This window comes from Scytonema hofmannii PCC 7110 (assembly GCF_000346485.2).
Classification (GTDB): domain Bacteria; phylum Cyanobacteriota; class Cyanobacteriia; order Cyanobacteriales; family Nostocaceae; genus Scytonema; species Scytonema hofmannii.
Window position 1 is genome coordinate 5241476 of sequence record NZ_KQ976354.1, and the last position, 57671, is coordinate 5299146.

49 protein-coding genes and 3 pseudogenes (1 of these 52 cut by a window edge) are annotated in these 57671 nt (G+C 41.2%); 27 read left to right on the forward strand and 25 right to left on the reverse strand.

The window, feature by feature from the left end; translation table 11 throughout:
• Positions 1–250: 250 nt before the first annotated feature.
• From WA1_RS21740 to purC, 7 genes are all read right to left on the reverse strand, one after another.
• On the reverse strand, positions 251–1573 hold the full coding sequence (locus WA1_RS21740) for a DNA cytosine methyltransferase (protein WP_017744585.1): 1323 nt from the start codon (positions 1571–1573) through the stop codon (positions 251–253).
• Positions 1574–1670: 97 nt separating this feature from the next.
• A complete protein-coding gene (gene lpxB, locus WA1_RS21745; protein ID WP_026134787.1) occupies positions 1671–2834 on the reverse strand; it encodes a lipid-A-disaccharide synthase in 1164 nt (387 codons plus the stop codon).
• Between the two features lie 134 nt (positions 2835–2968).
• Complete coding sequence (gene lpxA, locus WA1_RS21750; RefSeq protein WP_017744583.1) at positions 2969–3787, reverse strand: acyl-ACP--UDP-N-acetylglucosamine O-acyltransferase; 819 nt, start codon at positions 3785–3787, stop codon at positions 2969–2971.
• Positions 3788–4016: 229 nt separating this feature from the next.
• Entirely contained in the window at positions 4017–4547 is a 531-nt protein-coding gene (fabZ, locus tag WA1_RS21755; RefSeq protein ID WP_017744582.1) for a 3-hydroxyacyl-ACP dehydratase FabZ, read from the reverse strand.
• Positions 4548–4662: 115 nt separating this feature from the next.
• Complete coding sequence (gene lpxC, locus WA1_RS21760) at positions 4663–5541, reverse strand: UDP-3-O-acyl-N-acetylglucosamine deacetylase (RefSeq protein WP_066612960.1); 879 nt, start codon at positions 5539–5541, stop codon at positions 4663–4665.
• A gap of 51 nt (positions 5542–5592) precedes the next feature.
• Entirely contained in the window at positions 5593–8064 is a 2472-nt protein-coding gene (locus tag WA1_RS21765; protein WP_017744580.1) for a BamA/TamA family outer membrane protein, read from the reverse strand.
• A gap of 186 nt (positions 8065–8250) precedes the next feature.
• Positions 8251–9000 carry a phosphoribosylaminoimidazolesuccinocarboxamide synthase gene (gene purC / locus WA1_RS21770; RefSeq protein ID WP_017744579.1) on the reverse strand — a complete coding sequence of 250 codons (750 nt, stop codon included), beginning with the start codon at positions 8998–9000 and terminating at the stop codon, positions 8251–8253.
• Positions 9001–9386: 386 nt separating this feature from the next.
• Here purC and WA1_RS21775 point away from each other — a divergent pair, with 386 nt between their 5' ends.
• Positions 9387–9653, forward strand: a complete 267-nt coding sequence (locus WA1_RS21775; RefSeq protein ID WP_272819196.1) for a DUF7219 family protein — start codon at positions 9387–9389, stop codon at positions 9651–9653.
• 19 nt (positions 9654–9672) lie between these two features.
• Here the strand turns inward: WA1_RS21775 and WA1_RS21780 are convergent, their stop codons facing one another.
• From WA1_RS21780 to WA1_RS21790, 3 genes are all read right to left on the reverse strand, one after another.
• The gene (locus tag WA1_RS21780; RefSeq protein WP_017744577.1) at positions 9673–12264 is read right to left on the reverse strand and encodes a GAF domain-containing protein; all 2592 of its coding nucleotides are present in this window, start codon (positions 12262–12264) and stop codon (positions 9673–9675) included.
• A gap of 160 nt (positions 12265–12424) precedes the next feature.
• Positions 12425–13537: a glycosyltransferase family 4 protein gene (locus tag WA1_RS21785; RefSeq protein WP_017744576.1), complete on the reverse strand. Its 1113-nt coding sequence runs from the start codon at positions 13535–13537 to the stop codon at positions 12425–12427.
• A gap of 222 nt (positions 13538–13759) precedes the next feature.
• Complete coding sequence (locus WA1_RS21790; protein ID WP_017744575.1) at positions 13760–14914, reverse strand: NAD-dependent epimerase/dehydratase family protein; 1155 nt, start codon at positions 14912–14914, stop codon at positions 13760–13762.
• Positions 14915–15194: 280 nt separating this feature from the next.
• Between WA1_RS21790 and WA1_RS21795 the strand changes: the two genes are divergently transcribed.
• From WA1_RS21795 to WA1_RS21815, 5 genes are all read left to right on the forward strand, one after another.
• Positions 15195–15527 (forward strand): slr0373 family blue light stress response protein, encoded by a 333-nt coding sequence (locus WA1_RS21795; RefSeq protein ID WP_026134786.1) that lies wholly within the window; start codon positions 15195–15197, stop codon positions 15525–15527.
• Positions 15528–15629: 102 nt separating this feature from the next.
• Positions 15630–17141, forward strand: a complete 1512-nt coding sequence (ycf46, locus tag WA1_RS21800) for a stress-responsive protein Ycf46 (RefSeq protein WP_017744573.1) — start codon at positions 15630–15632, stop codon at positions 17139–17141.
• 182 nt (positions 17142–17323) lie between these two features.
• Positions 17324–17674, forward strand: coding sequence for a DUF1257 domain-containing protein (locus tag WA1_RS21805; RefSeq protein ID WP_017744572.1), 351 nt, complete (start codon positions 17324–17326; stop codon positions 17672–17674).
• Between the two features lie 321 nt (positions 17675–17995).
• Positions 17996–18949 carry a homoserine kinase gene (thrB, locus tag WA1_RS21810; protein WP_017744571.1) on the forward strand — a complete coding sequence of 318 codons (954 nt, stop codon included), beginning with the start codon at positions 17996–17998 and terminating at the stop codon, positions 18947–18949.
• A 304-nt stretch (positions 18950–19253) separates the two neighbouring features.
• Positions 19254–20867: an NAD(P)H-quinone oxidoreductase subunit 4 gene (locus tag WA1_RS21815; protein ID WP_017744570.1), complete on the forward strand. Its 1614-nt coding sequence runs from the start codon at positions 19254–19256 to the stop codon at positions 20865–20867.
• A 191-nt stretch (positions 20868–21058) separates the two neighbouring features.
• Here the strand turns inward: WA1_RS21815 and WA1_RS21820 are convergent, their stop codons facing one another.
• Positions 21059–21277: a type II toxin-antitoxin system HicB family antitoxin gene (locus tag WA1_RS21820; protein ID WP_017744569.1), complete on the reverse strand. Its 219-nt coding sequence runs from the start codon at positions 21275–21277 to the stop codon at positions 21059–21061.
• On the reverse strand, positions 21274–21528 hold the full coding sequence (locus WA1_RS21825) for a type II toxin-antitoxin system HicA family toxin (protein WP_017744568.1): 255 nt from the start codon (positions 21526–21528) through the stop codon (positions 21274–21276). Before WA1_RS21825 ends, WA1_RS21820 begins: the two co-directional genes overlap by 4 nt.
• 395 nt (positions 21529–21923) lie before the next feature.
• Between WA1_RS21825 and WA1_RS21830 the strand changes: the two genes are divergently transcribed.
• Positions 21924–23108 (forward strand): DNA cytosine methyltransferase, encoded by a 1185-nt coding sequence (locus WA1_RS21830; protein ID WP_017744567.1) that lies wholly within the window; start codon positions 21924–21926, stop codon positions 23106–23108.
• Positions 23109–23274: 166 nt separating this feature from the next.
• On the forward strand, positions 23275–24453 hold the full coding sequence (locus WA1_RS21835; protein WP_026134784.1) for a hypothetical protein: 1179 nt from the start codon (positions 23275–23277) through the stop codon (positions 24451–24453).
• A 94-nt stretch (positions 24454–24547) separates the two neighbouring features.
• On the opposite strand, the gene WA1_RS21840 is transcribed toward WA1_RS21835, so the two are convergent.
• From WA1_RS21840 to WA1_RS21855, 4 genes and pseudogenes are all read right to left on the reverse strand, one after another.
• A complete protein-coding gene (locus WA1_RS21840; RefSeq protein WP_201789109.1) occupies positions 24548–25765 on the reverse strand; it encodes an ISL3 family transposase in 1218 nt (405 codons plus the stop codon).
• Positions 25766–25854: 89 nt separating this feature from the next.
• Positions 25855–26334 (reverse strand): annotated as a pseudogene (locus tag WA1_RS21845) (RNA-dependent RNA polymerase family protein); the annotation flags it as partial.
• Positions 26335–26439: 105 nt separating this feature from the next.
• Positions 26440–29058 (reverse strand): WGR domain-containing protein, encoded by a 2619-nt coding sequence (locus tag WA1_RS21850; protein WP_272819197.1) that lies wholly within the window; start codon positions 29056–29058, stop codon positions 26440–26442.
• A gap of 539 nt (positions 29059–29597) precedes the next feature.
• Positions 29598–29891 (reverse strand): hypothetical protein, encoded by a 294-nt coding sequence (locus tag WA1_RS21855; protein WP_017744562.1) that lies wholly within the window; start codon positions 29889–29891, stop codon positions 29598–29600.
• Between the two features lie 50 nt (positions 29892–29941).
• Between WA1_RS21855 and WA1_RS57150 the strand changes: the two genes are divergently transcribed.
• Positions 29942–30106, forward strand: coding sequence for a hypothetical protein (locus WA1_RS57150; protein WP_158516675.1), 165 nt, complete (start codon positions 29942–29944; stop codon positions 30104–30106).
• 24 nt (positions 30107–30130) lie between these two features.
• Positions 30131–30499: a PIN domain-containing protein gene (locus tag WA1_RS21860; protein ID WP_017744561.1), complete on the forward strand. Its 369-nt coding sequence runs from the start codon at positions 30131–30133 to the stop codon at positions 30497–30499.
• Between the two features lie 108 nt (positions 30500–30607).
• Here the strand turns inward: WA1_RS21860 and WA1_RS21865 are convergent, their stop codons facing one another.
• The 4 genes from WA1_RS21865 to WA1_RS21880 all read right to left on the reverse strand — a co-directional run bounded on the left by WA1_RS21865 (position 30608) and on the right by WA1_RS21880 (position 33272).
• Positions 30608–32014: a hypothetical protein gene (locus tag WA1_RS21865; protein ID WP_017744560.1), complete on the reverse strand. Its 1407-nt coding sequence runs from the start codon at positions 32012–32014 to the stop codon at positions 30608–30610.
• A gap of 124 nt (positions 32015–32138) precedes the next feature.
• Positions 32139–32378, reverse strand: coding sequence for a hypothetical protein (locus WA1_RS21870; RefSeq protein WP_148662740.1), 240 nt, complete (start codon positions 32376–32378; stop codon positions 32139–32141).
• A gap of 221 nt (positions 32379–32599) precedes the next feature.
• On the reverse strand, positions 32600–32854 hold the full coding sequence (locus WA1_RS21875; protein WP_017744558.1) for a TIGR03643 family protein: 255 nt from the start codon (positions 32852–32854) through the stop codon (positions 32600–32602).
• A gap of 199 nt (positions 32855–33053) precedes the next feature.
• Complete coding sequence (locus WA1_RS21880; protein WP_017744557.1) at positions 33054–33272, reverse strand: hypothetical protein; 219 nt, start codon at positions 33270–33272, stop codon at positions 33054–33056.
• Positions 33273–33347: 75 nt separating this feature from the next.
• Here WA1_RS21880 and ureE point away from each other — a divergent pair, with 75 nt between their 5' ends.
• From ureE to WA1_RS21895, 3 genes are all read left to right on the forward strand, one after another.
• Complete coding sequence (gene ureE / locus WA1_RS21885) at positions 33348–33791, forward strand: urease accessory protein UreE (RefSeq protein WP_017744556.1); 444 nt, start codon at positions 33348–33350, stop codon at positions 33789–33791.
• On the forward strand, positions 33769–34458 hold the full coding sequence (locus WA1_RS21890; RefSeq protein WP_017744555.1) for an urease accessory protein UreF: 690 nt from the start codon (positions 33769–33771) through the stop codon (positions 34456–34458). Before ureE ends, WA1_RS21890 begins: the two co-directional genes overlap by 23 nt.
• A 217-nt stretch (positions 34459–34675) precedes the next feature.
• Positions 34676–36091 carry an IS200/IS605 family accessory protein TnpB-related protein gene (locus WA1_RS21895; protein ID WP_017744554.1) on the forward strand — a complete coding sequence of 472 codons (1416 nt, stop codon included), beginning with the start codon at positions 34676–34678 and terminating at the stop codon, positions 36089–36091.
• A gap of 107 nt (positions 36092–36198) precedes the next feature.
• On the opposite strand, the pseudogene WA1_RS61765 reads toward WA1_RS21895, so the two are convergent.
• Together WA1_RS61765 and WA1_RS21900 are read right to left on the reverse strand one after the other, a co-directional pair.
• Positions 36199–36516 (reverse strand): annotated as a pseudogene (locus WA1_RS61765) (ImmA/IrrE family metallo-endopeptidase); the annotation flags it as partial.
• Between the two features lie 38 nt (positions 36517–36554).
• The gene (locus WA1_RS21900; RefSeq protein WP_026134783.1) at positions 36555–36932 is read right to left on the reverse strand and encodes a helix-turn-helix domain-containing protein; all 378 of its coding nucleotides are present in this window, start codon (positions 36930–36932) and stop codon (positions 36555–36557) included.
• A gap of 207 nt (positions 36933–37139) precedes the next feature.
• On the opposite strand from WA1_RS21900, the gene WA1_RS21905 reads away from it, so the two are divergent.
• The 8 genes and pseudogenes from WA1_RS21905 to WA1_RS21940 all read left to right on the forward strand — a co-directional run bounded on the left by WA1_RS21905 (position 37140) and on the right by WA1_RS21940 (position 47147).
• Complete coding sequence (locus WA1_RS21905; protein WP_066612964.1) at positions 37140–37754, forward strand: hypothetical protein; 615 nt, start codon at positions 37140–37142, stop codon at positions 37752–37754.
• 237 nt (positions 37755–37991) lie between these two features.
• On the forward strand, positions 37992–39323 hold the full coding sequence (gene iscB / locus WA1_RS21910; protein WP_017750198.1) for an RNA-guided endonuclease IscB: 1332 nt from the start codon (positions 37992–37994) through the stop codon (positions 39321–39323).
• 169 nt (positions 39324–39492) lie between these two features.
• On the forward strand, positions 39493–41772 hold the full coding sequence (locus WA1_RS21915; protein WP_017744552.1) for a hypothetical protein: 2280 nt from the start codon (positions 39493–39495) through the stop codon (positions 41770–41772).
• Positions 41769–42503, forward strand: coding sequence for a hypothetical protein (locus tag WA1_RS21920; RefSeq protein ID WP_017744551.1), 735 nt, complete (start codon positions 41769–41771; stop codon positions 42501–42503). The genes WA1_RS21915 and WA1_RS21920 overlap by 4 nt, the downstream gene beginning before the upstream one ends.
• A complete protein-coding gene (locus tag WA1_RS21925; protein ID WP_272819440.1) occupies positions 42482–43894 on the forward strand; it encodes an RNaseH domain-containing protein in 1413 nt (470 codons plus the stop codon). Before WA1_RS21920 ends, WA1_RS21925 begins: the two co-directional genes overlap by 22 nt.
• 157 nt (positions 43895–44051) lie before the next feature.
• Positions 44052–44648 (forward strand): urease accessory protein UreG, encoded by a 597-nt coding sequence (gene ureG / locus WA1_RS21930; protein ID WP_017744549.1) that lies wholly within the window; start codon positions 44052–44054, stop codon positions 44646–44648.
• 346 nt (positions 44649–44994) lie between these two features.
• Positions 44995–46161 (forward strand): annotated as a pseudogene (locus WA1_RS21935) (acyltransferase family protein).
• A gap of 317 nt (positions 46162–46478) precedes the next feature.
• Positions 46479–47147 (forward strand): AIM24 family protein, encoded by a 669-nt coding sequence (locus tag WA1_RS21940; RefSeq protein WP_017744546.1) that lies wholly within the window; start codon positions 46479–46481, stop codon positions 47145–47147.
• 390 nt (positions 47148–47537) lie between these two features.
• On the opposite strand, the gene WA1_RS21945 is transcribed toward WA1_RS21940, so the two are convergent.
• Positions 47538–47954 (reverse strand): DUF5684 domain-containing protein, encoded by a 417-nt coding sequence (locus tag WA1_RS21945; protein WP_017744545.1) that lies wholly within the window; start codon positions 47952–47954, stop codon positions 47538–47540.
• A 343-nt stretch (positions 47955–48297) separates the two neighbouring features.
• Between WA1_RS21945 and WA1_RS21950 the strand changes: the two genes are divergently transcribed.
• A complete protein-coding gene (locus WA1_RS21950) occupies positions 48298–49278 on the forward strand; it encodes an acetamidase/formamidase family protein (protein ID WP_026134782.1) in 981 nt (326 codons plus the stop codon).
• 147 nt (positions 49279–49425) lie between these two features.
• Positions 49426–49797 carry a sulfite exporter TauE/SafE family protein gene (locus WA1_RS21955; RefSeq protein ID WP_026134781.1) on the forward strand — a complete coding sequence of 124 codons (372 nt, stop codon included), beginning with the start codon at positions 49426–49428 and terminating at the stop codon, positions 49795–49797.
• A gap of 949 nt (positions 49798–50746) precedes the next feature.
• On the opposite strand, the gene WA1_RS21965 is transcribed toward WA1_RS21955, so the two are convergent.
• Together WA1_RS21965 and WA1_RS21970 are read right to left on the reverse strand one after the other, a co-directional pair.
• Positions 50747–51772 (reverse strand): ABC transporter permease, encoded by a 1026-nt coding sequence (locus WA1_RS21965; protein ID WP_017744541.1) that lies wholly within the window; start codon positions 51770–51772, stop codon positions 50747–50749.
• Positions 51773–51908: 136 nt separating this feature from the next.
• The gene (locus WA1_RS21970) at positions 51909–53588 is read right to left on the reverse strand and encodes an ABC transporter substrate-binding protein (protein WP_017744540.1); all 1680 of its coding nucleotides are present in this window, start codon (positions 53586–53588) and stop codon (positions 51909–51911) included.
• A 913-nt stretch (positions 53589–54501) separates the two neighbouring features.
• On the opposite strand from WA1_RS21970, the gene WA1_RS21975 reads away from it, so the two are divergent.
• The 4 genes from WA1_RS21975 to WA1_RS21990 form a co-directional block, all read left to right on the forward strand.
• Positions 54502–54834 (forward strand): hypothetical protein, encoded by a 333-nt coding sequence (locus tag WA1_RS21975; protein WP_026134780.1) that lies wholly within the window; start codon positions 54502–54504, stop codon positions 54832–54834.
• Positions 54835–55160: 326 nt separating this feature from the next.
• Positions 55161–56690, forward strand: a complete 1530-nt coding sequence (gene psbB / locus WA1_RS21980; RefSeq protein WP_017744538.1) for a photosystem II chlorophyll-binding protein CP47 — start codon at positions 55161–55163, stop codon at positions 56688–56690.
• A gap of 139 nt (positions 56691–56829) precedes the next feature.
• Entirely contained in the window at positions 56830–56937 is a 108-nt protein-coding gene (locus tag WA1_RS21985) for a photosystem II reaction center protein T (protein ID WP_017744537.1), read from the forward strand.
• Between the two features lie 398 nt (positions 56938–57335).
• Positions 57336–57671 carry the start of a 30S ribosomal protein S1 gene (locus WA1_RS21990; protein WP_017744536.1) on the forward strand. Its footprint extends 672 nt past the window's final position, so only the first 336 of its 1008 coding nucleotides appear in the window; the start codon lies at positions 57336–57338; its stop codon lies beyond the right edge, outside the window.

Here is a 57671-nt window from a genome sequence, read left to right on the forward strand (position 1 = left end):
CATCCGAGGGTTGTGGCGAAGACAGCGCAATACGAATCTTTTTTAATCTGTAGTCTAGTTTTAGAGAAATGGTATAATTAGTCTTGACCCAGAATTTATCACCCCCAAGATGGTCATGAAAAGCAGGACAGTGAGGTGGCACCAGGTACCCCAACGTCACCTAGTTTTAGAACTGCTGCGGAAATTATAATCAACAACGCAATCAAAACCTATATTGAGCATGAAATAGATCAACCGGATTTGGTATGAATCACCTTAAATTTTTCGTTCTTGGCTCTATGATATGTGGGTCAACACCATAATAATGAGCAGCTTGGGACATATCAAACATCAAGAATTTTTTATGCCCTAGCTTTTGTACAACTCGAGGCTTCTCAGAAAATAAACTGAGAGCTTTGATAATTTCTGATGCTACTGCTTTTGCTAACAAAGGTGGAACAGAGTTTCCTACTTGTCGAAATCCATGCCATTTCGTTTTATGAAATCTAAACCAATCTGGATAGGAATGTAAACGTGCAGCTTCACGTACTGTAATGCATCTTGGGGTAAATGGGTGAATTGGTCGAGCCGAAGTAAATGCTCCTCTGTTACTTGGAGTTCCAGCTCTTAAAGTGTTACAAATTCCTTGTGGATCGAGTTTAAGAAAGCGGCTTACAGATTCTGTTTTACCATATGGAGTAGATTCAAATCTTTTGATAGATTCTAAAGAATGTTTTGTTCTTAAACTTGAGGTGAGTATTCGAGAATCATATTGACGTGGATAGGAATAGTCATTATTTGCAGACACAAAACCGCGAAGATGTTTTCCATAATGACTGGGTTTTCCAAAATTTGCGATCGCCCAATCTTGTTCAAAAAGTTCTATGTAGTTTTCTACTTCAGGTAAGTCCCCGATCGCATCCCAAACTGTAGGGCTTGTTGGAAGTTGATTATTGAAATAAGCTTTATTTGATTTAACGGGTTTAGTTATTGGGTTTGGATACTTTGGTAACTCTAAACCCTGACGACTACCTAGCAAAAATAATCTTTCCCGATTTTGTGGAACTCCATATTCAGACGCATTTAAGACTTTATATTCTTGGCAAACTTGATAGCCATGTTCTTCAAATTCATTAATGATTATTGAAATAAATTCTTGATGCTTGCCAACAGTCATTCCTTTAACATTTTCTAAAACAAAAAACTTAGGTTGTAATTCTAAAACTAATCTTATGTAATGAGAGATTAAAGCATTACGAGGATCGTCAAAAACACGTTTGCCTATCAAGGAAAATCCCTGACATGGCGGTCCACCAAAGACCACGTCTATTTCGCGATCGCCAATACAGGAGTTAGCTCTGATTTCTTTTGCTCTAATATCAGCAATACTTTTACAAAAAATTTTCCAAAAAGGAAAATTAAATTCGTGTACTGCACAATGAATTGGATCGATTTCAACAGACGCCAGCACATCAAATCCTGCTTGCTCAAAACCAAGTGTCATACCCCCAGCACCAGCAAATAAATCCACAGCAATGGGACGGCTGAGGATTTGAGAGTCCGGGCTTAGGGTTTGAGATTCTGAGAATAACAATCGTGGATTTTAGGTATAAAACACTAAGAGACATCAATTGTAGTGTCTTTAAAATAAAACATAGGTACTAGTTTACTCCAAAGCCTAAAATCGAATTTTAAAGATTTGGTAGCATTTGCAAAATTTCTTTAGCAGCGCGATCGCACACTCCAACTTCACCTAAAGACTGCCTCATAACCTGATAATCTGCTTGCATTTGCTGCTTGCGTTCTTGATTGAGCAACAATTCCATGGCTGCTGCAGTCAGATTTTCCGGAGTTGCGGTTTCTTGGATAAACTCCGGTACAATTGACCTCATAACTACCAAGTTGACAGGCGAAGCAAAGGGGACAGAAATTTTGAAGATGTTTCGAGCCACCCAGTAAGTCAACGAATTAAGACGGTATAAAACGACTTGCGGTATATTTAATAAAGCCAATTCCAAGTTGACAGTACCGCACTTGGTAATTGCCAAGTCAGCAGATGCCAGCACTTGTTGTTGTTTACCAGATACTACAGTCGCTTGTAGGCCAAACTGTTGTATTGCTTTTTCAATAGGTTTCCGGTATATTTCCAAAGACAAGGGAATCCAAAAATGGACTTGTGGCAATTTGGATTGGATTTCCCGTGCTGCTTGAAACATCACTGGTAGGAGATACTTAAGCTCTTGATAGCGGGAAGCAGGAATAAGAGCAACATTAATGGTATCACCTACAACTCCTAACTCAGTCCGCGCTACGTCACGACTTGGAAAATTTTTGATTCTATCTATAAGAGGATGACCTACCCAAGTTACGTTTGCTCCTTTATCTTGGAAGTAACGAGCTTCTTGTGGAAAAATAGCAAGCACCTTGTCACTAACCCCAATAATCCTTTCTGTATCGCGAGGTGTAATCGAGGCTACCCATACTTGTGGTGCAATGTAATAAACGATAGGGACTTGTGGCAAATGACGGCGAATATAGCTGCCAATGCCCAAATTAGGTCCCATATAATCGATAAGCACCACTAAATCTGGTGGATGTTGCTTGAGGTAAGCAATTGCCTGTCGCTGAATTTGAAGTGTTGGGAGAACAAAGCGTAACGATTCTATAAGACCAAAGGAACCAATGTGGGTGGTATTTCCCAGTAAAGTGGCTCCTGTGGATGCCATTTTTTCACCACCAAGTGCCACAATTTCCAGTGACAATCCTATGGTTGCAGCTTGTTGTTGAAGTGCCCAGATGAGTAGCGATCCTTGCAAGTCACCAGACACTTCTCCGGTACTGATAAATATACGCATATGAGGGGAGTGGGGAGTGGGGAGTGGGGAGTGGGGAGTGGGGATTGGGGATTGGGGAATTGGGGATTGGGGATTGGGAATTACCTCTGCTTCCTCATTCCCTGACTCCCTCACTTCCTCACTCCCTCCTTTTCTCAAGATTCATCACTACCAGCAGCTTTCCCTTTACCTGGAACCAAGCCACGTCTTCCTGGCATTTGGGAAAGGAGGAGGAAGCGACGCAAATGCTTTAACTCTGAGGTTTCTCCCAGATCTTCGAGCTGTTCTATGGCTTCCTTAAACGTCAACTCAGAACGATAGAGAATGCGAAAAGCTTTCTTGAGGATTTGGAACTCATTAAGATCCATTCCAGAGCGTTTAAGTCCTACAAGATTGAGAGTGCGTATCCGCGCCGGATTTCCCTCTACTAACATATATGGAGGCACATCTCGGTCAATACGTGCCATGCCTCCCACCATTGCGAGACTTCCTATATGCACAAATTGATGGACTCCCAACACTCCACTGAGTCTTGCACGTGACTCTATATGGACGTGTCCTGCTAAAGCAACGGAGTTGGCAATTATCACAGAATCTTCAATAACACAGTTATGACCTACATGGACATAAGCCATGAGCAGGTTACCGTTACCAATGCGAGTTTCTTCACCCGCACCAGTTGCTTTATTAATTGTGACGTATTCTCTAATTGAGTTATCGTTTCCTATTTTGACCCAGCTGTATTCGCCGGCATATTTTAAATCTTGAGGTTCCATGCCAATAACGGCACCCGGAAAAATTTGATTTCGTGCCCCAATTTCTAATGGTCCTTCTAATACGGCATGAGCGCCGATTACGGTTTCGGGACCAACTTTGACATGCCCTCCAATCACAGCATACGCACCGACTTGCACCGTGGGGTGCAATTCTGAATTAGGATGAATGACAGCAGTAGGATGAATTAGCGTTTTCAAGGGTGCTCTCCAGAAAAGTCTTGAGTGCTGTGTCCAGACACGCAATGGCGCGTCTGCACGTAAGATTAGGTAGTTCGAGTGGTAGCTAAAGTGTGAGATTAGCTAGAGGAGAGTGTGAGGGCGTCAAAAGTTGAGCAGGATGCTGTTGTAGCTTGTTTCCTTTATTGATATCCTTAATGGGACTCAAGAAAGGCACGTCACGGTCGTGCCTTCCAATAAAAGCAAGCTTTTAGGTTGATAGGGAAAACATGAGTTCGCCTTCAGCAGCAAGCTGACCGTCAACTTCAGCGCGCGCTTGCATCTTACCGAAACGACGCTGTTTTACCCACAACAGTTCCACTGTCATGACTAGTTGATCTCCCGGTACAACTTGACGGCGGAAGCGCACTTTATCTATGCCAGCAAATAAAAAAAGCCCACCTTCCATTTCGTGAAGTTGAGTGAGAACAACACCACCGACTTGTGCCATGGCTTCTACGATGAGCACTCCTGGCATAATCGGCTGTCCTGGAAAATGCCCTTGAAAGTGGGGTTCATTAAACGTGACGTTTTTTATACCCACAGCTCGTTTTCCTGGAAGATAGTCGATAATCCGATCGACAAGCGCAAACGGATATCGATGAGGTAGAAGTTTATGGATGTCTTCTACTGTAAAAACGACTTTGGAGTCAGTTTTGTTTGTGCTGGAATTATCCGACTGGTCAGTAGATACTGGTGTGGGAACATCAATGGTATTCGCTTGTTCGGTGACGGTTGTCATTGCTCCTGCTGTTGATTTTATATTTTGGTTATGTTAGTAGGTGCTCGATCTGACCCTCCCCCAAGAAATTTTGGATTTTAGATTTTGGATTTTGGATTTGAGACCAATCTAAAATCTAAAATCCAAAATCCAAAATTTTCTGTGCCAGTTGAATGTGTAAATTATGGCTGGCTTTGTATGCTAAGACATGAGCACGGGGGAAGATACCTAGCAAACTCAAATCTCCTACTAAATCCAAGATTTTATGACGTACTGGCTCATTTGCAAATCTTAGTGGTGGATTTAGCCAACCTTCCGGTCCGCAAACGAGAGCATTATCTAAGCTTCCACCTTTAATTAAACCTGATTGTTGTAATTGTTCAATTTGATGTAGCAACCCAAAAGTGCGAGCTGGGGCAATTTCAGTTAAAAAACTTTCGGCAAAATTTGTGGGATCGCCTTGGGAAAAAGCCGTACCCGGCTTCTCGCTACCTGGCGACCAACTGTACCATTGATTACCAATTGCTTCTACGTCAAAATCAATACCATAAGTAAACCGTGTTTCTGCTGATGGATAGGCACAAACAAAAGCATCGCCCTGACGCACCCAAATGGGATCTTCCAAAATAGGAAGAACTTTGTCCTCGCCTGAAGGTTGTGATGCTAAGCCTACAGATGCGATCGCAGTTGCCCACACCTTTGCCGAACCATCCAAAAGCGGAACCTCCGGACCATCAATCTCAATCCGGGCATTATCCACTCCCATGGCAATAAGAGATGCCAGTAAATGTTCCACCGTGCGAACATGAGCTTCACCCTTACCTAACTGCGTAGAAAGAACAGTTTGATTGACTGCAGCCACTTGTGCTGGAATTATCGGAGTATCGGGCAAATCTACTCTCACAAAGTAGCGTCCGCTACCCACATCAGTTGGTCGTATGCGAACTTGGGTTGAGATACCGCTATGCAGCCCCACTCCAGTTTGGTTGATTTCGCCTGCTAAAGTATGTTGCATTTTTTTAATTGCTAATTACCAGTGACCAGTGACCAGTGACCAGTGACCAAATCAGAACCTTTCCCCAATACCAAAGTTAATGCGGCTATCACCGTCACCGTTAACACCGTAGTCAATACGAATGGGTCCTAAAGGAGATTGCACTCGCACCCCAACACCAAAGCCGATACCACTACCATCTTTATTCAACAACTCCGCTGACCTAGTACTGGTTCCTAAATCGCTACCAACATCAAAAAATAAGGCACCACTCACTACAGAGAATACGGGGAAGCGATACTCAACTGATGCTTGGACAAAACTGCGTCCGCTACCCAAGCCGCCTTCTTCATAACCCCGTACAGAGTTACTACCACCAAGGGAAAAAGCTTCATAGGGCGGTAAATCGCCAAATATCGTTCCTGCTTGAACGTTAAAAGCGAGAGTTTCCGGTCCTTTGGTAAAGTTTGTAAAATCAATGGGTAAGTACTTGCTATAGCTACCGCGCAATCTTGTGAGGAAAATAGTTCCCAATCCTACGGGTACAGATTGGTCAACACCAAAGCGCAGGAAAGAACCATTTGTGGGTTGTAAGGGATTATTTCTCAGATCGCGTGCGACTCCTAATTGCAAGAGCAGTAAATCGTCTTTCCCTTTTCCAGATTCGCTCAGATCAACAAATTCATTAGTGTTTTCAAGGCGTCCCAGTCTTATAGTCTCCCCATCACTATCTTTAATAGTCACTCTCTGGTATTGCAAACCAGCTGATGCTGTCCATTCCGATCTTTCATATGGATTTCTAGACAAAGGACGGGTAAAGTTAATACCGCCTCCCAAGCGTACAACACGGGGGTTATCACCGTCCTCATTGGGGTCATTAACGTTTTCAACAGTTTCGATATCTTGATCGTCGCCTTCAAAGATTAATGAAATCGATCTCCGGCGGAAAATATTGGCTGTGTAAGAAGTGCGGTAAGGGTCACCAGCGATCCAAGGATCTGTAAAGCGGAGGTCAAATAACAATTCTCTTTGTCCTATCTGTACCTCAGTACCCAGTTTTTGATTTCGTCCATTTAGGTTTTGCTGCTGATAGCTTACAGTACCAAATAATCCACTCGCAGAACTGATACCAGCACCTGCTGCAATAGAACCGCTATTGCGTTCAACAACGTTGACCACGACATCCACTCTGCTGGGGTCTGTACCGGGATCGAGGGAAACATTCACATCTTCAAATAGTCCCAGCCCAAATACCCGTTGCAAGTCTTTTTGTACTGTGTTGCGGTTGAAAACGGTTCCGGGCTTTAACTGTAGTTCTCGTGTCACAATATATGGCTGTGTTCGTCCGCGAATTGGTTCTCCCTTATCGTTTGTCGTTTGACCTTCCTTATTGCGGAACTGAACTCGAATATCTTCTACCACACCTTCTGCGACTTGCAGGGTGACAACTCCATTTTCAGAAACTTGAGGCGCACCAATAACGTTCGCTAGTGCATAACCTTGGTCTTGATAGCGTTTGGTTAGTTGCTTGATACCTTCCTGTAAATCTCGCAGGTTAAGGATTTTACCATATTGCTCTTTAAATATACTATCTGTAGTATCAGCTGGTAGTACTGAGGCAACATTTGTACCAGGATTGGCTTGCAGTTGCACTTTGGTCAGTACTGGATTGGGTTGTACCACAAAACTTACCCGTACACCTAATGGGGTATCTTCTGGCACTGCTTGAACATTGGAGAAGAACCCTGTGGCAAAAACGGCGTTAATATCTTCTTGCAATTGTGTACGAGTTGTGGTTCTACCTGGTTGGGTACGAATTGCTCTATAGATTTGTTCTTCTAACTCTGGCGCGATCGCTTGTCCTGCTTCAGATCGAATCAACACTTCAGAGACAAGCACCCGAGGTTCTGTGGCTGCGGGGGATTGTTCTGATGGAGTTTCCTGTTGAGTTGAAGGAGGTGTTTGTTGAAACGTAGGTGGGTTCGTATTGTCTGGAGTTTGTTGCTGAGTTTCTGGAGCTGGAGTTTGTTGCTGAGTTTCTGGGACTGGAGTTTGTTGCTGAGTTTCTGGGGCTGGAGTTTGTTGCTGAGTTTCTGGAACTGGAGTTTGTTGCTGAGTTTCTGGAACTGGAGTTTGTTGCTGAGTTCCCGATGGTGGATTTTCAAAATTGGGCAGTCGTTGGTTATTTTGTACTGGTTCCTCAGTTGGCTGGTTTGTCTCCTGTGGTGTATTTGTACCGGGAGATGAGGGAGCTTGTTGCTGAGTTCCAGTAGGTTGATTCTCAGGATTTGGAGTTGGTTGAAGGTTTTGTGCAGTTTTTGATGTTATGACAGTTGGTACTACAACTTCTGGCTTTGTTACCGATCCAGGTACAACTGCTGGGAATACCCCAACAACGACTTGCGCTGGATCTGTTGTAGGTGCTGTAACCGCTGTTTTTGGTTCTGTTTTTAAATCTTTAGCGGTTTGTGCATTCACACTCAGCGAATTGCCCAACGGGGCGGCGATCGCTACAACTGTAAATATAAAGGGGGATAAGCGCATTTTATTTAGATTCCTCTTCACGTCCACACACCATCACAAGGCAGTCATGCTTTTATGTGACTAGTAAAAGTAAAAACTATATTTTTACTTTTGCCTTTCTAATTTATATGCCAAATTGCAAAAGGCAGTAGCTAGGGAGTGGGAAGTGGGGAGTGGGGAAATTTATCACCCCTACTCCCCTACTCCCTACTCCCTACTCCCTATTCCCTCCACTGCTTTTAGCACTCGTTGTAAAACCTCCTGATATGCATTCTCTATATTTCCCAAGTCTCGACGAAAACGGTCTTTATCAAGAACTCGGCGATTTGGATCGTCGCCGGCGGAATTATCCCACAATCGACACGTATCTGGGCTGATTTCATCTGCTAACAGCAACTGCTGTTGTGAGTCCAAACCAAACTCTAGTTTAAAATCTACTAAAGTAATGTCACACCTTTTAAAAAAGTTGATGAGAAAATTGTTGATTTGCAATGCTAGATGGGTAATACCATCTACTTGTTCCGGTGTGGCTAATTCTAACAGCAGTAAGCGATCGCGTGTTAGCAAGGGGTCTCCCAACGGATCGTTTTTGTAATAGAACTCTACCAACGGCTGTTTGAGTACGGTTCCTAATGGTAATCCTGTTTGTTGACACAGGCTTCCGGCTGCAATGTTCCTGACAACGACTTCAATAGGCAAAATCTTGACTGCTCTTACCCGCATTTGATTGGGAGTAGGGTTGTCAATGTAGTGGGTTTTAATACCATTTGCTTCTAGTTGTTGAAAAAGTTTGCTGGAAATGCTACAGTTAATTTCCCCTTTTCCTTGGATACTTCCACGCTTTTGAGCATTGAAAGCAGTCGCATCATCTTTAAAATCAGCAAGTAGAATATCAGGCTCGTCCGTTGTATAGAGGATTTTTGCTTTGCCTTCGTATAATTTTGTTAGAGCAGACATGGCGTAAGGTTAAGGAATAAGCGATGAGCAGCTTTGATGCTTGCAAGCTAAACCATTTTATATCTAAAGGGAGTAAGTAGTAGGAAGTAGGTGTCAGAACCAAATGTTGCACTACACCCTAGTATAAAAAGTTTAGTATTTCCCGATCCTAAAATTTGTAATATCTTTTAACGGAACAAAATGCTAAAATCTAAAAATTAACGTATATAATAATACGTTTTGCCAGCGTTTTCCAGCCAAGTTGAATAAAATCGTACACTCAAGCATGAACGTGCAAACTAGTGGTTTATCTCATAATTTTTGATAAGTTAAGTTTGCTCAGATCCCCGACTTCTTTAAGAAGTCGGGGATCTTGCAAAGCCTTATAAAATTTAAAATTTCAAACAATGGAGAAAACAATGGTCAATAGTAAAGATAATTTTCTTTATCCTCGAGGGCGTTACTACGGTCAGGTAAAGCCAGAAAATTTGGTTTTTAACTCCAATTTACAGGAATTTGCCCAAAAGATAAGTTATATTTGTAACTTGGAAACTGCAGGAAAAATACCTCCGGAGGATGCTTACGAACAGGTAAAAGAACTTTGGAAAAGTTTGAAACGGTCAAAAAGAGAACTGGGGATAGGTGAAGACCCATTCCATAACAGTGACCAGTGACCAGTGACCAGTACGAGCGTCACTTAGAAACCATTGTCCAAACGCCATCCCACAGACGATCGGGAAGATGATTAAGATAATTACGAGCGCGTTCTAGATGGATATTAACAGCTTGGTCTCTAGGTCTGATGTTTTTGGCAGATTTAAAGAAGTCAATTGCTTTTTGAAAGTTGCGTTCCGTGTAAGCACTACGTCCTTGATGGTAGAAAAACAAAAATTCTTGTGTGTTAGCATCTAGAGTCATATTACGATCGCCAATTAATTCATAAATATTGACGGCTTGATGTTTCCCTTTGACTCTAATCCTATCCAATTCACGCACCCAAATGCGGTTGCTACACAACTGATAAGTAAATTCACTTAATACAATGTCGCAACCGTATTCTTTAGTCACTCCTTCTAGACGCGAACTTAAATTTACACCATCTCCGATCACGGTATAGTCCATTCGTTTTCGGGAACCGATGTTACCAGAAACAACGTCCCCAGAACTAATTCCAATGCCAATACGAATGAGGGGTTGTGCTTGGATGATGCGTCGTCGGTTAAATTCAGCCAGTCTTTGCCGCATTTCCAAAGCTGATTGCACAGCCCTCCACGCATGATTTTCTGTCAGTGGGAGTGGCGCACCAAACACAGCCATTAAGGCATCACCAATAAATTTATCTAATGTCCCTTCATGATTAAAAACCGCTTCAACCATTGTTTCAAAGTACTGATTCAGCAGCGACACCACTTCAGCTGCTCCTAAATTTTCTGTCAGTGTGGTGTAGCCTCTGATATCAGAGAATAAAATGGTTACCTCTTTACGTTCACCCACCATTAAAGCATCTTCCCCAAGTGCCATCACCTGTTCTGCAACACCAGGAGTCAGGTAGCGGTACATTGTTGTTTTCATCCGTTTTTCCTGGCTAATATCTTCTAACACCACCAAACCCCCTCGGACTCCTCCTTCTGGATTTGTTAAGGGGTTGACTGTAAGATTAATACTGCGGTCAATTTTTTGAATTGACGACTCATGAAGTAAGGATGAAAGGGGTGTAAGAGGTTGATTCCAGGGAATAAAAACTTGCGGGTTATTGCGATCGCTTATTGCTAAAATGCAGACTCCTGGTTCTTGTGCGGATATAGCCGAATCTTGTAGAGATGCTGTGTACAAAGTCTCCACATATAACCCAACGGTTAAACTTTGTTCTGGCACGTAATGTCTTGCGCCACATTTTAGGCTATCTTGCAGTCTGAATTGCAAATTCTCAATAGGTACAACTTCCCAAACTAAACGACCTATCAAATTTTGTTCCCAATCATACTTAATATTTTTACCGTTCAATTCACGTAAAGGACATCCCAATAACTGTAGTGCTGCATCATTAATAGTAACAATTCTTCCTTCCATATCTGTAGAAATAACGGCATCAGAAAGGCTTTGCAAAATATCTTTTTGATACTGTTTTTCTAGCAATACATTTTCAAACAGGCGGGCATTTTCCAAAGCAATTCCTGCTTGAATATTAAAAGCTCGCATAAATTCTTCATCCGAAGCTGTAAAACTACCTTGCTGCTTGTTAATTAATTGTGTAACGCCAATGAGTTCATTGGCAGAATTAAAGACTGGCAAACATAAAATATTGCGAGTTACATACCCTGTTTTTTGGTCTATACTTGGATCGAAACGCGGATCTTTATAAGCATCAGGAATATTCAGTGCTTCACCTGTAGATGCAACATAACCAGCAATACCTTTAGTGGCAGATATACCAATTTCTATCATAGTTTTGCCATCAGCTGCTGCCACCTTAGTCCACAGTTCCCCCATTTCTTTACGATGTAAAAACAGCGTACTGCGGTCTGCCTGCATTAAAATTCGGGCTTGTTCCATCACTATTTGCAAAGTTGCTTCTAAATCTAAACTTTGCCCCAGTGTTTGCGTCGCACGTAAAAGAGCCGTTGCACCTCGTTGATTGCGGGCAGCTACATAAAAAGATTGGCAGCTTTCTAAGATAATACCAATTGATGCCGCAAAATCTCGAAAGCGTTCCTCATCCTCAGCATTAAACGGAAGATCTCCTGTTTTATTTGCTAGTTGTACGACTGCTACAATTTGATTTTTGCTACTTAAGACGGGCATACATAAAATATTACGTATCTTGTAGCCCATTTGCTTTTCTAATTCCGGGCTAAAAAGAGGGTGGGAATGGGTTTCCAATATATTTAGACATTCACCTGTACTAGCAACATGACCGGGAATTCCAACATTAATGGGCGTGCGAATTTCTAAAAGTTTATGAATATTCTCTTGGGGCACTTTTGACCATAATTGACCTTTGTCGTGGTCAACAAGAAAAATTGTGGTATGCTGGGCTTGAAGAATTTGACCAATTTTCAGCGTAATTGCCTCTAGCACCTTTTCTAACATGGTTTCTAGAGCTTCATTGTTAATAAGTTCGATGGCTCTCAGAAACTGCTGAAATTCAGCTGTTATAAAATCTAGCAAGCAAACAAACTCATTAACGGATAGGTCTTTGACACGGCGCAATAGGGCGTTTGTGCGGTTAACTTGAGTGAGTTCTGTTAATGTAGCCAGGACGCTACCAGTATTTAGGAGTGTCATGGAATATTTGGTTGGTTGTTAGTTGTTGGTTGTTAGTTGTTGGTTGTTAGTTGTTGGTTGTTAGTTGTTGGTTGTTAGTTGTTGGTTGTTAGTTGTTGGTTGTTAATTTTATTTAGAGATTTATTTAGGTGGTTAGCTACTAACCACTAACCACTAACCACTAACCACTAACCTTCTGATAGTAAGTTTGTAACTGACGTGTTGCAGCTGCCCAACCCCAACGTTCTGCCTCTTTTCGGGCATTTTGACGGATAGTTTCTCGTTCTTGTTGCTGTTGCAGAAGACGAATGGTGGCTGCAACAGCACTTTGAACATCGGCGTCTGGTTCAAAAAGATACCCGTTGACCCCATCTGTTACAATATCAGGAATTCCACCTGAACGTGCAGCAACAACTGGACACCCTGCTGCCATCGCTTCTAAAAGGACTAATCCTAATGTTTCTGTACGGGAAGGAAAAATAAAGGCATCAGCGCTTGCAAAAGCAGAAGCTAATTCTTTGCCAACGAGATAACCAACAAAATGCGTATTTGTTCCGGCGAAGTGTTTCTCTAGTGTTTGACGATGAGGACCATCCCCTACTAATGCTAACCGTGCTTCGGGTATAGCTTCCAATATAGGTCTGATACGCTCAATTTCCTTTTCAGCCGAAAGACGACCCACATATAGTAATAACGGACTTTCTGGATAATTTTGCGATAGGCGCGATCGCATTTTTTGACATACATTGTCTGGATGAAATGATTCTGTATCCACTCCTCTTTGCCATAAATAAACCCTTTCAATACCGTGTGACGTCAATTCTTGCATCATGGCTGTGGAAGTACACAAATTCAGAGATGCTTGATTGTGAGATGCTTTCAGCAGTTCCCACAGTAATCCTTCTAACATTCCCAAACCATAATGTTGAAGATACTGTGGTAGATGTGTATGGTAAGACGCAACGAGAGGGATGTTTAGGTATTTGCTGTGGAATATACCAGCTAACCCCAAAACCGCCGGATTTACCACGTGAATTATGTCTGGCTTGAACTCCTCTAACGTATGACCGATTGCTGGGCGAGGTAGTGCCATTTTTAACTCTGGGTAAAGTGGTAAGGGGAAACCTGAGACTCCATATACTCTAGCTCCTTTGTATTCAATTATGCCACCATCAGGAGCAATAACTAGAACTTGGTTTCCATGACGCTGAAGATGGTCAACGGTATGACTTAAGCGTGTCACTATGCCGTCTACTTTGGGCAGAAAGGTTTCAGTGAATAGAGCGATTCTCATATAAAATTATTTCAGTACAGGCAACAAAACCCATGTCTAAAGGATGAAGGATGAAGGACAAAGGATGAAGGATAAAGAACGAAAAAGAAACACAATTTGGTTATATCTACCAATTGTGTTTTGAATAGATGTATACATCTATTTTCCTAATCTTTCAATCAATTCAGATGTCTTTTTTTCTACTTCATACTTGATGCTTTATACTTCATCCTTCAGATTGCCCTAATTTCTTCGCCAAGAGACTTTAGGCAAAATTTGGTGTTTATCAACTCGATTTTGGTACTTAATGGAGAAATTCAGTAGAGAATCGAGTAACGAGTCAGAAAGATAATGAGGTTGCAACCCAAGATCCAAAAGCTTGGTGTTTTTAGCGTTGAAGTAATGCTCTTCTTTCTCAACCCTGGGATTTTCTAAGTGATTAATTTCCACATTCAGTCCCAGTGCGTTACCAGCTTTCTTCACCATCATTGCTAAATCGCCAACACTAAATAGTTCGGTGAACTGGTTAAAGACGCGGAATTCACCAGGCTGTGCTGGATTGGCTACAGCAATTTCGACACACCTCACTGTATCTCGAATATCTAAGAATCCTCGAGTTTGACCGCCTTTGCCGTAAACTGTTAGGGGATGTTTAATAGCTGCTTGGATACAGAAGCGATTCAGTGCCGTTCCGAATACGCCATCGTAATCTAGACGGTTGATCAACATTTCATCCATGCCTGTTTCTTCTGTCAAAACACCATAAACAACCCCCTGATTCAGGTCTGTGGCTCGCAATCCCCAAATTCGACACGCAAAGTGGATGTTGTGGCTGTCATGAACTTTGCTTAAATGATACATTGAACCGGGCTGTTTGGGGTAGGGTAGAGTATCCTTTCTCCCGTTGTGCTCGATTGTGATGTATCCTTCTTCAATATCGATATTGGGTGTTCCATATTCTCCCATTGTCCCTAGTTTTACTAGATGACAGTCTGGGAAGTCTTCCCGCATGGCATACAACAAGTTTAAAGTCCCAACTACGTTATTGATTTGGGTAAAAACTGCGTGTTCGCGGTCAATCATTGAATAAGGCGCAGATCTTTGTTCGCCAAAATGCACGATCGCTTCTGGCTGAAATTTGTGCAGCGCTTTACTCAAAAACTCGTAGTTAGTAATATCCCCAATAAACAGGTCAATAGATTTACCTGTCAAATCGTACCAGCGCTGAATTCGATGTTGAATTGGTGCGATCGGAGTCAGAGTGTCTACTCCCAACTCGTTGTCCCAATGCCGTCGCACTAAACTGTCTAAAATACCAACTTCATAACCTCGATTTGAAAGGTAAAGTGCGGTTGCCCAACCGCAATAACCATCGCCACCAATAACCAGGACTTTCATTTTCACCAAGTTTTTACTCGCTGATAGCTAAATCTATCAGGTTTGTGGCACCTCTAATCATGAAAGATTGAGCAATGGGCAATGGGCAATGGGCAATGGGCATGGGGCATGGGGTAATGGGAATTTAATAGCTTTTCACAATGCCCAATTCGCCATGCCCAATTCCTTAACATTAAGAAATGTTACAAAAATGCCGTCAAAACGTCTTGGTGGGTTGACAAGCACCAATGTCAGCCGATATCGTGAAATACATACCCGGGTAAGACCGCAAAACAGTAATATGCAAACTAAGCAAAAGGTCACTTTGTATTTGTCGCCGGAACTTCATAGGAAACTAAAAATTCGTTCAGCCGTTGACTCAGAACCAATGTCAGAGCTAGCAGAACGCGCTCTAGTTTTCTATCTGGCACATTCAGAATTAGTAGATGAAGCTTCTTATGGAAGAACCCATAGAGTTTATTCCTGCCCAAGCTGTGAAAGTTCGCTAGTTATTCGTGATGGAGAATTGGCAACACTTGGTAAGCAGCCAGGATTAATTGGTCAAGAACGGATCTCCATTGAAGAAATGGCAGAAACGAATCAAAAAGGTGAGGAAGAGTTGGTTCCTTGTTAGGCGGGAATTATGAATAGTAGAGATATTTTTCATAATTCTCTCCCCCCTTATTTAAATTGGCGATGTCTGTACTGTCTGTAAAGGTCTCGAGTAGGTCGAAGTATGAAAGAAGAGCTCAATATACTCATTCAAGCTCAATACCCTCTAATCTACCTTGTGACCTCCGAGGAAGAGCGGGCTGAGCAAGCGATTTCTAGTATTGCTCAATCATCAAAGCCGCAACGAAAGGTCTATGTTTGGACAGTGACTCATGGCATCGTAGAGTACGGTCAGCCCCGAAATGTCACCCAACACAATACGGTTTCTCCAGAAGCAGCGATTGAATGGATTATTCGGCAGAAAGAACCTAGTATATTTATTCTTAAAGATTTACACCCATTTATAGATGCACCTGCGACCACAAGATCTCTACGTGATGCGATCGCGAGTTTCAAGGGTACGCAGAAAAATATTATTTTAATGTCCCCAATGCAGCAAGTTCCCATTGAGTTAGAGAAGGAAGTTGTTGTTCTTGACTTCCCACTACCAGATATGGGAGACTTAAATAAAGTACTAACCAATCATCTAGACCAAAACCGTGGACGACGGTTGACCACTGAAGCAAGGGAAAAGCTTCTCAGAGCAGCTTTGGGTTTAACAAAAGATGAAGCTGAGAAAGTATACCGTAAGGCGCAAGTAACATCAGGGCGTCTGACAGAGGAAGAAGTGGATATAGTTTTATCTGAGAAAAAGCAACTCATTCGCAGGAATGGTATACTTGAGTACATAGAAGAAGATGAAACTATAGATGGTGTCGGTGGTTTGGAAGAGCTAAAAAAATGGCTCAAGCAACGTTCCAACGCTTTTACAGAAAGAGCGCGGGAGTACGGTTTGCCTCAACCCAAGGGAATGTTAATTTTAGGGGTTCCTGGTTGTGGTAAGTCATTGATTGCAAAAACTACCTCTCGGCTTTGGGGTTTACCTTTGTTACGGTTGGATATGGGACGGGTCTATGATGGTTCCATGGTAGGGCGTTCGGAAGCCAACTTGCGTAACGCGTTGAGAACGGCTGAGTCAATTTCCCCAGTTATCTTGTTTATTGACGAACTAGACAAGTCTTTTGCTGGAAGTGCAGGGTCTTCTGATTCTGATGGTGGTACTTCTAGCCGGATATTTGGTTCTTTCCTCACTTGGATGCAGGAGAAGAAGTCACCAGTGTTTGTGATGGCGACAGCTAACAGAGTTGAGCGTTTACCTGGTGAATTTTTGAGGAAGGGTCGCTTTGATGAGATTTTCTTTGTTGATTTGCCCACAAGTGAAGAGCGTCAGGATATTTTCAAGATTCACTTGAACAAGCGCCGGAATGACATCGCTCGGTTTGACCTCGAACAACTTGCCAAGATGTCTGATGGCTTCTCTGGGGCGGAAATTGAACAGGCGATCGTTGCGGCAATGTACGAAGCTTTTGCCCAAGATCGAGAGTTCACTCAACTAGATATTATTGCTGCACTGAAGGCAACATTGCCGCTGTCTCGAACGATGCAAGAACAGGTAACAGCCCTAAGAGATTGGGCTAGACAGCGAGCTAGACCTGCTGCAGCCTCCGTTGCTGAATACCAGCGAATGGAGTTCTAAAAGCTTTCTCCTGCTACCACAGGGGGAAAGGCTAGCAACAAATGCTAGCAGTTTAAAAAAAAGGCAGTGCCTGAAGCGGGATTTTCCCCGTTATAGCAACTGCCACCCGCGTTCTGCCAAACGCGGCTTTGTAAAGAGCAAATCGTTGTCTTTTCTCTACTTTCTCATTGGAGGAAACCCAAATGTCTCACTTTAGCACTCTGCGTACCAAAATCACTGATGCTGAAATCCTCAAGGCTTCCCTGCGTGACCTCGGCATCTCCGTGAAGAATGAAGCAGATGTTCGTGGTTACAACGGTCAGCGTGTTCGTGCTGACTTAGTAGCTGTTCTCGAAGGCGAATATGACCTCGGTTGGTCTCGCAACAGCGACGGTTCCTTTGACCTAATCGCAGACCTGTGGGGTGTTGCGAAGAAGCACAACCAAACCGAACTCATCAACTCTATCAACCAGAAGTATGCTGTTAACAAGACTCTGGCTGAAGTGAAGCAGCGCGGTTTGCAAAATGCCAACGTTAAGCTGGTATTGCAATAGCCATTACTCTGCGCGTTCCCAAAACTGCACGGGTTAACCAGGTTCCTTAGAAGGTTAGCCCGCTTTTTTTACCGGGCTGGAAATGAATTCCAGTCCGCTAATTTTTTTCTGGGGCTTATGACCTTAAATTACCCTCTCTGAAATTAAACATAACAGAATTTTGGATCTTTTCACAAATTTTATAAATCGAGATTTTATTTTTTTTAAGTTTTGTATCTATAATTATACGGAATAATGACTAGTGACCAGTGACCGGTGACCAGTGACCAAATTAATCATTTCCATGCGAAACTGTTTGATTAATTGCTTTGAAGCATAAAAATGTCTGTAGTTTCTTGTACCACTATTACTGTCCCCGCAACGACTGCTAACTTGGGACCTGGTTTTGATTGCATTGGTGCTGCTTTAACGCTGTACAACAAGTTTAAGTTTACTCACCACTCTCAAGGGCGATGGGTCATAACTGTGACGGGTGCTGAGGCTGAACGGGTTGTGACTGATGAAAGTAATTTACTGTATCAAGCTTTTGTAAAATTTTACGAATATATAGAGATATCGCCACCATTTGTGCAAATTGATATTTCTCTTGGCGTCCCGTTGGCGAAAGGTTTGGGGAGTTCGGCAACAGCAATAGTTGGTGGTTTGATTGGTGCGAATGTGTTGGCTGGTGAACCTCTGAGTCAGTCGCAGTTGTTGGAGTTGGCAATTGCTTTGGAAGGACACCCGGATAATGTTGTGCCTGCTTTTTTGGGTGGCTGTCGTTTGGCGGCGACGGGAGTGGAGAATCAATTGCTAAGAGAAAAAGAAAGTTTGTGGGAGATTTGTGAGATTCCTTGGAGTCAGGAAATTGTGCTGGTGGTGGCAATTCCGGATTTTGAGCTTTCAACGAAGGAAGCCAGACAGGTTTTGCCGTCTGAGGTGAGTCGTGCAGATGCTATTTTCAACATGGCGCATCTTGGCTTGTTATTGCGTGGTTTGGAAACTGGGAAGGGCGATTGGTTGAGGACTGCTTTGCAGGATAGGTTACACCAGCCTTATCGAAAGGTTTTGATTCGAGGTTATGATGCGGTGAATTCTGCTGCTGTTGGGGCTGGTGCTTATGGATTGGTAATTAGTGGCGCGGGACCAACGCTTTTGGCTTTGACGGATACGGTTCATGCTGATGCTGTGGTAATAGCTATGACAGATGCTTGGTTAAGGGAGGGCGTGAAGGCGGAAGTGCGATCGCTTTCTATTGACACTCAAGGAGCTAGAGCAGTACTAAATCAGTTGTGAAAAGTTAGATCCCCTGAAAAGTTAGATCCCCGACTTCTTCGAGAAGTCGGGGATCTGAACACAGCATGGAATAGCGATCTGTCTTAAGACATACTTAATATTAAGTTATGTAACGGTGGCAAGAGCTGCCGTTTTTTGTTGACTTAGTAAAACTTTACATTTAGAATGAATTTGGTCAAATAAATAAGTATTTATCTCTATCAATTCTAAAGATTTTGCTTTAAATGGAAAAATAACGTTTACAAAAGTAATGATTGCTTAATATAATGTAATTAAAAGCAAAAATACAAACCGATTATCAGTAATGAATGCTTTCGAGTTCCCTTGGCTAACAGCCATAATTACATTGCCTCTGGTGGCTACCGCAGCCATTCCCTTGATTCCGGATAAAGAGGGCAAAACTGTCCGTTGGTACGGTCTGGGAGTAGCACTTGCAGATTTTGCGTTGATGATTTATGCCTTTTGGCAGCATTACGATTTCCAAAGTTCAGCATTCCAACTGGTTGAGAAGTATGCCTGGGTGCCTCAGTTGGGAATGAACTGGTCTGTAGCAGTCGATGGTTTATCAATGCCTTTGTTACTGCTGACAGGTTTAATTAATACTCTTGCAATATTCGCGGCTTGGAAGGTAACCAAAAAGCCGCGATTATTTTATGCGTTAATGCTGGTCATGTACAGCGCTCAGATCGGGGTGTTTCTTGCCCAGGATCTGCTGTTGTTCTTCCTGATGTGGGAAATTGAGTTGGTGCCAGTTTACCTGCTGATTTCTATTTGGGGAGGAGAAAAGCGTCGTTACGCAGCTACCAAGTTCATTATTTACACTGCTGCTGCATCGATCTTTATCTTGGTAGCAGGTTTTGCAATGGCATTCTCTGGAGACACTGTCACCTTCGACATGGCAACTCTGGGAATGAAAGAATATTCAAAAACATTAGAATTACTCGTCTATGCTTGCTTCCTAATTGCGTTTGGCGTCAAACTTCCCATTTTCCCCCTACACACTTGGCTTCCTGATGCTCATGGTGAAGCCTCTGCACCTGGTTCAATGATTCTTGCTGGAGTGTTGTTGAAGATGGGTGGATATGCGCTCATTCGTATCAACATGGAGATGTTAAGCAACGCTCATGTTGTTTTTGCCCCAGTTCTAGCGATTTTAGGTGTAGTGAACATTATTTACGGTGCTTGTTGTGCTTTTGCTCAAAACAACCTCAAGCGTCGCTTGGCATACTCATCAATTGCCCACATGGGATTTGTCCTGATTGGTATTGCCTCTTATTCAGAAATGGGGATCAGTGGTGCAATGCTGCAAATGGTTTCCCACGGTTTGATTGCTGCTAGCTTGTTCTTCCTCTCTGGTGTGACTTACGAGCGGACTCACACTTTGATGATGGATAAGATGGGTGGTATGGCAAAAGTTATGCCTAAAACCTTTGCTATTTTCACAGCTGGTGCGATGGCTTCCCTAGCATTACCTGGAATGAGTGGTTTTGTGGGTGAGTTGATGGTTTTCCTGGGACTTGCTACAAGCGATGTTTACAGTTCCAGCTTTAAAGTCGTCGTTGTGCTTCTCTCGGCTGTTGGTCTGATCTTAACTCCGATTTACTTGCTGTCCATGTTGCGTGAAGTGTTCTACGGCAAGCAAAATCAAGAGTTGGTTCTGGATACTGTAGTACAGGATGTCAACTCTCGCGAACTGTTTATTACTGCTTGCTTGTTAATTCCCATCATTGGTATCGGCTTGTATCCTAAGTTGGCAACACAAGCTTATGATGTGAAAACAATGGCAGTCGCAATGCATGCCCGTCAAGTTCTACCTGTTGTTGCCAAACAACAACCAACAAGCTTATATTCTCAAATTTTTACAGCCCCAACATTGGCTGATTCCGAAGTTTCAGGTTTGGTTAATATTGCTGAGTAATTATCTGTTCCACAAGGGCTGGTGCTATTAACTTATAAGAGAAAGGGGTGATGAGTGCAAGTTGTGCGATACGGCTGAAGCCCGTAGGCAGCTGGCTTATCCCTCCTACTGCTATTTATAAGTATTCCATCTTGTGGGACGGGCATCCTTGCCTGTCCTTTATTACTAGCAGGTAATGCGTTTGTCTATTTTTAACTTATTTGATAAATAACAGGACGATATTTAGGTTGAGGAATAAGCTTACTTTCAGCTGTTGCTGATTCCAACCAAGCGGCTTTAGCAAGCATGACTTCATGTAAAGCTTCTTCTGGTGTGGCACCCCAAGCAGAACAAAATTTTAGATCGGGGATATCAGCAATGTAACCTTCATCTTCTTCACTGTAGAAAATGTTAATATGGTAGTCTTTCATGTTTCATTCTCCAAAGTCAGATTATACTGTTCAATTATCGATAAGAACTGACGTACTTGATATGGAACTGCTTTACCATTTCTATTTTGAATATTAATAATTTCTGGCACTTCGGGATGATTGTATATGTGATGACTGCCACTGATACGTGACAAAGTAAATCCAAAAGCTTCAATCAAGATAACTAACTCATTAAACTGAAGATTTTTAGAACCGGAAAGTGCTTTTTCCAGGAGCTTGCGTTTTTTCATTATTCATGCCGTTTCCTTAATTTGTGTTAGCTCTTGTTTTTCTTTAACCTACAGTTTGGATTTAGAGAAGCTTTGCATACTGTGAGTCAGTTTTTGTCAATAGTTTATGTGTAGCTTAACATATACACATTATCCCGACAATGCAAACTATTCCTTTCTCACTCAAAGATTACCTATTTGAATAAACCGCATTTTTGGAGCTAGTGCTAGCTTGTGGTTTCCACCAGTTGTTGTAGCTCCGGGCGTCGCAAAGGACACGAAGAAAGAGGAGAAGAAAATTGGTAATCTTGTGGTGGGAAGGGAGTAATGGCTGGCAAGATGCCCGTACCACAAGATATGGTTTATTAATTTGTAAATTGCTGTCAGCCATCTTTATGTATTAAAGTGATTATTCTATGGCAAGGGATAAGCACAATATGGTTGAGAATTTGCGACCCCAACAAAATAAATTACGAACTGCTTTATCACTCTTTTCTGGTGCTGGTGGCTTAGATTTAGGTCTCATCCAAGCAGGTTTTGATATCCTTGCTTGCATTGAGATCGATCCACATTGCTGTCATACTTTACGTGCAAGTGCAAACAGTGATGGGCGAAGCACTCGTGTGATTGAAGACGATATCCGTAATGTTAATCCAACGCAATTGATGGGGGAACTACTTCTATTACCGGGTAAACTTGATTTATTATGTGGGGGTAGTCCTTGTCAGTCATTTTCGCAAATCGGCAAACGCGGTTGTTTGGAAGATGAACGGGGAACATTACTGTTTGAATTTGTGCGTTTTGCAGAAGTGTCACAACCCAAGGCAATTTTAATCGAGCAAGTCAAAGGGCTTCTAAACGCACCAGATAGGAACGGTAAAATTGGTGGCGTCTACGAAATGCTTCAAATGCAGCTGCAAGAACTTGGTTACGATCTGAAGATGAAGGTCATTCGAGCAGTGGAATATGGTGTAGCTCAGATGCGTGAAAGGGTATTTATAGTTGCTACGAAAAAGGATGGGAGCTTTGAGTTTCCTCCTCCCACACACAGCGATCCCTCAAAACCTACTCTCTCTCTTTTTCCATTGCCACCTTATGTTAATGTTGGAGAGGTGTTAAGGGGGCTTGGTGAACCAATATCGTGTAAAGATGACCAACTGAATGATAACCATGTTGATATTACACCTGTTGGCGATCGCAAGCGCATTCACGGTGTCCCTGAAGGTTCACATCTGGCAAAAGAATTACACCTTCCTGTTGAGCAAAGGTGCAAATTGACTAAGAAAGACACCACAAAATTCCGCCGTTTGTCTAGGACAGAACCTTCCATAACTTTAAGATGTGGAGAGATATTTTTTCATCCAACTGAAGATCGCTACCTGACTCCTCGCGAGTATATGCGTATTCATGGCTATCCTGATAGTTACCTTTTAAAAGGACCAATTCGTGGTCGTTCTGGTAGGGTACGTTACCTGGATCAACATCGACAAGTTGCTAATTCTGTTCCGCCACCCGTTGCTTGTGCAATAGGTAGAGCAATTCAGCAAGCATTAGATCTTAGCGAGCTACAACAGAAACAGCTGCTAAATTACTCAGAGTGACAGGATTTGTGCTGTTTAATTTTAGAAATACCAATTTTAGTATCATGTCTGGTTGAAGAATTATCATTGAATCTCACGCAAAGGCGCAAAGACGCAGAGTAAAGACGCAGAATTTTTTGATAAGTAATTAAGCGGACTTGATATAAGATGTAGGTTTGCTAGTTGATTGACATCAGATGTAATAATTTCTGGTTTAATTGATAATTGTAAAAATCATGAAAAAAGATTTCTCAAAAAATTATTAATCGTCATGGTGTCAAGTAACAAATGCGATGCTCGTTCTTCACGTTGGGGAGAGAATTATATTGCAAATTTGACAGGTGAAATAGTAGCAGTAGAGGAAACAAAAACGGGCATCAAAGTAAGTCGAGTAAAAAATTTAACGGACAATTGCTCAGTAGATGAACTGTATCGCCATCCAAAGATACTCCGAAATGCAATTAATATGATGTATGAAAAAGGTTTTCGCCACGTTTTGTACATTGCTAAAACACCATTTTCAGAGCAATTGCGTGTGACAGATCAACAAAACGAACTATTCTTCATGTCGCCGCAGATTATCAAATTTCTTAAGGAAATTGCGGCAGATCTAGTAATATATCCGGTTTTGTACGACAGTTATAGCGCTCTATGTATCGATAGTCATGCAAAAGAAAAAACATTATATGTTCAGGACGTGCGACAGTTAAGTAACGTATTTAATGATCCAAATCGCTCGCAGGTAATATTTTTTAATTTACTAACTGTAAAGACTCTTGAAAAAGATAGGACTTTCTATAACATGGTAACGACTTACTCTACTTTGTTGAACGCTCATCCTGGTGATGCGCTAGATGTAAATAAGGTTATGGATGGTCTAATAAAGGAGGGTCCACTAAAAAATGACATCATGTTTTACTTAACACTATTTCATTATTCAAGATACGAAAAAAAACAGAGTAAATCGGAACAGTTGTTACCTAAACTCGATCCGCTTAATGATATAATAGGAGACAGTACAATTGGTAGGTCATCAGCGAAAAGCAGACATTGTGTCCCAGGAGTACAGATGAATTATCTCGCATTTATAACAGAAGTTTACAATGCCTTGGGAGCTTCAATTCTAGAAAAAGATGCAATTAATGACGTTACCAATTCATCGGAAATTTCTCTCTCTTTCATTGATGTAATTGAAGAGTTTTTGAATAAAAACGAAATAAAAGATCCTTTCACTCAATTGCCAAAAGATTATCAGATTTTTTTAGTTGAAAACCATAATAATCCAGTACTAAAAGAGCAAATTAAATCATTACTTGAAACTTCTGGTTGGATTATTGAAAATGGAGCGATCAAGCTTCCATTTTAGTTAAATAACGAGAGATTTTTTTCATGAAAATTAGAGAAGCACAAGGACATCTTTTTGAGTTGGCATTTAACGCAGGAATATGGTTCTTGCGTACTTAGCGTGCTAAATTAATATCATAGTGCCAAGAAAGTAAAGCTCTAATTTCAAAATTGTGAAAATTCCTGAAGCCAAATCCACTTCGCTTTATTAACTTCAATTTATTATTAATTCCTTCTACTACGACCTTCGTTGTTTTTCTCTCAAAATATCCAACTACTTCTCCAAACCACCGTTTAATTGTTTTGACACTTTTTTGATAATAAGGTTCAGCTTCCTTTAACCAATCGATTAGTCTTAACATTCCTGTTCCTAAATCTTCGCTCTTATCAAATATATCGTGAAACTCTTCTTTCAATGAATGCATTATTGCTATTAAAGGAGAAGCTTCTCTAATTTTATCTAATTTATCTTTTTGCTTTTCTGTCAGCTTATTCTCACCCTTTAAAATTGTAAATTTATTCCCTTTTAAACTTTCAAATACTTTTTCTCTCTCTGGCACATTTAATTCAGATGCTATTTTCTTTTCTGCTATTCTAACTTGATTTAACTCTTCATGTATGACTTTTGTAACATGGAATCTATCTACCGTTATCAGGGCGTTTGGACAAATCTTCTCGACTAAATATTTATAGTTTCCTGTCATATCAATACTAACTTCTTCTATTTGAAGAAGAACTTTTTCTCCCCACTGTTTCATAATCTTTTCGATTTGAATTTGTTTTCTTTCTTTTACCAATCCTATTAATTTTCCTGAATCTATGTCTACTAGCACAACAATAAATTTACCTTGTCCTTTGACTAAACTAATTTCATCTATTCCTAACCTTCTCAAATTTGTTAAATCTATCGGCATCACATTTTTCGCTACATCCTCAATCATTGAATTTACTTCTTCATCAGTTAATCCATTATTTCTGGCTACACTACTTACATTACTATTAATCACTTGTTTAACAATGTTTTCCGCATATCGATGTGTATATGTCTTTTTTGTTCCTACAAAATTTAGCTTCTCACTAAATGTTTTTCGACATTTTTTGCACTTAAATCTTCGTCTATTTACATCTAGTATTACTTCTTTATCTCCCATTGGTAAATCTTTAACTAAATATTTTTGATTTTGATGTAGATGTTCTGACCTTGTACCACAATGTGGACAAACAGCACTTTTCACCTTTTTATGTACTGATATAAATAAGACTTGACCCTCTTGCAGGCTTGATTTTACTACTACTTCAGGTAAATTTAAGAGTTGGGTCATTATTCTTTTCATAATTAGCTTGACTCAAAAATATTAGCAAATATATTAATATTTTAGCACGCTAAGTACGCAAGAACCACTTTCTTTAAGAAATATAATGATTACGAATATTTATTCTGTTTGTATTTCTTTCTGATTCGTTGTATTTGCTGTTGAAACTCAGCTCCTTTTTCAGGATTAACCATAACTACAAAATTTGCAAAACCAGTGACTGTAGCAAGAATATCTGAAGAATTTCCCCAAGACTTGCCTTCTAGTCCATCTTTTTCTATCTGATAGAGGGTTGCACGGAATTGCTTTAAGGTTTTCTTGGAGATATTGAGTGTGTCGTTGACAACGACTCCGGTGACTTCTTGCTGATGGGATTTTCGTAAAATTCTGGTTTTCTGTTGGTTAATGGCAAAACCTTCATAAATGACTGCGGATTCTGTTCGTTTGAGGATATTACAGATATGACGCAAGCTATCTCCGGATGCTGAGAAGGTGAGGTCATCAGCATAACGCGTGTAAGTGTAACCTAATTCTTGTGCGATCGCTGTTAAGCGTTTGTCGAGACGGCGACATAGTAAGTTAGTGATTGCTGGGCTTGCGGGCGAACCTTGGGGGAGGTGGCGTTCATCTAGTGCGACATAAGTCGAACCGTGTTGCGGGTAAAGACATCGCCGAACTAACTTGTAAAAATCCTCTTACCCAACTATCTGGTAGATCGATTTTGACTTCTTTGTAAGCTGCTTCATTGGTTGTTTGAACTTCAAAACCGGAAGGGTCAACTTGCAACTGAGTTGTTTTATAACTACGGACTTTCTGAAACTCATCATAAAGTACTGCTGAGTAATCAACATTTGTTGTACCGCAAGCAAATTCACTGATATTTTTAAAGACTTCGTAAACTGCAAAGCAGTGTCTTTACTAACGCTTGTCATCCATCCTGGTAAATCTTCCCGAAGAAGACGCACCAAGAAGTTGTGAACGCCTTCATGTCGCTCGGTAATTAGCAAGACTTCGATAAAATCCGATGCTAGCTGTACGGCAAAATTTGGGTAACATGTTCCCAAACGGCGGATAATAGGTTTGATTGCATTGCGAATCTCTTCTACAGGATTCACTGCGATCGCTACTATCAAAACACCCTCCTCACCCATGAGTTTCTCATCTGGTAGCTGTCCAAACAATCTAATACCGAGAACCCGTAATGATTCATGAGGTGAAGCAAGGAGTGACTCAATGATTTGTGGCGGTAAATTTTCAGCCCTCGTTTCATGATTAATTAAAATACGAACCCCTATTTCTTGAATTTCTACTAACGGGTGATCTAATAAATCATTGACAACACTCAAACCCAAACTACGTAAGTATGGTGTAAAACTCAAGAGAAGGGTCTCGCCAATTTCTTTCGCTAACTCTCCTCCCCTATCTGGTGTCAATGCTAACAACTCAGCAATAATACGCCCAATCAAAACTCTAGCTTGTTTGTCATTAAGAATCGAATAACCTAAAAGTCTACGAGCAAAGAGGCGTGTTTCTGTTTGTTCGCTAACGATCAACGCTGCTATAAAAATGCTGTCTTCAAGAAAATATTCGCGTTTTTCCTCAATCCAACGATAAGCTTGGGTACGAGCGCTTTGTGACAAGCAATTTGCTATAGCAATTACCAATTCTTTGTTTGGCTGTTTGGAGTTGTAGTTAAAAAGCGCTAGTTCAAAACCAAATTGTGCTGTCACTTCATAAGGTTTTTGAATAAGTTTTATAAGGATGTCTACATCAATTGATGCACAAAGTTTGTGACAATACCTTAAAGATTTAGTAGCAAAATTATGTACCGGAAGACACTGACTTTTTAATAAAAGTTGTAGCAATGCTTGTGGGTTTTGTTGCCAAAGTTCCGGAAAAGCCTCTTCTCTTGTTGTTGGTTCTGCATTACCAGGTTTATACCCTTCCCGACAACGCCAAGCTGTGGAATTCAGCTTTAATTCATAGCGAGAACTGTTTTCGTAGAGGATATGGTTAAAGGTTAAATATCGAGCATATGCATCCCAGTTGCGCCTTATTTCAACGCGAGTCCAGTTAGGACGTTCCCAATGATAGAAAACTTTTTCCCAAGCAGGTTCAGCATCAGCATCAGAATACTGAAGAAGAATGCTAACAGCCATTCTTACATATTCAGCATCGCTTTCTTCTCCAAGTTCTTTGAGAGTGCGCCATACCCGACGACATAAATATTGGCGAGTGTTGCTGCTGTAAGCAATTCTTGATTGAGGATGTTTGAGTTCTTCTTCTATCTCATTTTTTACTTCATAGCGTTTAGTAACATGATTGTAATTGCGATAAAATCTCTTGAGGAGATAGGTGTTGTCTGACAACCTTACAGAGTCTCTGTTGCTAGAAAAGTTTGCTTTCTCGCAATCAAAACGATAGGCAAGAATACTAAAGACTTCCGCATCATGACGGTATTCAGCGACTTTAAAAATGTGGCGCAGTCTTTGGAAGTAATTTGGTTTGAAAGGTGCATGAGAAATAATATCAAGTAGTGCTGGGCGAACGTGTTGGTTATCGATTTGATAAATCTTATCGAGCACCTCATAACGCTTGTAGTCATGGTGATTTAAATAATAATTTAAAGCTGTTTTAAATTCTTCTGCCGCACCATGTCGCGCCAATACACGCAGTTCTGGTGGCAAAAACTCTATTAATTCCATTTGCCAAGCCGCTTTAGCTTGTGGATTCGAGAGTTTCTGGATTGCTTCAAAAGCAATACGGTTGATAAATTCGGGAGTGGAAGGATTTTGATATAAATGCATGAGTGCGGGAATAGCTGCGCGATCGCCACACCAACCTAATGCCCAGGCAATACAATAATCTCTCAGAGGTTCGCCGGTGCCAATCAGCTGGAGTAGTAAAGGCGTGGCTTCAGAAATTCTCAGTTCTCCAGCACGCCAAATTGCCCTCTCTAGCTTCCACTTACTGGGCTTATTGTTTGCAAGACGGTTGAGAATTGCCTGTTTGCGCGGATCTTCGCTTACAGCTGGTGTTGTTTGCAAGGCTTGAATCTGTGGGGAGGTGCTAGTTACTGGGATGGAAATATCGCGGTATCCTTTCTTTGTTTTTTCCGCAACTAGCTTGTCAAAAGCTTTTTCTGCTTCTGCTAGAGATACAGGCTGAGTCGTTTTCGTACCTTCTTTAAGATTTGTGCCACGTCGTCCATAGCGAAAATTGACGACATAGCGCCCCTCATTTATTTGGCACAAATCCACTTCGTAAACTTTATCTGATGTCCCTTCCTGGCAATGAAGGGTTATACGTTTCATGAGTTTCATTTAACACCACTAACCCACTGACTCTTGTAACTTTCCATTGTCGCTTGCTTTTCTTAGAGTCGCCAGATGATAGATAGATTTTGAGAAACAAAAAAATCACGCGCTGTTTAGCGTTGGTTCTCCCTTCGTAAATCCCTCAGGACTAAACGTCTTAACTCATGCAGCAGGAGTACTCCTAGTTATCACTTCATGGAAGTCAAACCGGATAGTAGGAGTACTCGCGCCAAGTTACGAGACGGTTAGTGAAGTTGTTTCACAACTGAACGCATGAACGGCGATCCACCGCATCTTAGACAGTACTTCCATTGTCCTCTGCTTTTATAAGAGTTGCCAGATGCACACTGATGAAAATCAGCTAATTGTCCAGTGGCATTTACAGATAATAAACCTCTTTTCACTTCATAATATGTGATACAACTTAGGAAAACTTGATTGCCACTTCGAGTCACCTGTTTTAACTTATTGTCTACAGTTACATTTTTTTTAAGATGTAACTAAAAATGTTTGTATCTAATAAATAATCCACTATCTTATTTTCCTTCTACAGCTTCATCAAATATTTTTATCTGTTCTGGTGTTAAATCATTTAAAGTACCTGAAACAGCTTCTAAAGTCAATAAATTCTTAATTCTCCTTGTTAATTTATCTTCCGAAATAGCACGAAAATCTTCAGGTAATAATTCACCAAAAAGGTTGACTAAATCTATAATTCTTTTCTGCTTTTTCAAGCGTACCGTATAAAAGCTACTGCCTTTAAATAACTTCTCTACAATTGGCGAAATGCGGTTCGTAAGTTCTTGAGTATAGTTAGATACTTCTTGCATGAATTCATCCTCAATTTTGCGATCTAGTATTTACCTTTGTATATTTAATTTTGCATAACCACTTATGGAACACCAGCATAGGTAAAGAAATTAAAACCCTCAACGGGCATACTGTACGAGAATTATCTGGGATGCTGTATGAAGCAGGGAGAAAAGCCGTTTCTTTAGAAGAAATGGAGACTGCGATCTCTCAGTGTGCAGGAGAGTCAGCTTGAAAGGACTCGATACTAACGTCAGAAATGCGTTTTTTGGTGCGGGATGACGAACAGCAGTGGCAAATTGCCGATCGCTACATTAATGAAGCCTTGCAAGCTAATGAACCTTGCTTGATTAACAATATTGTTCTGTGTGAAGTGGTTTGGGTTTTGCGAACCAGTTATAAACTAAGTCGAGAAAAACTCATTGACACGCTGGAGAAGATTTTAAGAGCTAATATTTTTGTGTTTGAGAATCGAGAAGCTATAGAATGGGCGATCGGGCAAATGAAATCTGGTAAGGCAGATTTTTCCGACTACCTAATTACCCGACTCAACCAGCTAGCTGGTTGCCAGGAAACCGCATCTTTTGATACTAAATTGAATCAGTTAGAAGGAATCAAATTGCTCTGAAGTGAGCCATCAAATAACGGTTCTTATCAATTTCAGTAGTTTTGATAAGTAAGTTTGCTCAGATCCCCGACTTCTTCAAGAAGTCGGGGATCTTGCAGCGCCTTACAATTAATGAAAGTCGCTTTCTTGTGGTTCCAAACTATACCAGCCATACCAGTGACGAACTGCAAGCCAAATTGCTGAAAGAAAACCCGCAAGGCTGAGGGTTAGACCGCTGTAGGGTACTAACAACCCAAAGATGGGAAACACAGCACCGGAAATTGTGCAGATAATGGCTGCTAGGGAAGCATTACGGTTTGACCCCAAACCCCATGTTAAAAATACCAAGATAAGCGATATGAAAGTCCAAGCTATTGGGGGACTCATGAGGCGGCTGAGATAGGTCAAAGTTAGCAAACAAGCAAAGAAGATTCCACCTGCAATTGCGACGTTTCTTAAATTTATTGGTAGTGATAAATATAGCAATAATATCCACCAGAGAAATATTGCTGGTGCTAATAAAAGCAAGCGGGGAAGGACTCCAGTATCGCGAATGGGATTAGTGTTGGTAAAAACTCCAAATGGGTTTTTGACAGAAACGTTATCATCAAAAATCCATGTAAATCTGGTGCTTCGTCCATCAGTTTCTGTCTCACTTGGTACAATACCACTGGCAAAATCGGCTCCGACAAAGTTTGCGATCGCCTTCAAGCGAAAGTTAGAAAGTAGCTGTCCGTTAGAGTTATAAACCCAACGCGGTCCTCCTTGAGCTTTGTAAGTCACTCTCAGACTTGTTTCTTGACCGGGCTGTAGTTGAATTGGAAAACCATAATCGCCTGTATTGGTTTGTTGTAAGCGAGTTCCATCACGTTCGATTTTGTAGCTTTGCAATAGGGAATAACCAATAGGTGGTTGTGCTTCAAAGAAAAAACTATTAATATCTTTAAGTGGGTTAACTATTTTATAGTCAGCAACATAATCTACTTTATATATTGCACGGCGAGCTTGAACATCTGCGCTTTGATCGATTTTGACTTGAATTTGCGAACCATTTAAGGTCAAGAAACGGTTGACTTTTTGCTTATCATTGACTTTGACTATTTTGCCATTAACTTGAGTGTTATACGTATATGGTTCTTCGGTGATGTAACGCACTTGGGGTGCCATTTGTTCTAGTCTTTCGCCTGCAACACTCTCTGCAACTTGAGCAACTTTTGCCTGTTCCCAATGATGGTATCGGTTACCTAAAGTGGAACAGAGAAAAAATCCTCCTACCATCAGTACTAATACCAGGGTTAAGTGTTGCAATCCTCTCAGTAGTTGGGAGTAAGTAACAGCCCATTCTCCGATTAAAAGGGCTTGTTGCTCTTGGTTTCGATGTAGGACAAAACTTAACAGGGCAATTGCAATTCCTAGAGCGATCGCTAGGAATACTAGTAATAGTGAGGCTTTGAGTAGATGATTCCCGAATTGAATAAGTTCGGTAGGATGCGTTAAATCAGGCAATCCTGGGATGCCTTTGGCGGATTCAAACATGGGCGAGTGCTTGAGTAGAGTATAGAAAGAGACTTAATATGTGTCTCAAAAGTTTCTTGCTTTTTTAATCAATTTGAACCGCACCCTGTAGCTGATGGACGCAGATGGAAATTAGTAGCACTGGTCACTGGTCACTGGTCACTGATTTAGTTGGTCTTAAACCAAAGAGGATGAAGCCGCAGGCTAACAGGATAAACACACTTATAGCTTTGGTGGATATTTCAACAATGGTTTCCATCCAAATAGGACCTTGAGGAAGTCCTTTTGCAGTGATTACCAAAATCTTTGTTAAGCCAAATACCGCACCTAGAAATTCACCACTGACACCTACATAAGCACTAATAACTAGTAGCCAAAAAGTCATTGTAGCCATCCATTGCGGTATATTAAGGTATGAGAAGGTTACGCCTGTAAATTTCGCTTTGACTTTTACTGATAACAGACGATAACAGTTGTAACGAGCTTGTGTGAGGATCTCTCTCAAACGTACTCATTCTAAGTCCTCCCATGAAAGACTGCTTTCAGATGTACTGGAGATACCCTCTCTAGCTTATATTGTGATTAATTAGACAGTCTGTGATGTAATTATGTCTTTTGATTGTCTGATTTAAACCGACCGGCAACAAACTCTCGCTTTTGCTTATGCTTGGTTTTGCGTCCAGTCACTCGTTCCCGCCACATCCGAAAACTGGATGCTTTCATTTCACGACGCATCAGAGCGATGACTTCTTTTTCTGACACCCCAAATTGTTTTTCTATTGCCTCAAATGGTGTTCTGTCTTCCCATGCCATTTCAATAATGCGATCGATTGTGTCGGTATTAAGTTCGGGTAATTTCATAAATGACTTTGAAGAGGGGTCAGGGGTTAGGGGTTAGGGGTTAGGGGTTAGGGGAGAACCCAGTGCCCATTTTTATGACGTTTTGGTGTACGCAGTTCATTATGCTTACTTAAATTATATATTACAAAGGACACAATTGGAAATACATAATTTCCAAGCGTGCCCTTTAGCTTTGTTTGGTAAATCAGGAAAAATATTCTTAGTGAAGAAGCCCGTAATAATAAGCTGTTGCAAAAAGGAGAATGACTAACACTCCTATTGAAGCGTTAAGCGCAAGCTGTATGGGAATACTTTTTTCAGGATCGTTCTGTCCGTGGTCTTGAACGGTAGATATATTGGCAGGTTTTGGCTCGTAGTACGGTGGCGTTGGACGATCGGTCGTAGGATGTTGGTGAGTTGGATGATCTTGATCTCTCATAGCGATCTTCGTGGATGTTCACCACCTAATTTACTTGTGCTGCTGTAAACTTCATCTAGCAAAAGAATTACGCCCATGTATACTTTGACCCAGCGCAAGCAACCAAATCCAGATACAGTAGTGACTCTAACTCTGGCTTTAACTGCGGAGGAACGGACTCGCACCCGTCATCGCTTTGAAACGGAGGATGGACAAACTGTCTTTGTTCGTTTACCGAGAGGGATGGTATTGCAAGACGGAGAGATTTTGCTAGATGAAACGAGTGGGGGTTTGGTGAGAATCACTGCCAAACCAGAACCTGTTTTGACGGTCACTGCCCAAACACTGTTAGATTTACTTAGGGCGGCTTACCATTTGGGAAACCGCCATGTACCTGTAGAGATAGCAACAACTTATTTACGGTTATCTCCCGATCCAGTTTTACGCACAATGCTTGAACAACTTGGGCTGGAAGTCAAAGAAGAAATTACACCTTTTCAACCTGAATCGGGTGCTTATGGACACCATCATGCTCGCTGAAAATCATCTTTTGTGTCTTTTACAACTGGCTAGCCCTGCTTTGCCAGTGGGTGCCTACAGCTATTCTGAAGGATTGGAAACATTGGTGGAAAATGGCACAATAAAAGACCGCGTCACCTTGCAACATTGGTTGGAAGCAGAGCTGCGTTACGGGGCAATTCGGTTAGAAGGTGCTGTTATGATGCGGGCTTATCAGTCTGTGAAAATCAGCGATCTAAAGGGGTTATCCTATTGGAATAGCTGGTTATCTGCCGCTCGTGAAACTGAGGAGTTACGCGCTTCTAGCTGGCAAATGGGGCGATCGCTCATCCGACTTCTGGTAGAATTGTTACCACAGATGGTGTCTATTACAGATGCTGTTGGTAATCCTTGCAATTATGCTGTTGCTTTTGGGATTGCTGCTGCACATTGGAATATTGAAGTACGAGCAGCACTATTAGCATATTTACATAGTTGGGCAAGCAATCTGATAACGGGTGGTGTAAAACTCCTTCCTTTAGGACAAACTGCAGGACAGCAAGTCCTGCTCTCGTTACAAGAATTACTTGTTGTTGCTGTAGAGGAGATTGTGGAGTTAGAAGATGATAACCTTAGCTGTTGTAGTTGGGGCTTATCTTTAGCAAGCATGGCTCATGAAACTCAATATACAAGGTTGTTTAGGAGTTAGTAGTTAGTCCCTTCTGCCAATTTTTCTGTGATTCTGTTACAGGCACTTGACGACGCATTGTCCCCTCAAAAAGAGCGGAACCCTCAAGCCCCTTTATTAATTGAGGGGTATTAGGTGATATCCCATAATAGGGTTCCGCTCTTTTTGTACGTGTTAGACCCCCGTGACTTATCCTTAACGTTTAGGTACTATAAAATTATAGTGGTAGGTCGAACCAATGAGCAAGAGAAAGAGAAAAAACAAGGGCAAGAGAAAAAAAGGATTATCAGAAATAATTAGAACTGATGTTTGGGATTTGGCGACTAAACCAGAAGAAAAGCAACAACTAATTATGACGATAGAGGAATATCGAAGATTCCTCAAGCCTCTTGTTTTAATTATAAATGCTCAATGGATAGAACTCGCTGAGTTATCTGCAAAGGAAAGGGTTGCTGCTGTTGAGAAGATAATACACAAAACAACAGATAATCCAGAGCCTAAACATAACTATTATCAAAAAGTCATTTATAAATATCCGTCTTTCCGAAAATTCCCAAGTTATTTAAGAAGGGCTGCAATTGCAGATGCTCTTGGCATAGTGTCCAGTTTCCAGACCCGTTACAGAGAATGGCAATCTGGTATTCGTTCAAGGCGCGATGCTAAACCGCCAGTGTTGACAGCAATGTGTAACTCTTATCCATCCTTATATAAGGGTCAACAAGTTCGTTACGGCTTAAATTACAGTTCGGTAGATATCAAAGTGTGGAATGGTAAAGATTGGGTATGGATTAATAAAATACCAGTTAAAGGATGTGGTGACAATAGACATCTTGTAGTTGGCAATGAAATGCAATCTCCGGCATTAGTGGTCAATAAAAAGACTTGTCAATTATCTATGCCTGTGAAAATACTCAAAGTGAATAAGGAGGACTCAGATGACGTTTTAGGTGTGGATTTGGGTATAAATAATGCGGCAACTTGTTCAATCGTTGGTCGTGACGGTACTGTAAAGGGAAGATTGTTTATCAATCCAGCTAGAGACATAGACCGACGCAATCAACGACGCATGATGATAGCTCATAAATCCAAGCAGACCAAAGCAAGAATTGGAAAAGATAAAAAACTCCCCAAGGGTTTTTGTAAAGGACTATATCGCAAATCTTCAAAGATCAATTTGGAGATAGCCAGAAAAATTAGTAAGAGAATTATAGACTTTGCCAATCTCCACAAAGTTAAGGTAATTGTTATAGAAAACCTTGAAGGATGGAAAGCTAAGGCAGGTCGGAAGAAATCTCTAACTAAACAAAAATTCCATCTTTGGTGTCACCGAAAAATAGTAGAGACATTAACTCAGAGATGGACTGAATTGGGAGGGATTGTTCAAACTATCAATCCTAAATACACAAGTGCTTATGCTTATGATGGAAGTGGAAAAGTCAAACGGAATAAAAATAATTATTCTCTGGCAAGATTCACTACTGGTAAAATTTACCAAGCCGATCTATCCGCATCATATAACATTGCCGCCAGATATTGGTATTGCTCGTTAATAGGTGATAAAACCTTCTCTAGAGTATTCGAGGACAGAAGTTCCACGAATAAATCGCGGACGCCGATAACGCTGGGGACGTTGTGGAACCTTTCGGTTTCATAGCGTAAGAATCCCCAACCATAATCTTTGATTTGGTTGGTGGTGCGTTCAAGACATCCACCCAAGTAAGTTGCCTCGTCTTCGTCACTTTGACGCCGTTGGGGAAGTCCAGTCTTCAGATCGAAACGGACAATTTGATGCTTTAACAGCACGTGTGCAAACTCGTGCATCAGGTTTGACTCACGCCTTGTAAGTGCATGGCGTGGGTTGTGTATTATCCAAAGGGGAGCTTGGCAAATCACTGCTGCTGACCATGCGTCACTATTCAGTAGTACCGCTACTTGCTCTTGGTCTGCTTTAGGAATCTTCTCAGGTGTAAAAACTGTTGCTCTTAATTCTTTTGCCAGAACGTCTGCGGGTAGTGACTCAAACGCCTGCAATCTCAGCAAGCTGCGCCTCTCGGTCGCAATTCCCTCACACTTTCGCATAAATGCAAATGATAACCTTTGAGTTATTGACACGATTTCTAGGACTCCTGCTTTGGATTAGTATTACTTTGGGAAAGGTCGTGATATGCTGCCTTAACCAGAGATGCTAATGCATTGGCGATCGCTGGGTCTAAATTCTTATCAGCTCTCAGTTGTATTGCAATAGCGTCAGGAGTCTCCAAAACAGAAGGATTCCCTGCCTCTTCTGTATTCTTGATAAGTTCGGCGGGTGGCACTTCTAGCCAGTCACATAGTAATAAAAAGGTTTCCATATCCGGCATTTTACCGTTTTCTACTCGCGAAAGTGTGGATGGACTAATATTTCCAATTTCCTTGGCAGTTTCGCGCAATCCTCTGGTGCCGCGCTTAGTGCGAACTATCGTTGCCAATTGGTTCATATCCAAGTAGCTTCCCACAATCGTTCCTCATTCATCAAGACTGGTGCGTTTACTCGAATCAGAAGACTTGTTTCATCTCTGAAACATTTGTGTTTTTCTTGACACGGATTTGGAGATAAGATATGGTTGTGTCAAATTCATTGAACAATTGTATCACAAATAAAACAGCGATCGACTGAAAGTTGGCTTCGCTTCAGCACCGCTTTGTTTATCAATGAGGGCATTATGGCAAAAGACAGCAACAATTTTGACTATCTTGTTGTGGGTTTGGCAGAATTTTTCCGTCAAAACCATAACTACCCCTATCCTGACTTGTTACAGCATGCCTGTAACAAATTGGCATTGAAGATGACAGCCACGCCGTACCCTCGCACCCTTGAAGGTCTTTTTTCTCTCCTAGGAAAACCTTTGCTAACATGGTATCCATTGGAAATTCCCAAGGAATTTGACCCAGATTTCGGCTTGATATACGATAGAGCACTGAGCGAGGAAGCAAGCCAGTATCTCTATGAACAGTTGTTGGAACGCTTTTATGCCACAAGGGATTATCAAGAACACTTGCAACGCGGACAGCCACACTGGGGCGATCGTTGGTTGGGAACTGCTTGCCCTCTACAAGGTCGGCTTCACTCCAGTGATATCATTGACCGTTTAGAGGGTAAGCCACTTAAGCCAGGAACCGAGCCATGTCACTCCTTAAAAAAGGCACCTGATGGCGAACATAATATAGTTGGAGGCAAACAACAAAAAACTGAGCGTCCACATCTATGTCCTTTCTTTAGTGACGACTCCACACATTCCCCTGGGTACAGGGTGAATGTGGGCTTCTTAAGAAATTAGGAAGTACGTCATTAGCCTAGGTGGTTCGTTACGCAAGAAATCACCACGTTTAACCAGAATATATAGGTACTTCAGAATACAGAGAGTAGCGTCTCGATCCCTAGTTCTGAACTCTACGACCAGTGATTAAACATTTCTACAGGAAGAGGAAAAGTGTTGCTGGTATAAAACCTGGATAAACATTGGCAAAGGGAACCACGCTGTAAGGCGATTACCTGTTTATTAGGAATACAAATCATGAAAGTCTACGTTGTCAACAAACACGGCAAACCGTTAATGCCTACGACTCCCCGTAAAGCTCGGTTGCTTTTGAAGGAAGGGAAAGCCAAAATTTATTGTCGCGCTCCATTTACCATTCAATTAATTTATGGTTCTAGTGGTTATACTCAACCAGGAAATTTAGGGATTGATGCAGGTTATCAAAATATTGGGTACAGTGTAGTCAACGAGAAAGAAGAATTAATTGGTGGTGAAGTTCAGATGTTAAAAGGTGTGTCTGAACGATTGACAGAACGAAAAAAATACCGTCAGCAAAGAAGAAATAGAAAAAGATATCGTGCGCCAAGATTTGATAATCGTAGGCGTAAAGACAATTGGCTAGCACCAAGTATTCAGCACAAACTAGATACTCATCACAAAATCATTGATAAAATTCAGAAAATAGTTCCAGTCAAAAAAATTACGATTGAAGTAGCTAGTTTTGACATTCAGAGAATAAAGGATGCTGAAATCCAAGGTGTGGGTTATCAACAGGGAGAAAAATATGGCTTTGATAATTTACGTGAATACATTTTGCACAGAGATGGGCATAAATGTCAAAACCCCAATTGTAAAAATAAAGATGTCAATCCAATATTAGAAGTACATCACTTAGGGTTTTGGAAAGAAGACAGAACAGATAGACCTGCCAACCTGATTACCTTATGTAATAAATGCCATGCATCCAAAAATCATAAAAAGAGTGGTTTCCTTTGTGGATGGGAGCCAAAGCTGAAGTCATTTAAAGGTGAAACCTTTATGACAACAGTTAGATGGCGTTTGACTAATGATGGACGATATAGTTCAACTTATGGCTACATCACCAAAGGCATTAGAAGAGAATTTAAAATAGAAAAATCTCATCACAACGATGCATTTGTTGTTGCAGGTGGTACTATTCAGAAAAGAGTAGAATCATTAATCCTAGAACAAATTAGGCGAAATAAGCGCTCGATGGAGCAGTTCTATGATGCCAAATATATTGATAGTAGAGACGGCTCAACTAAATCTGGTTCGGAATTATCCTCAGGTAGGAGAACTCGCAACAAACAAAAAAATGGTGAAAACTTGAGACTTTACCGGAAACACAAAGTATCAAAAGGGCAACGTCGAATTAAAAAATACCGTTACCGATACCAACCCAAGGATTTAGTTCAATTTGAAGGTCAGGTATACGAAGTTATTGGAATGCAAAACTTAGGTACTGGTGTGAAGTTGAAAAACTATCCTGGTGTCAAAAATAAGGTGGTTAACGTTAATAAAGTCAATCCTGTTAAAAGGAGATCTGGTTTATGTCAAATCGTGCCGTAATTGGCAATTCCTCATCGACTTCACTCCCGCGTTAACCTACGGTTAACATAAGTCGGAAGTCAATTCGTCATTGCCCCAAGATTCATCTCATCATTCCTCTGAGTACAGAGTGAATGAGAGGCTTCTCTTGGATTAAGCTAATTGCCCATCGCAACAGGTGTACCGCGATATGCCGCTTGCCCGTGTTTGGGTCACAACTCCAGGCGCAATGTCAATGGCAGGTTTACCCCGTCACCTTGAGTTACGACCAATTAAGATAGGCGAACTTGTTTACGAGCAGTCGGATATCGTTATCTTTGATGAGGTAGACACGGTTATTAAGTGGTTTGACGACGTATATGCTGAGGAGGTTTTACTTACAAATGGTGGTGTATTTGATGAGATCGGTGTGAAGACTGAGGATTATATGCGATTCAATCGGAATCCACCACCGCTAACACAGCGATGGACAGGTGCGGAACGCGATGCCCAAAAAGCAATTACTGCTACCTTAACACTATTAGATAAGCGTTCCGGGCATGAGTTTTTACGTCAATGGATAGAACGCGGCTACTTTACGCCCAACTCCCTCTTGTTCAAATTTGCTCGTCGTCTTACTGGACTCGAAGAGTTCGATCCCCCAGATATTTCAGAGGAACAACTGAAGGCAAACACTCAGCGCGTGCAGCAGACTGTGCAGTATTTCGATGCATTGCTTGATGAAGATCCTTTAATCAGACAACCCCGATCTAATCCCAAAGTTGACAGACTTGCACTTCTCGTTCAACAAATTAACAGTATTGGCGAAAGCGCAACCGATCGCAATATTCATCTTGCTTGCAAAGCTTGGATACTTGACTTTTTTCCACATACTGAAAGACAGTTAGCAGAACTGCGAGCAGAACTAGAGAAACGTCAAAATAATTCACAACAGCCAGCCAAGAAAAAACGGCGAAATCCTTTAAAAGAGAACGAATTAGATCCAGTTGACACTCTCGAAACTCTAGCTTATCGTCTACAATTCGCTCTCACAATTGCTTTGTTAGATCGACACACACGAATTGTTTTTTATGAGTGGCATAACAGACCATCCAAACTTGAGGAAGAGCCACCACACCGCCGAATGCCAACTGCAATGTTAAATATATTACCACTTCCTCCTACAGGGCGGCAGTTTGGCACTTATTATTCTCGAAAAGATGACAGTTTCAACCAATCTGAAAATAGCAGCGAAAATGCTCTATCTTTGTTTGCCTACACAAACATTGGTCGTTACTATGTTTTGAATTTCCATCGCTTGCTGACAGACTTGGATGGTCAGCGTGGACCTAATGTACTAGCATTATCAGGAACTTCGTATTTGCCACATTCAACCCGCTTTCATGTAGGCAAGCCGCAAGGTATTTTAATGCCAGAGTCAAAAGCAAGAGAGGCAATTGCCTCTAGCAACTTCAAATTTCTACCTCAGCAGAAACGGAATGACGAAGCCATACGCATTTCTGGGCGGCCAGAGCGTCAAAAAATGGGATTGATTAAGGAGATGGCACAAGCACTAGTTGCTAACAATGGCACGGGATGCTTAGGACAAGAACTAGACAGACTAAAGCTCTTAAGCGAGGGTGACCCTAATTCTTGGGAGGATAGAGGACGCCTACTGTTACTTGTCAATTCCTACCCTCAAGCACGTTGGACAGCAAACGAAATCAGGGGTTGCTGGTCGAGTATGAATGAATACGTGTACCACCTTACACCAGATACCAAGGAAATGGAGGACGGCTTTGACATTCAAATGGTAGGAGAGTTTGGTGCGCTTAAACGTGCTGACATTGAAACCTTTGCCTTGACAGGAGGTAAAATCCTTGTTGCACCAATTAATTCCATCGGGCGTGGGTTCAACATACTAAATAAAAATGGCAAAGCAGCTTTCGGATCGGTGTACTTTCTCACCCGTCCATACCCACACCCACATGATACGCAAGCAATTGCACAAGAGCTAAATTGTCGTACTCTAGATTGGTTAGAGGATGAAAATTTTGTTGCTTGGCAAGAAGACGGAGTTTTACAGCGTGCCGAAGCTGTACGTCAACTTGCTGCACGCTATTGGAGATCGGTAGAACATCGCTCCTACTACAAAACATTGCGTAATAATGAAGAATTACGTGCTTTTCCGCGTCATGACCTTGCTGCCACGACTGCTGGGTTAATCATTCAGGCAGTGGGTCGTCTTTTACGTGGAGGTGTTCCGTTCCACGCCTACTTTGTTGATGCAGCTTGGGCACCAAACAATGCCAAACAAGAGCAAGCTGACACACCACGTACAAGTTTGTTGGCGGCAATCATCGACTTACTTTGTGACTACGTTGATAAAAACCCAATCTGTAAAGCCCTATACCAACCTTTAGTTGATGCTTTAGTAAATATCGACAACTTTACTTGGGAAATAGATGCAAGAGATAAGGAAAGCATATGACAAATAAAACGACGTTACCAACGGCTGCGCTACCTGCTCGCATGAGCTTAATAGCAGATGAACTTGTGAATTTGGATATTGCCGTGCTTTCATTCCCTTTTGCTAAAGAGGTAGCAAAATTTCGCTATGAAATGGAGCGCGTACTATCTCGGAGCAAAAAACCTCCAGTTCCGCCACCATATCGTCAGTTGAATAATGCGTTGCTTGCCTGTGTGCCTACCTTAACGCACGGCTTTGAGTATTTTGAGGTAGAAAACTCTATTCCTGTGTTTCAAGCACTAGCTGTGGGAACGCCAGAAAATCCACTATTAACGCCTGCTCCTGATCGGATACAACAGTTAGTACAAATTTGGGACCAGAAGTGGACACAGCAATATCATAACAAAGGCAAAAAAGATGAAATAGATAGCGTCTGCGATCGCTTTTTAGAAACAGTAGAAGTCATGCCGACAAACTGGGAGTGGAAACGCATCAAGCCAGAAACACTGGTTCGCGATCTCAATGCAGAAAAGGGGCTTGGTTTTCAAGCAATTCCGAGTCTTCTAGCAACCCGACTTCATGGGCAGAAGTGCATTATTCGGTCTGGACGAAGGGAACAAGAAATCCAATGGCGTAAAGTACAAGGTGGCGGTTCCGACAATTACGTGATGCCTTTCTTCTTAAGGAAGAGGAGAATTTTCCAGAGCACATCCAAGTTTCACAACTCTGGATTAACAATTCAGATCTTCTAGGACCACTTGATAAAGCTGGGCTTACTCCCAAAGATGGCAAAGATTTTGATAAGCAAATGCGGAAGCAACATGAATCGAAGCGGGATTTATGGCGTCAGTTTCTACAGCAACATATTACTTCTCTTAGTCATCAAGAAACAGATCCTTATTGCTTTGCCATTATTGAAATTGGTCAGACTAAAAAGAAGGAATTTCTACCTCAACAAAATATCAAAGGAGCAGTCCGAGAAGCTTGCGTTTTGGAGAAGATTAACTCGCAAATGATACAGACGGTTAAACCAAAAACAACTGAGAAAGAAGACGACCAAGAAAACACGGAGCCTACTTACAGCAAACAGACAAAAGGGCGTGTTATGAACGCTGTGCTGGACGCAACATTACGTCAAGTAGGAGCGCTCTATGGACTACCATCTGAAGTTTATGCATCAGCAAACGTACCAGAAATTACTGCCCAAGAATTAGACGTTGTTGCTTTTTGTCGTCGAAAAATCAATCGCTATCCGCGTGACATCCACTATGCTCTTGCCGTTCGTTTACGTGCAACAGGTGAGGTGGATACACTCCTTCCTGGTGCGAGCGATTGGACTTCTTATACACAAGCAGGAATTGCTGTTGGAAAGTTATTTTCCGATGCACGCCGCGATCGCATTGAAGAAAACAAAAAGTGCGTTCAAAGTAGAATCCGGTTAAAAGGCATAGAGTTAGTGCAGTTTGTAGCAGACGTACTCACACAACATTTAGAAAGACCCACAATTGTGCTGATTGAAGCTGAAGGATGGCGTAACGAGCGCGGCGAAGACAATGATAGCAAGAACTGGTTTCAACTGAAGAATGAGTATCTACTGGCACAACGGGATGTCTTGAACTTTCATCATGTTCCCGGTCATAATTGCGAGTATACACGCGATAATAACCAATTAATTAACTTGTTGTCAGTGGTTCGTCTAAGAACCGGGAATGAGACGCCGCAGTATATCACTAATAGAAAAACTTGGGATGAAGATGCTCTATCTCGAGATTTTAAGCATTTAAGTGGTTTCTTAGACAAGACTGTACCAGAACTACTGCATTACTTCTCCGTGGGAGGGTTACCCAACACACAAAAAGGTCAGGACAGTAAAACTTCACGGGAACTTTATATGCTCGATTCTCAAGACGATGAGTACGGTGCAAATATTGCCTTCAAACATCAGCAAATGATGGAAATTGTACCATTTTTTGTCCGCCCAGATTTTCAGGCAGAAGAATATCTAAAAGTATTGTGCCGAGTGCCACACTATATGCGAATTTCACCAGCATGGTCAATGGGAAATATTCTTTACCCTTACCCAATGCATTTAGGCAAACAACTAATAGACGATTGCTTGTGCATTCTTGGTCTAGACGATTAACATTACCTTGGGGTCTGGCTTAAATACATATCTTAAGCCACTTAAGCTTTGTTTGGAAGGAGATTGAGTCAATACCCCCCAAGTAGTGGTTAGTGGTTAATTGTTAGTGGTATTTTTAAACAATTAACCACTAACAACTAACCACTAACTAACAACAATGAACGCTTTTCGAGTCGGTGTTGCGGGACCTGTGGGGTCGGGAAAAACAGCTTTAGTTGATGCTTTGTGTAAGGCAATGCGCGATCGCTATCAAATTGCGGTGGTGACTAATGATATTTATACTCAAGAAGATGCTCAATTTTTGGTTCGTTCTCAAGCTTTGGCAAGCGATCGCATTTTAGGAGTAGAAACAGGAGGTTGTCCTCACACCGCTATCAGGGAAGATGCTTCGATGAATTTGGCTGCGATCGAACAGTTGGAGATGCAGTTTTTGAACTTAGATTTGGTATTTTTGGAGAGTGGCGGAGATAATTTGGCAGCAACTTTCAGCCCAGAATTGGTAGATTTAACGATTTACGTTATAGATGTTGCTGCTGGTGATAAAATTCCCCGTAAAGGTGGTCCTGGAATTACTAAATCAGATCTGTTGGTCATCAATAAAATTGATTTAGCTCCCTATGTCGGTGCAGATTTAAGTGTGATGGAAAGGGATGCTAAAAAAATGCGTGGTGGTAAGCCTTTTGTTTTTACGAACTTGAAAACTCAAGAAGGTCTTGCAGAGATAATTCAATTTGTTGATATAAATATTGGTTAATATATTTTTCTAGATTTTTTTACTACATTTATAGGAGTTCGATTTGATTTTTGAAAAATTACTGAGCCTCACCAAACCACGGTATCTCCCAGATACAGGGTTTCTGTTCCGGCTTAGGAGAGCAGTATTGGGATTGCTATATGTATCTTCTGTAAGTAAGTGAATGTAGATGTAGCGAGCAAATATTTATCTACCACGAAATTTTAAAAACCCTTTATTGTTCTTGTTTGTTTCTTCATATTTTATTCAAAAGATTTTTTCTAATGTACTTAAATAATCAATCTACCCAATGACTGCTAATTTCATAGTAAGTCAGGCTTGAATAATATACTTTTTGAGGATTTAAATGCAAGTATCGTTGTCAGGGAAAACTACCGAACAGAGGCTACATCTTCATTATTTAGATGGCTGGCGTGGACTAGCAGCTTTGTACATCATGCTGATTCATATAAATCGGTACATGGGGGACGAACTCCCAGTCTTTTTCCTAATACTAGGAAAAGTTTTGCGATATGGGCATTTTGCTGTTGTCGTTTTCACTGTTCTTTCCGGCTACGTTTTAATGTTACCGATAGTTCGTTCGCAAAGTGGTTACTTATCAGGAGGATGGTTGACATATCTTAAGAAGCGATCGCGAAGAATTTTGCCACCTTACTATATAGCGCTTGGGTTTAGCATACTATTAGGAGTTTTCATAGTACAATTAGAAAATTTTTCCATTTTTTAATGGCATGAATCTCCTGAGTATGGAGAATTTCATCCAAGATTTTCTTTGAATGATGTATTCACTCATCTCTTACTCATTCATAATTTCAGTCGCAGTACACTTGGTTCTATTAATGCACCGATGTGGAGTGTTGCTGTTGAGTGGCAGATATATCTTCTATTTCCTCTATTATTGCTACCTGTTTGGAGGCGGTTCAATTTATTCTCAGTTGTTGTCGTTGCTTACTTAGTTGGCGTAGTACCATTCTATTTTGTGACAGGATTTGATGCAGTCCACTCCTGGTTTTTAGGCTTATTTGCTCTAGGAATGGCAGCCGCAGATATTGGATTTTCTCAGAAACCTACCTTCATCAAAATAAGAACATTTTTACCTTGGGATAAGTTGGCAATAATATTCGCTGTTGTTGCCTTCATAACAGAGTGGCAAAAACTAGGCTTGAATGAATGGATTAGCGATAGCTTTTGTGCGTTAGCAACTGCTTGTTTGCTAATTTACTGCACTAATTTCATTATGCTAGGAAAAAAGAGACCATTCGTTTTACGGTTCTTTGAAACTCGTTGGCTAGTTGCATTAGGGGGCTTTTCCTACAGTCTCTATCTCACTCATGGCGTGATAGTAACAGTGGTAGGTAATGTTTTGCTGAATCTTCAATTATCACCAGTTAGCTTTTTAACTATATTTTATTTAGTTGCTGTACCACTATCAGTACTAATGGCTTACTGGTTCTATTTATTATTTGAGCGGCCATTCATGTCTAATTTTTTGCAAAAAAATGTTAGTAGTTAGTGGTTAGTGGTTAGTAGTGTAGGACAGGCGTCTCGCCTGTCATCCTTAGTAGTTAGTAGTTTAGGAGTTGTTCGCGCTACTAGAAAAAATCTCCCTATGTAACGAAATGTAAAACTTCTAAATTCTGTTCTTAGTCGCTCTTTAGCGAAGACAGCGCAACTACAAACTAGTGACGATTATTTGCGCTGACTTACTTAAGTTTTAACAAAATATATTTAAGTCAAAATGTTTAAAAAAACTAGTTATCCCTAAATACAAGTGCCAGAATTGAAAAGATATTTATTAACCTAGCAACTGTATCTCTGAGCAGGAAAACAATGGCAACTTTTGAAGTTATAGAAAAAGAAGGCTTGCGCTTAGTCAAGGTTATTTTACAAAACGAAACAGTGCGAACGGAATCTGGCGCTTTGTACTATATGCGTGGCAACATTACCATGCAGTCTAAAACACCTTCAGCAGGTGGCTTTCTGAAATCTCTAGCAACTGGTGAAAATATTTTTCGCCCTACTTATACAGGGACTGGAGAGTTGTATTTAGAGCCTTCTTTATCTGGATTCCATATTATGGAATTGAATGGTACTGAATGGATTTTGGATAGTGGGGCTTATTGGGCAAGTGATGGTAATGTAGAGGTTGGCGTTGAGCGCAATAAGCTACTGTCTGGTTTGATTGGCGGTGAAGGCTTGTTTCAAACAAAAGTCAAAGGTAGGGGTCAAGTGGTTATGATGGCGCAAGGACCTGTAGAGGTAGTTCAATTACAAAATGACCGTTTGGTAGTTGATGGTAATTTTGCGATCGCCCGCACAAATACATTAAATTATCGTGTTGAGAAAGCAACCAAATCAATTTTAGGTTCGATGACTTCTGGTGAGTTTTTGGTAAATACTTTTGAAGGAACAGGCACTATCTTGCTTGCTCCTATACCTTACTGGCAAGTGAAGTTGCTTCGTGAAATTACAGCAGCAATCCCTAAAACTTCAGGTTGATAATAAGCAGACTAATTTATTTAGAAGGCAGCTATGCAGAAGGCACTCACGCTTAAAAGCGTTGGTTTGAAACAAGGAGCATGAGCGCTGTTTTCTTGGGAGCATCCTAATTTGGAAAAAACACGCTTGCGATTGAAATCACAGCTATACAATCCCTCGTCCGCAAGACAAGGACTTAATATTGAAGTCCACGTAGGTGGACTTTGTTTGTATAGCAAGAGAATTCTATTCTGAGGGTTTTTGCCAAAACGGGATGCTCCCGTTTTCTTTCCTGTTGTTCATTTACTAGAGCAGACTATGTTTCGTTGACCAAACTGAAAGAATTCGGATTTTTGAAATGGCTGAATTGTTACTTTAGTCAGACCAGTAAACAAAATTTGTGAGTCAAAGTTAACTTAAAGCAAATTGGTACAATATGACAAAGTTAACGATAGGAATTAGCATTAACAGGATTAACCAAGGATTCTTGCCAAGCTTCTTCACAATATTTACAAAGGCAATCAGCAGAAAAATTATCGCTACAAAATTCACAAAAGGAATAAACAGTCCAATAATCCAGTAAGGTGACTGATCCCCTGCTTTGTACATGATCCAATATTGGAGAATAGGAACCCAGGCAAACCAAGCGTTCTGCTCTCCTAATTTTTCGTAAATTTTATAAAAGCAGTAAGAAGTGAAAACGTATGCAGCAAGACCAAAAATTAAACCTAATAATCCTCCAAACGCACCTCCTGCATCAGCAGAAGAGCTTTGATTGCTCTGGGCAAGAAAATAAACTAAGCTCCAATCGTATATTGCAAAAAGCATTTTTTTCTCAACTAAGGATATAAAAGCGGAGTTGTAATCTTTTTAACTTCAGATTTTCTAAATTAGGAATTTTTTTATAAAAGTTTAAATTTTATGTTAATGAAAAGATACAAAACCATGTTACAATATGCGCACTTCTCAAACACACAGAAGTGTGTATTACAGGTGAGCATCAAACCCGTTATTCTAGAGTATCGGTACAGTAATACCAAAAACCCGGTTCCTTCGAGTTGAGCCTACGACATATCAAGTTTGACCGCAGAGAGAAACCGGGTTTTTTGCCCCCTTTTTGATGATTGTACCGACGCTCTAGGCATAATTCTGAGGAAGCATGACAGCAACCATGGCTCACCACATTCTCAAAGCTACCAAGGAAACCGTACATTTGGGTGGTTTCTCTCACCTTTTGCCACCAGCTCTAACAATTGATTCTGGCGATACAGTTGAAGTAGAAACTTATTCTGGTTATTACGTTTACGACAAAGCACCGCCAGATTTTCTGACGCCAGCATTCCTTGACATTTGTCACAATCTTCCACAAGAACGCAAAATAGCAGCAGGACCTCATTTACTGACAGGACCAATATATGTGCGGGATGCAGAACCTGGGGATGTGTTAGAAGTGAAGTTAGAAGCAATTACACCAAGTTTACCTGTAGGCTTTAATGCGATTCGTGCAGGTTGGGGGGCTTTACCACAAATCTTTCATCAATCTGCTTTGAGATTCATACCTCTTGACTTAGAGAACAAGATTGCAGAATATCCTCTAGGTAGCGGTATTAAAATTCCTCTCAAACCTTTTTTTGGAATCCTTGGTGTCGCCACACCAGATGCATCTCGAAGTTCAGTTCCTCCTGGTTACTATGGTGGTAACATCGATAATCGAGAACTACAACCTGGTTCTAAAGTGTTTCTACCCATTTTTGTTCCAGGTGCTTTATTTTCTATTGGGGATGGTCATTCAGCACAAGGTGATGGTGAAGTTAATGTCACGGCAATTGAAACTTCTATGAATGGCACTATCCAACTAAAACTTTACAAGAATTTGCAACTCACAATACCAATTGCTGAAACTCCCACGGATATTATTACAATGGGATTTGCTCAAACATTAGATGAAGCATTAGAACTGGCTTTAAAAAATATGATTTACTTCTTAGAATGCTTCGTTAATTTGGCACCAGAAGATGCTTATGTATTGTGTAGTTTAGCTGTAAATTTTCGGATTACTCAAGTGGTTAATAGTCCACAAAAAGGTGTTCATGGAATGCTACCCAAGTCTATTTTATCTAAAGATTTTTCGTTTCCTTTGTCTGTTAGATAATACCTTGTAATGAACCACTAAGACTTCAAAAACGCTCATAAAAGATTAGGTTTTTTGCCTCTTTTTTAAATACTGAATCTGCGCTCTAGGAAGGAAGTAGTTGCGGTTTATGATTAGAGTAATATGAGTAATCTACCAACCAGTTTTATGTCTAATATTCTCATCCAATTATTGGTCATTGGCTTCGCTGCTGGCGTTGCTGGCGGTATGTTTGGCATCGGTGGTGGTGCAATTATGGTACCAGCGATGGTGCTGTTGTTAGGTTTAGAGCAAAAGTTTGCTACTGGCACTTCTATCGCTGCTCAAATATTGCCAATTGGAATTCTAGCCGCATTAGTCTATTATCGAAACGGTAATTTAAATATCAAATATTCAGTGTTTATTGCATTGGGTCTAATAGTTGGAAATTTTTTGGGAGCTTTATTTGCCAATCAACCGTATATCAGCAGTGAGACCATGAAAAAACTGTATGGTATCTTTTTGTTAATCATTGGTTTCCGCTATCTATTTGTGCGCTAAACATAAACAAAATCTATGTTGACTTTATAGGGTGAGAAAACTCACCCTTTTGTTACAGAAATTTGGATTTCAAAATTGTAACTACGCAGTTGATAATCGTTTACTAAAGATTATGAATTACGAATCTTTATCATATTTTTCTACTATGTATGAAGCTGATTCTAACCAGTTTGGATGGTTTTTATCTTTTGTTTTTTTTAGGGTTAAAGTTGTATAGACTTTTGGTATGACTAATCCAATCACAAGTACAACAAATAATACACTAAAAGGAATCGCTAGTATCATATATATAGAGCGTAAGAGTAAACAGTAATTTATTATCAATAACTCGTTCCAATAATTACAAATAGCTATGCTGCCCCTACAAAGCCGCACATAACAGTTTCTTGATGCTATGTATAAGCACAAGTAGTGAGTACTAAATATATTATAAGACAAATTGATTGAAATCTCTTTCAAGAGATTATTAAATACAACTTAGGTAAGGAAGATTTCGACATCAAGATAAGATTCATCAAAAATAAGATAGGCACGACAACGTCGTGCCTGCACTTCTCACACCTCACTCCGTCCGGAGAAGGCTTTCTTTAACCATATAGAACCGCAATCGCTACAAGTAGAGCATCCTATCGTACATAGGACGTGATTCGTGCAAAATTGTTTCTTTTATGTTGAACACTGAAAAAGAGTTTGTAGAGGACTTCCAAATAAAAAAATCTCCAACTTTCTCTTGTGGTGCGGGCTTCTAGCCCGCCACTGATATAGAACGGGCGAGGACGCCCGTCCCACAAGATTGGGTAATTTATTTCTTGGAAATCCCTAGTTGCGCTGTCTTCGCGTTTAGCGCAACTCCAAACCAGCACAAATCAACAAAACTATATGACGAAATGTAAATATACCAGAGCTCCTTACCAATGACAAAGGACAAATAACCAATGACAAATGAGATTTAATACCTAATTCGTGGATCTACATAAGCGTTCAATATATCAATGGCTATGCTGGCAATGACAACAATTGCTGCAAAAAATACAAGAATTCCCTGTACTGTGGGATAATCACGCAAGGCAATTGCTTCATATAGCTTACCAGCCAATCCGGGCCAAGAAAATGTCACCTCAGTCAAAATAGCCCCACCTAACAGAGAAGCAAAAGTCAATCCCAAAACTGTAATCACAGGAATGAGGGCATTTTTTAAGGCATGGGAAACTAAAATTTTATTCTCAGGAATACCTCTTGCCCTAGCTGCTTCCACATAGTCTGCTTGTAAGGTTTGCTTTAAATTCACGCGCACAATTCGTTCAAAAATACCACTTAGCAGAACCCCCAGAGTAATACTGGGAAGGGCAAGATAATGTAAAGCCGCAAAAAATTGACTGAGATTTCCAGTTAATAGACTATCGATAGTATACAAACCAGTGATAGCTCTTGGGGTTAACAAAGTGGAAGGAAAACGAGTTCCAAAAGGAAACCATCCCAACTGCACTGCAAAAATCAGTTGCAGAACCATCCCAGCCCAAAACATGGGTAGAGAGTAAGTGATAATACCAAACAATCTTCCCCCAGCATCTAAAGCCGTTCCGGGATGAGAAGCTGAAAGAGTACCAACTCCAATCCCAACTACCAGGGCAATTGCCATGCTGCAAACTGCTAATTCTACTGTTGCTGGGAAATATTGCCAAATGACCTCCCATACAGATTGTCCGCGACTTGTCAAGGAAGACCCCAAATCAAAACGCAGCAATTGCCCCATATAGTTAAAGTACTGTAGCCATATGGGAAGGTCTAAACCTAGTTGTTTGCGTAATTCCTCTTTAGCACTTTCTGGCGCACGTCCGCCAAGAATAGCATCTGCTACATCTCCCGGAGTGGATCTTAGTAAAAGAAACACAACTGTTGTTACTGTCCACAGCATAAGTGGAGCTAGGAGCAGACGGGCAATAATATAGTATTGTAAAGCTTTCGATCTAGACATAAGTTAGGGAGTTGGGAGTGGGGAATTGGGAGTAGGGAGTAGGGAGTAGGGAGTAGGGAGTAGGGAGTTGAAAGTGGAGAACTTATATAAGATTCTATTTCTCATTCCCCATTCCCCACTCCCCATTCCCCACTCCCTATTTCTTAATTGTTTCGTAAACTAGAATTTGGTTGGGGTTGAGTTCTACTCCTCTGACTCCTTTTCGGGCAAATGCATAGTCTTTGTTTTGCCATAATGGAACGTAGGGAACATCAGTTGCTACCTGTGTTTGTATGTCTGCAATGATTTTCTTACGTACTTCAGGATTTTGCTCTTTGCGTTGTTGTTCGATAAGTTTGTTTACCTTTTCACTGTAGTAGAACGATCCCTGAGTCTGACTTCCCCCTTGTTTGCATCCCTCGGTATCTGACCCCTTAGGGCATTCTAGAAAAGGTTGAATGTAATTATCTGCGTCCATGAAATCTGGATACCAATCAAGTAATGCTGCTGGATACAGCCCTTTTGATATAGATTTAAAGAAGGTGGCTCCTTCTACAGTATTGATTTCAAATTGCAGCAATCCATCCATTTTTTCTTCGGCATAACCTTTTAGAATCTCTGCTGCTAAACTCCTCGTGGGAGAACTAGAAGGATACCAAATAGCTACCCGTAAGGGATTTTGTTTGGAAAAACCAGCAGATGTTATCAACTGTTTTGCTTTCTCTACATTACCATCACCGTATTTATCTTTAAACAATGGTTGGGAAACATCAAATGTTGTGGGGATCATACTGTAAAGCGGTTCGGCTTGGTTAAACAAAACTCGCTCGTTAATAACAGGACGATCAATGACTGATGCGATCGCTTGTCTAATTTCTGGTCTTTCTAAAGGTTTTTGATTGCGATTTAACACCAAATAACTTACAACACTCCCTTGATTTTGTATGGATTGCCAATCTCCTTTTTTAGCACTATCATCTAAACTCCGAATTTGATCTGGTTCTAATGATAAATATGCAACATCTACTGCACCAGTCCGGAAGGAGTTAAATAAGTTAGCGGGACTAGTAAGAATTTGTAAATTAATGCCTTTATTAACTGGGTTTTTTCCCCAATATTTATCAAACAAATCAAATCTTAAGGAATCTGTACCATACTGCGCTAATTTATAAGGTCCAGTACCAACAAATATATTTGGCTTAAATTTTCCCGTACCAAGTTCATAAGCTTTTGGTGAAAGAGGACACACTCCTGGAAATGCTAGCAGTGATGGAAAAGCCGCAAATGGTTTTTTAAGCTCTATAGTTAACTCATACTCGCCTGTAGCTTTTACCGTATCTACCACATCAGATAGTAAAAATGAAGGTTTACCTCCATTCTTAATGAAGCGTTCTATACTAAACGCCATTGCTTGCGCGTTAAACGGTGTGTCATCGTGAAACACCACTCCCTGACGCAGGGGAATCTTATATGTCAATCCATCTTGGCTGACTTTAGGTAACGCAGTCGCCAACTGCGGTGTAATTTTGGTAGTTCCTGTTTCGTAATAGTAGAGGCGATCGCTCATGTTATAAATTAACCCAAGTGATGCCATTTCGTAGGCATCACCTGGGTCGAGGGTACGTGGTTTTAGACTAGTACCGACAGTAATGCGACCATCTCCACTAGGGGTATTTACAGAACCAGATGAAGTTGTTGTTTGTTGACCCCCAGCGCAACTTACAACCAAAAGCAAACATACACAAAACAGAGAGACAAATTTAGCGATTCGACTCCACTGTCTTGAAAATAGGGAGTGGGGAGTAGGGAGTAGGGAGTGAGAAAGAGGGATTTTCATGATTGCTGATGAAATTTTTTCAGTGCGACTGTCTTGCTGAGAAAGAAAACCAGGTCATAGCATTGGTCTTTTTAAACTTAGTGGTCAGATATCATACTACATATTCAGCTAATTGCCCTAAAGAAAATAGGGGCTGCTAGATCCCCGACTTTTTGACGAAGTCGGGGATCTAGTCCGAGTGGGCGAATGTAGCAGAAATAAAGATGGTTAGACCAAAGGGTAACGTTTGATGTTCCCGATGCAACTGAATCTTTGAACAGAATTGCAGTCAGTTTATTAAATTAAAGTACGGGTCAGGCGCTCGCTGCGATCGTATTAGAGTTAGTTATCAATGATTTCATTGACTTAGTTATACACTTAACATGAAATCTAGGGATACAATTTGTGCAAATTTAGCAAATTTTCCAATAGCCTCAATGCAGACATAAACAATTCAACTGGGGACAAAAAACTATGATAGTCAGCCATCTATCCGCGAGTTGTATGCAAATTCCAAGTGCGATCGCTTCGGCGCAAGCCGAAAGAGTGCTTATCGCGAAGCTAACTGGCTAAAGCCGAATCGCTTGTTGTGTATTATCCATTCCTGAAAATTGTGCAATAAAAAAACATGAATTTGTAATAGAAAAATTATCTAATTTTGTATGAAATTAACAAATCTTATCACAAGAGTTTGTTAACCTTGTCCCGTAGTCAAAACAGTGCTCATTAAATATATTCGGTCTGGTGCATTCCAAAAATGGGGACAAATACCTAGTCTAAGTAAAATCTCAGCTACACTTAATCTCCACATATACTTAAGAATTAGGTTTGTATGGTCATATCACAAATCTTAAGATTTGTATAGTACTGACTGGTGCTACTGGAAGATTCAGCAACAAGCAAATTAGAGTCCAATAGTGAGAGAGTCAAAATTGTGAAGTACTTCTTTTTATCTGAAGGTTGGACAGTTGGCAGAGTATGGGCATCTGATGGACAATGGCAGGTGTCTGTATGGCGTCGTCAACCGGATATTCACCAATTGAATATCTGTTTAGTAGAACAAAACGAGGTGATGTGGCTTTATCAAGTAGAAGACACTGTTCTCATGGTAGAGGTGAAGCCAACAGCACAAGTGCAAGTCGGAAAATCAGGTCAAGCCATTGGTCAAGTTGTGCTCAAGCGATTAATTAGTGCTGAACAAGTTATAGAACGCTTGGGAACAGCATCAGCTCGATGCCAGTTACAGAGTCTTGAGGCTGTAGTTTAAAAATAGGGAGTAGGGAGTAGGGAGTAGGAAGTATGGAGTAGGGAGTAGGGAGAATTTTCCCAATTCCCGATTCCCCACTCACTACTCCCCATTTTCTACGCTTGCAAACAGCTCCATCAAAAGTTACACTTTTTTAAACATTCTCATTTTTCTCTTGGCAACTGTAGCCTTACGGAGTCATACTCCAAAAGTAGTGGTTACACAATTGTCAAGCGCCGCACTGTCTAACTTATTAAGACAAAGTGGTGGATAAGTTTCCGCTTGGCGATAACAAAAACTGAAAACTTGACTTTGTAAACACAAATCATCGAGGAGGAGCGTAGTCGATGGGACTACCCTGGTACCGAGTACACACAGTCGTTCTGAACGATCCAGGGCGACTGATTTCTGTACACCTGATGCATACAGCTTTGGTGGCAGGCTGGGCAGGTTCAATGGCATTGTACGAATTAGCCATTTACGATCCCAGCGATCCAGTTCTTAACCCTATGTGGCGTCAAGGCATGTTCGTGCTGCCCTTCATGGCACGCTTGGGTGTAGTTGGCTCTTGGGGCGGTTGGAACGTTATTGGCGCTCCTAGTTACGACCCTGGGTTTTGGTCATTTGAAGGCGTCGCTGCTGCTCACATTATTCTTTCTGGTTTGCTATTCTTAGCTGCCGTTTGGCACTGGGTTTACTGGGATTTGGAATTATTCCAAGACCCCCGTACAGGTGAACCCGCTCTTGACTTGCCAAAAATGTTTGGCATTCACTTGTTCTTATCCGGTCTACTTTGCTTTGGTTTTGGTGCTTTTCACCTTACCGGGTTGTTTGGACCGGGAATGTGGGTTTCTGATGCCTACGGCTTGACTGGGCATGTCCAGCAAGTCGCGCCGGAGTGGGGACCCGACGGGTTTAACCCATTTAACCCTGGTGGTATAGTAGCTCACCACATTGCTGCTGGTATTGTCGGTGTTATTGCTGGTTTGTTCCACTTGACAGTTAGACCTCCTGAAAGGCTCTATAAAGCCCTGCGGATGGGTAACATTGAGACTGTACTTTCTAGCAGTATCGCTGCTGTATTCTTTGCTGCATTCGTTGTTGCTGGCACCATGTGGTACGGTAACGCTGCCACCCCAATCGAATTGTTTGGTCCTACCCGCTATCAGTGGGATCAGGGCTACTTCAGACAAGAAATCGATCGCCGGGTGCAAGCAAGCCTAGCTCAAGGTGCAAGCCCTGCTGAAGCTTGGTCCCAAATACCTGAAAAACTCGCGTTCTTCGATTATGTCGGTAATAGCCCTGCCAAAGGCGGTCTATTCCGTACAGGTCCAATGGTCAAGGGTGACGGTATTGCCCAGTCTTGGCAGGGTCATGCTGTATTTAAGGACGCTGAAGGTAGAGAGTTGACAGTACGTCGTCTCCCCAACTTCTTTGAAACCTTCCCCGTCATATTGACCGACGAAGATGGCATTGTTCGTGCTGACATTCCATTCCGTCGGGCAGAATCACAAAATAGTTTCGAGCAATCTGGCGTTACCGTTAGCTTCTACGGTGGTGATTTAAATGGTCAAACATTTGATGACCCAGCTGAAGTTAAGAAATGGGCGCGGAAGGCTCAAGGTGGAGAAATTTTTGAATTCGACAGAGAAACATTGAACTCTGACGGTGTATTCCGTACCAGCCCCAGAGGTTGGTTTACATTTGGACACGCTGTCTTTGCTCTGTTGTTCTTCTTTGGTCATATCTGGCACGGTTCTCGGACAATTTACCGAGATGTATTTGCTGGTATCGACTCAGACATCGAAGAGCAAGTCGAATTTGGTGTCTTCGCCAAAGTGGGTGACTTGACAACCCGTAAGAAGGAAGCAACTTAGGAAATAGGGGAAAGGGCATTGGGCATGGGAAAAAGACCTATGCCCAATCCTCAATGACCAGTTTCTTTAACCATTTCTTCCCAAATCTGGGTATAATATACGGTAGTAATCGGTGGGTAAGTAGGCAGGAATTTGACTTATGGAAAGCGTTGCTTACATTCTAATTTTGGCATTAGCTATAGGAACTCTCTTTTTTGCGATCGCTTTTCGCGAACCTCCTCGCATTGAAAACAAAGAAGAGAAGTAAACTCAAGTATAAAGTGTGAAGAAGGATGAAGGATAAAAACTTATGGTTCTATCCTTCATCCATCACTTTTAACAGTGACCAGTGACCAGTGACCAGTTAATCTGTACTCTTCCCTAATCACTAATCCCTTATTTCCACAACACGTGAGAGCATTTGTTGATAAAATAGGTAATTATAAAGGTAGTAAAAATTAATTTCCTTATTTTCTCCGGAAGATTGACAGATATCAATAAGATATCTGGTATAATGTTTGATCTGGAAGTGAATGTGTTCAGATCGGCTCTTTTGCGCTAATATGAACAGGGATGTAAGTGTGGAATGCCTGAAAGTAGGCGCTTGCATATACATCGCTAGGAGGCAAAACATTTACGGAGAAAAATAACTGGGAAACAATTAGCATGGTCAATCAGAAATTAACCGCTCCTGAAATTGGTTTTACGCATGAAGATTTCGCTGCTCTACTAGACAAGTATGATTATCATTTTAGTCCAGGTGATGTAGTACCTGGTACAGTATTCAGTATAGAGCCGCGCGGCGCTCTGATTGACATCGGTGCAAAAACGGCAGCATATATACCTATACAAGAAATGTCTATCAACCGGGTAGATAGCCCGGAAGAAGTATTACAGTCCAATGAAACGCGGGAATTTTTCATCCTTACCGATGAAAATGAAGACGGTCAATTAACACTTTCCATTCGCCGTATAGAGTATATGCGAGCGTGGGAACGAGTG

Bases quoted from the DNA above. Each gene is read 5' to 3' on its own strand.
- WA1_RS21970 (WP_017744540.1), bottom strand. From the start codon at position 53,588: ATGAAAATCCCTCTTTCTCACTCCCTACTCCCTACTCCCCACTCCCTA.
- WA1_RS21825 (WP_017744568.1), bottom strand. From the start codon at position 21,528: ATGAAAAAACGCAAGCTCCTGGAAAAAGCACTTTCCGGTTCTAAAAAT.
- WA1_RS21880 (WP_017744557.1), bottom strand. From the start codon at position 33,272: ATGAGAGATCAAGATCATCCAACTCACCAACATCCTACGACCGATCGT.
- purC (WP_017744579.1), bottom strand. From the start codon at position 9,000: ATGTCTGCTCTAACAAAATTATACGAAGGCAAAGCAAAAATCCTCTAT.
- WA1_RS21860 (WP_017744561.1), top strand. From the start codon at position 30,131: ATGCGTTTTTTGGTGCGGGATGACGAACAGCAGTGGCAAATTGCCGAT.
- lpxB (WP_026134787.1), bottom strand. From the start codon at position 2,834: ATGCGTATATTTATCAGTACCGGAGAAGTGTCTGGTGACTTGCAAGGA.
- WA1_RS21890 (WP_017744555.1), top strand. From the start codon at position 33,769: ATGGACACCATCATGCTCGCTGAAAATCATCTTTTGTGTCTTTTACAA.
- WA1_RS21775 (WP_272819196.1), top strand. From the start codon at position 9,387: ATGGAGAAAACAATGGTCAATAGTAAAGATAATTTTCTTTATCCTCGA.
- lpxC (WP_066612960.1), bottom strand. From the start codon at position 5,541: ATGCAACATACTTTAGCAGGCGAAATCAACCAAACTGGAGTGGGGCTG.
- WA1_RS21875 (WP_017744558.1), bottom strand. From the start codon at position 32,854: ATGAAATTACCCGAACTTAATACCGACACAATCGATCGCATTATTGAA.
- WA1_RS21965 (WP_017744541.1), bottom strand. From the start codon at position 51,772: ATGTCTAGATCGAAAGCTTTACAATACTATATTATTGCCCGTCTGCTC.
- ureE (WP_017744556.1), top strand. From the start codon at position 33,348: ATGTATACTTTGACCCAGCGCAAGCAACCAAATCCAGATACAGTAGTG.
- WA1_RS21945 (WP_017744545.1), bottom strand. From the start codon at position 47,954: ATGCTTTTTGCAATATACGATTGGAGCTTAGTTTATTTTCTTGCCCAG.
- thrB (WP_017744571.1), top strand. From the start codon at position 17,996: ATGTCTGTAGTTTCTTGTACCACTATTACTGTCCCCGCAACGACTGCT.
- psbB (WP_017744538.1), top strand. From the start codon at position 55,161: ATGGGACTACCCTGGTACCGAGTACACACAGTCGTTCTGAACGATCCA.
- WA1_RS21950 (WP_026134782.1), top strand. From the start codon at position 48,298: ATGGCTCACCACATTCTCAAAGCTACCAAGGAAACCGTACATTTGGGT.
- WA1_RS21840 (WP_201789109.1), bottom strand. From the start codon at position 25,765: ATGAAAAGAATAATGACCCAACTCTTAAATTTACCTGAAGTAGTAGTA.
- WA1_RS21855 (WP_017744562.1), bottom strand. From the start codon at position 29,891: ATGCAAGAAGTATCTAACTATACTCAAGAACTTACGAACCGCATTTCG.
- WA1_RS21940 (WP_017744546.1), top strand. From the start codon at position 46,479: ATGGCAACTTTTGAAGTTATAGAAAAAGAAGGCTTGCGCTTAGTCAAG.
- WA1_RS21865 (WP_017744560.1), bottom strand. From the start codon at position 32,014: ATGTTTGAATCCGCCAAAGGCATCCCAGGATTGCCTGATTTAACGCAT.
- WA1_RS21765 (WP_017744580.1), bottom strand. From the start codon at position 8,064: ATGCGCTTATCCCCCTTTATATTTACAGTTGTAGCGATCGCCGCCCCG.
- WA1_RS21795 (WP_026134786.1), top strand. From the start codon at position 15,195: ATGCAAACTAAGCAAAAGGTCACTTTGTATTTGTCGCCGGAACTTCAT.
- WA1_RS21785 (WP_017744576.1), bottom strand. From the start codon at position 13,537: ATGAGAATCGCTCTATTCACTGAAACCTTTCTGCCCAAAGTAGACGGC.
- WA1_RS21920 (WP_017744551.1), top strand. From the start codon at position 41,769: ATGACAAATAAAACGACGTTACCAACGGCTGCGCTACCTGCTCGCATG.
- WA1_RS21805 (WP_017744572.1), top strand. From the start codon at position 17,324: ATGTCTCACTTTAGCACTCTGCGTACCAAAATCACTGATGCTGAAATC.
- WA1_RS21820 (WP_017744569.1), bottom strand. From the start codon at position 21,277: ATGAAAGACTACCATATTAACATTTTCTACAGTGAAGAAGATGAAGGT.
- WA1_RS21850 (WP_272819197.1), bottom strand. From the start codon at position 29,058: ATGAAACGTATAACCCTTCATTGCCAGGAAGGGACATCAGATAAAGTT.
- WA1_RS21830 (WP_017744567.1), top strand. From the start codon at position 21,924: ATGGCAAGGGATAAGCACAATATGGTTGAGAATTTGCGACCCCAACAA.
- WA1_RS21985 (WP_017744537.1), top strand. From the start codon at position 56,830: ATGGAAAGCGTTGCTTACATTCTAATTTTGGCATTAGCTATAGGAACT.
- iscB (WP_017750198.1), top strand. From the start codon at position 37,992: ATGAAAGTCTACGTTGTCAACAAACACGGCAAACCGTTAATGCCTACG.
- ureG (WP_017744549.1), top strand. From the start codon at position 44,052: ATGAACGCTTTTCGAGTCGGTGTTGCGGGACCTGTGGGGTCGGGAAAA.
- WA1_RS21895 (WP_017744554.1), top strand. From the start codon at position 34,676: ATGAGCAAGAGAAAGAGAAAAAACAAGGGCAAGAGAAAAAAAGGATTA.
- fabZ (WP_017744582.1), bottom strand. From the start codon at position 4,547: ATGACAACCGTCACCGAACAAGCGAATACCATTGATGTTCCCACACCA.
- WA1_RS21915 (WP_017744552.1), top strand. From the start codon at position 39,493: ATGCCGCTTGCCCGTGTTTGGGTCACAACTCCAGGCGCAATGTCAATG.
- ycf46 (WP_017744573.1), top strand. From the start codon at position 15,630: ATGAAAGAAGAGCTCAATATACTCATTCAAGCTCAATACCCTCTAATC.
- WA1_RS21815 (WP_017744570.1), top strand. From the start codon at position 19,254: ATGAATGCTTTCGAGTTCCCTTGGCTAACAGCCATAATTACATTGCCT.
- WA1_RS21955 (WP_026134781.1), top strand. From the start codon at position 49,426: ATGTCTAATATTCTCATCCAATTATTGGTCATTGGCTTCGCTGCTGGC.
- WA1_RS21790 (WP_017744575.1), bottom strand. From the start codon at position 14,914: ATGAAAGTCCTGGTTATTGGTGGCGATGGTTATTGCGGTTGGGCAACC.
- WA1_RS21780 (WP_017744577.1), bottom strand. From the start codon at position 12,264: ATGACACTCCTAAATACTGGTAGCGTCCTGGCTACATTAACAGAACTC.
- WA1_RS21905 (WP_066612964.1), top strand. From the start codon at position 37,140: ATGGCAAAAGACAGCAACAATTTTGACTATCTTGTTGTGGGTTTGGCA.
- WA1_RS21870 (WP_148662740.1), bottom strand. From the start codon at position 32,378: ATGACTTTTTGGCTACTAGTTATTAGTGCTTATGTAGGTGTCAGTGGT.